We start from the raw sequence: 57,671 nt of genomic DNA, 5'->3' as shown, positions 1-57,671 counted from the left end.
TGGCGGCTGGGACGGGGAAGGGCGCCAGCTGACCGGGCATATCGCCGGCCACTACCTCTCGGCGATCAGTTACATGTACGCGGCGACCGGCGACGTCCGCTTCAAGCAGCGCGCCGACTACATCGTCGACGAATTGAAGGTTGTGCAGGACGCGCACCAGAACGGCTATCTGGGAGCCATCATGAACGGCGAGCAGGCGTTCAACGACCTGGCCGCCGGCACGATCAAGTCGGCCTCGTTCGATCTGAACGGCCTCTGGTCGCCGTGGTACACGCTGCACAAGACCTACGCCGGGCTGCGCGATGCCTATCACTACACCGGCAACCAGAAAGCGCTCGACATCGAGACCAGGTACGCGGAATGGGCGGCGCAGATCCTGTCGAAGCTGAACGACGAGCAGACGCAGAAGATGCTGGGGACCGAGTTCGGCGGCATGAACGAGGTGCTCGTCGACCTCTATGCCGACACCGGCGATCGGCGCTGGCTCGATCTGTCGTACCACTTCGAGTATCGGGCCGTGGTCGATCCCTGGAAGGAGCACGAGGACGATCTGAGCGGCCTGCACGGCAACGCGACGATTCCCAAGGCCATCGGATCGCTGGCGCGCTTCATCTATACAGGCGACCTGAGCGACGGCTTCGGCTCGGCTTTCTTCTGGGATCGCGTCGTCAAGCATCACACCTTCGCCACCGGCGGCCACGGCAAGGACGAGTACTTCCGCGAGGCCGACCATCTGAGCAACATCGTCGAAGGGCGGACGGCGGAGAGCTGCAACGTCTACAACATGCTCAAGCTGACGCGCGAGCTGTTCGCACTCAGGCCCGACGAGGAGTATGCGGCGTTCCAGGAGCGGGCGCTGTTCAACCACGTGCTCGGATCGATCGATCCAACCGACGGCAGCACCTGCTACATGGTGCCGGTCGGGCAGGGTGTGCGGCGCGAGTATCAGGACCTGCTGCCGACGGCGACCAATCAGGGCAGTTTCACTTGCTGCGTCGGCACCGGCATGGAGAACCACGCCCTGCATGGCTACGGCCTGTATTACACGGCGCCGCAGAAACTGTGGGTGAACGTCTACACGCCTTCAACGGCAGAGTGGAGCGCCGAAGGCGTCAGGGTCGCGATGGACACGACGTTCCCCGAGGGTGACGACGCGAAGATGACGCTGACGCTGGCGTCGCCGAAGACATTCACCGTTGCGATGCGGCGTCCGCAGTGGGCCGGCGAGGGCTTCGGTGTGACGGTCAACGGTCAGGCCGTTGCCGCCTCGTCGATCACGCCGCCCGGCTCGTACGTCGAGCTGACACGCGCCTGGAAGTCCGGTGATACGATCGCGCTGGACATGCCGAAGGCGCTGCGCCTGGAGCGGCTGGCGAACGATCCGCATCGCGCGGCGATCATGTGGGGGCCGCTGGTGCTCGCCGGCGACCTCGGGCCCGAGCCGGCGCGTACCGGGCGCGGCGGCGGCCAGACGCCCGTCAACATCGACATCCCGGTGATCGTGAGCGCCAGCGCGACACCTGCCGACTGGATCAAGCCGGCGGCCGACAAGGCGGGTTCGTTCCGGACGCAAGGCGTCGGGAAACCCCACGAGATCGATCTCGTGCCGTTCTATCGCCTGCACCGGCACGTCTACATGGGCTACTTCGATCTGTATACGCCGTCAGACTGGACGAAAAAGTCCGCTGACGCATCCGCTGCCGTCGATCGCCAGCACCAGATCGAGGCCGCGACGATCGCGTACGTCCGGCCCGGTGATGCCGCGCAGGAGCGCACCTACAACCAGCAGGGGGACAACGCGCCGATTGCGCGCGTCGAGGGGCGCGCCGGCCGCGGCGGCCGGGGATGGTTCTCGTATGACCTGCCGGTCGAGAGCGCCCACCAGAACGTCCTGGTTGTGACGTATCACGCCGACAGCCGGCATCCGCGGTCCTTCGACATCCTCGTCGACGGCCAGGCCGTCGCGCAGGAGCGCTTCGAGGTTGCGAGCGAGGATCGCTTCTTCGACCACGAGTACGAGATCCCGCTGGCGCTGATTCCGCAGGGAAAGGCCAAGGTGACCGTCCGCTTCCAGGCGAGCGGGGGCAGCGACATCGCCACGGTGTACGGCGTGCGCGTGGTGCGTCGCTAGCATCCGCCGTCAGACTGCACTCGTTGTTGTTCAGACCACCATGGCCACCTATACCATCGGCATCGACTACGGCACCAATTCCGTCCGCGCCGTCATCGTCAACACCACCGACGGCAGCGTGGCCGGCGCCCGCGTCTTCGATTACCCGAGCGGCGATCACGGCGTGCTGCTCGACCCGAAGCAGCCCCACCTGGCGCGGCAGAACCCGGCCGATTACATCGAAGGTCTGCGAGCGGCCGTCGCAGGGGCGCTTGCGGAGGCCGAGACCGCCACCGGCGCGTTCAGCCGCGACCAGGTGATCGGCATCGGGGTCGATACGACCGGCTCGACGCCGCTTCCGATCGACGCTCAGGCTCGGCCGCTGGCGATCGATCCCGCGTGGCAGACGAACCTCGCCGCACACGCCTGGCTCTGGAAGGACCACACGTCAGCGGCCGAGGCGGTCGCTCTCACCGAGATCGCCAGGTCCTACAATCCGGAACTGCTCGCGCCGATCGGCGGCACCTACTCGTCCGAGTGGTGGTGGTCGAAGATCTGGCATTGCCTGAAGGTGGCCCCGGACGTGTTCGACGCAGCGGCGAGCTGGGTCGAGCTGGCCGACTTCGTCCCCGCCGTCCTCGCCGGCGTCACCGATCCGCGCGCCATCGTCCGATGCATCTGCGCCGCCGGCCACAAGGCGATGTACTCTGACGGCTGGGGAGGGCTGCCGCCGAAGGCGTTCCTGACGCGGCTCGACCCGAAGCTCGCTGAGTTGCGCGACCGGCTCTACGACAGGGCGCTGCCGCCGGGCACCCCGGCCGGCGCGCTGAGCGCGAACTGGGCGCGCGAATTCAGGCTGCGCGAAGGCATCGCCATCGCGATGGGCGGCTTCGACGCGCACTACGGCGCGGTCGGGTCCGGCATTCGCACTGGCACGCTCGTCAAGATCATCGGCACCTCCACCTGCGACTGCGCGATCGCGCCGGCGTCCACGCCGATGGCCGACGTCCCCGGCATCTGCGGCATCGTCAACGGCTCGATCATGCCCGGCTACTACGGCATCGAAGCGGGGCAATCGGCCGTCGGCGACCTGCTCAACTGGTGGGTCGACGGTATTTGCGACGGAGACGACTCGCTCCACGTGTCGCTGTCCACCGAGGCCGCTGCCCTGAAGCCGGGGGAGTCGGGGCTCGTCGCGCTCGACTGGAACAACGGCAACCGTACGATCCTCGTCGACACTCGGCTGACCGGGCTGATCCTCGGCCAGACGCTGCACACCACCCGCGCCGAGGTCTACCGCGCGCTGATCGAAGGGACGGCGTTCGGCGCCCGCGCCATCGTCGAGCGCATGCGCGAATACGGGGTGCCGATTGAGCGCGTCGTGTGCTGCGGCGGCATTGCCGAGAAGAACGCCGTCTTCATGCAGATCTACGCCGACGTCATCGGCCAGCCGATGCTGATCGCGGGTTCGCCGCAGACGCCGGCGCTCGGCTCAGCCGTGTCCGCGGCGGTCACCGCGGGCGCGAAGGCCGGGGGCTACGACTCATGGACCGACGCGCAGGATCGCATGACGACGATCAAGGCGAAGCGCTTCGAGCCGAGGCCCGACGCCAGGGTCGTGTACGATGAGTTGTATGGGATCTATCGCGAGCTGCACGACGCGTTTGGCTTGCCCGCCGAAGCCTCGGCGAAGGTGGGCGGCGGCGCCGGCGCCCGAACGGATCTGGGCTCGCTGATGAAGCGTCTGCTCGCGCTCAAGGAGAAAACGGTCGTTGCAACTGCGTGACGTGGTCTTCCGCGCCAACCGGCGCCTCGCTGAAACCGGACTGGTGTTGGGTACGTTCGGCAACGTCTCGGCGGTCGATCGCCGCGCCGGCGTGATGATGATCAAGCCGAGCGGCGTGCCCTACGAGCGTCTGACCGCGAAGGACATGGTCGCCGTGTCGCTCGGGAGCGGCAAGGTCATCGCGGGCAAGCTGCGCCCCTCGTCCGATACCCCGACGCACCTGGCGCTGTATCTGGCGTTTCCCTCGATCGGCGGCATCGTTCACACCCACTCGGAGTATGCGACGGTCTTCGCGCAGGCGCGCCTGCCGATCCGCTGCATGGGCACCACGCACGCCGACTATTTCTATGGCGACATTCCGGTGACGCGCCCGATGCGCGAGGCGGAGATCGAGCGCGACTACGAGATCAACACCGGCGGCGTCATCGTCGAAACATTCACGGAGCAGAAGCTGTCGCCCGACGCGATGCCGGCCGTGCTGGTAGCCAATCACGGTCCGTTCACCTGGGGCAAAGATCCGTTCGAGGCGATCGAGCGCGCCGAGGCGCTCGAGTTCGTCGCGCGGCTGGAGTGGAAGGTGCGCGCCCTCAATCCCGACGCGCCCCGGCCCGACCCGTGTCTCGTCGACAAGCATCACGGCCGCAAGCACGGGCCCGACGCCTACTATGGTCAAGAAAAGGAAGGGAAGGACGCGAAGGACACGAAGGGGCGTCGCGCCAGATGAGCGTTCCTTCGCGTCCTTCTGCAGTCTTATGGGATCTGGACGGCACGCTGGTCGATTCCGAGGAGTTTCACTGGCAGGCCTGGCGCGACATCCTCGCGCCGGAGGGGCTGTCCATCAGCTACGAGCAGTTCCTCGCCAGCTTCGGCAGGAAGAACGATCCGATCATGCGTGAGTGGCTCGGCTCGGGCTATACGCCGGAGCGATCGGCGCAGCTCGCCGATACCAAAGAAGCCGAGTACCGCCGGCTCGTCGCCGCGCACGGCCTGACGCCGCTCCCCGGCGCGCGCGACTGGCTGACCCGGCTGCACGAGGCCGGCTGGAAGCAGGCCATCGTCACGTCGGCGCCGCGCGCCAACGCCGAGGTGATGCTGCGCGCGCTCGACGTCGACCACGTGTTCGAGACGGTGGTGACGGCCGAGGACGTGACGGCGGGGAAGCCGGATCCGGAAGTCTTTCTCACCGGCGCCAGGCGGCTCGGTGTGCCTCCGTCGCGGGCGATCGTCGTCGAGGACGCGGCCATGGGGATCGAAGGCGCGCGCCGCGCCGGCATCAAGTGCGTCGGCGTCAACGGCCGCGTGCCGCTGCCCGCCGACGTGGTGGTCAAGTCGCTGGTCGATCTGCCGCCAGACGCGTTCGATCGACTGCTCGGGTAGGCGCGGCGGCCTACGATCCGCTCTCCATCTTCTTCCACTTCGTGACGTAGTCGTCGACGTTCTCCTTGGTGACCACGTCGACGCCGGAGTCGATGATCGGAGAAGCGGGCATCTTGCCGTGCTTGATGTCGTAGAGCAGCTTCACCGACTCGCTGCCCCAGCCGAAATACTTCTGACCGACCAGGACGGTGACCTTGCCCTCGCGCAGCAGCGACAGCGCCGGCTCGATCGTATCGAACGAGATGAACTTCGTCTTCGCGGGGTCGACCGGGGCCGTGGCGTTGCGGGTGAACACGGGCCAGCCGCCGGTCGAGAGCCACGCCGCCAAGTCGGGATAGCGGGTCGTGCCGGCGGCGATGAACTCGGCGCAGCGCACCGTGTCCTCCTTGATGTCGTAGGTCTCGACGATCTGGATGCCGGGCGCCTTGGCGAGCGCTTCCTTGATGCCGTCGAGCCGCTGCTGCAGGTTGCTGGCGCCGACGCTGGTGATGATCGCTACCTTGCCCTTGCCGCCGAGCAGCCGGACGGCCTCCTCGCCCATGATGCGTCCGGACGCCAGATCGTCGACGCCGTAGAAGGCATAGCGCTTCGACTTCGGCGCGTCGGAATCCCACGTTGTCACAGGGATGCCGGCGTCGATCGCCTTGTTGATCGTCTCGGTCAGGAAGTCGCCGTTGAGCGACGAGATCGCGATCCCGTCCACGTGCTGCGTGATCGCCGACTCGAGGATCTCCTTCTGCTTCAGCTGATCGGGCGAGGCCGGCGCGTTCCACAGGATCTCGACGTTGCCGTATTCCTTCGCCTGGCGCTCGGCGCCGACCTTGGCGTAGTTGAACACCGGGATGTCGAGCGACTTCGGAATGATCATGAACCGCAGCTTGTCGGGCACCTTCCCGGCATCGTTCTTCGCCCCGCCGCAGGCGGCGGCAATTGCCGCCACAGCCATCACTCCGGTCAGCAACGCCTTACGCATGTACCCTCCACTGGGGACGGCCGGACGGCCCTCACCCGCGTTTCTTCAACAGCAGCTGGTCGACGACGACGATGACGATGACGACCAGTCCGACGATGAGCCGATCGTAGAACGTCGCGCCGGGAATCTGCGGCAGCGCGTTACGCAGCACGCCGAAGATCAGCGTTCCGAGCACGGCGCCGACGACCGAGCCGCGGCCGCCGGAGAGGCTCGCGCCGCCGACGACGGCCGAGGCAATGATATCCAGCTCGTAGCCGTTTGCCAGATCCGCCTTGCCCTGTCCCTGCACCAGGACCAGCACCACGCCGGACATGGCGGCAAGGATGCCCGAAACCACGTAGACCGACGTTTTGACCCGGCCGACCGCGACGCCGGAGAAGAGCGCCGCCGTCTCGTTGCCGCCGACGGCGAAGACACTGCGTCCCCACTGGAAGGCGGTCATCAGAAACTGGAAGACGAGGGCGAGCCCGATCAAGATGATCGGCGCGACCCAATCGGCCGGCAGTCCGAACGGTCGCCAGCCGCCGATCAGCCGGCTCGACACGTCGAAGTATTGTCCCTGGGTGATGATGAACGCGATGCCTCGGGTGATCCCCATCATCCCGAGGGTCGCGATGAACGGCGGCAGGCGAACGAGCACGATCAGGACCGACGTCAGCAGCCCCGACAGGAGGCCGACCAGGACGCCCGCCGTCATCGCCGGTCCCAGGCCCCAGCCCTGCACGACGAACAGATCCGCGGCCACGACGCCCGATAGCGCCATCACGGCCCCTGGGGCCAGGTCGATGCCGCCGGAAATAATGACGATCGCCGCGCCGATCGCGGCGATGCCGTAGATCGACGAGTACTTGAGGATCAGCAGGAAGTTGCCGGGATTCAGAAACGGGTGCGGCCGCGACCCGTCGGGCCAGAGCCACCAGGTGAAGAACAGCACCTCGAGAACCAGGATGCAGACGGTGCTGAACTCGCGCGCCCGCCAGAATCGCTTCATGCCGGGCCTCCGCCGCGACTCGGTGTTGGCGAGACCGTGTCGTGCGTCGCGAGCCGCATGACCGTTTCCTCGGTGGCGTCCGCCGCGAGCAGTTGGCCCTGGATGCACCCCTCCCGCATCACCAGGATGCGGTCGGACAGCGAGAGCACTTCCGGCAGGTCGCTCGACGCGACGAGGCAGGCCGCGCCGCGCGCCGCCTCGAGTCGGATGATCTCGTGGATCTCGAACTTGGCGCCGACGTCGACCCCCTTGGTCGGCTCGTCGAGCAGGATCACCTTGGGCGCGGTGGCCAGCCACTTGGCGACGACAATCTTCTGCTGGTTGCCGCCGCTGAGCGAGTCCGGCGGCACGTCGATGCCGGCCGTCTTGATGCGCCACCGCTCGACAAGCGAGTGCGCAGTCTGGCGCTCGCGCGCCGTCTGCACGAGCCGTCCGCCGCGCGCCGTCTGCTCGGGCAGCACGAGATTGTGCCGCACGGTCAGGTTGAACATCAGCCCCTGCCGCTGCCGCTCTTCGGGCACGAGCGCGATGCCGGCGCGTACCGCGTCGCGCGGCGACGCGACCCGGACTTCCTCTCCGTCGATTCGAATCCGGCCTGCTTCGGCGCGGTACAGGCCGAAGATCGTCTCGAGGAGTTCCGAACGGCCGGAGCCGACCAGCCCGAACAGCCCGACGATCTCGCCGCGGTTGACGGTGAGCGAGACGTTCGTGAAGGCCGGCCGCCTGCCAAGCCCGTCGACCGACAGCGCGAGACCGGAGCCGGACGGCGCGATGCGGGTCGCGCGCGGCGGCAGGTCGCGCCCAACCATCGCCCGGACGATGTGATCGGGCGTGACCTCGCGGCGGTCGCACGTCTCGACGTAGCCGCCGTCGCGCAGCACCGTGATGCGGTCGCATAGGCGAAACACTTCCGGCAGCCGGTGCGACACGTAGAGCAGCGTCGTGCCGCGCGCCTTCAGCTTCTCGAGCACGGCGAACAGGTGGTCGGTCTCGGCATCGGTCAGCGACGTCGTGGGCTCGTCGAGCACGAGAATCCGGCACTCGAACGCCAGCGCGCGCGCCACCTGGAGCAGCTGGCGGTAGGCGGTCGACAGCGACGCGGCCGGAGCATCGGGTGACACCGGCAGGTGCAGCTCGTCGAGCAGCAGGCGCGTCCGCTGCCGCATCGCCGCGTGCTGCAGCCGGCCGCCACGCGTCAATTCACGGCCCGCGAAAATATTCCCGGCGACGCTCAGGTTCTCGAAGCAGAGCATCTCCTGGTACACCATGCCGATGCCGCGCTCGAGCGCTTCGCGCGGGCTGCCCAGGTGCAGCCGCTCACCGCGCCAGTGAATCGCGCCGGAGTCGGGCTGGATGATGCCGGCGAGAATCTTGAGCAGCGTCGACTTACCGGCGCCGTTCTCGCCCATGAGCCCGTGCGCCTCGCCTTCGGCGACGTCGAAGCTGACCCCGCGCAACGCGCGGACGGCGCCGAACGAGCGGCTGACGTTCTGGAACTGGAGCCCGGCGGAAGGCGGCACGCGAGAGAGGATTCTATGTCATCATGCGCGCCATGTTCATACCGATTCGCTGGGCCGCGGCCGTGCTGGCCCCGGCCCTGCTCCTCGCCGCATCCGTCACGAAAACCACGACCAGCGCGGTCTACGCCGGAAAGCCGATCGAGATGGTGACACTCAAGAACAGCCACGGCATGGAAGTCCAGGCCATCACCTATGGCGCGATCATCACGTCGATCAAAGTGCCGGACAAGAACGGCACGATCGCTGACGTCGTGCTCGGCTTCGACTCGCCCGAACCGTATTGGCACGAGCCGACGCCGCCGTATTTCGGCGCGGTCGTCGGGCGCTACGGCAACCGCATCGCCAAGGGGAAGTTCACGCTCGACGGCAAGAGCTACACCCTGCCGATCAACAACGCGCCGAACTCGCTGCACGGCGGCGACAAGGGCTTCGACAAGCAGGTGTGGACGGTGACCACCAAGGACGCCGCGAACCTGCCGTCGGCGACCTTCTCCCGTACCAGCCCGGACGGTGAAGAGGGCTATCCCGGCACCCTTCAGGCGCGTGTCACCTACACGCTGACCGACAAGAACGAGCTGATCGTCGACTATCACGCAACCACCGACAAAGCGACGCCCATCAACCTGACCCAGCACAGCTACTTCAATCTCGCCGGCGAGGGGAGCGGGACGATCCTCGATCACGTCCTGACGATCGACGCCGACCGCTACACGCCCGTCGACACCACCCTGATTCCGACGGGCGAGCTGGCGCCCGTCCAGGGGACGCCGTTCGACTTCCGCAAGCCGACGGCGATCGGCGCGCGCATCAACGATCCGAATCCGCAATTGAAGAACGGCAGCGGCTACGATCACAACTGGGTGCTGAATCGCAAAGCCGCGGGGCTGCAGCACGCGGTGACGGTGACCGATCCGAAGAGCGGCCGCACCCTCGACATCTCGACCACCGAACCCGGCGTACAGTTCTACACCGGCAATTTCCTCGACGGCACGATCAAGGGGAAGGGCGGCAAGGTGTATGTCCTGCGGTCGGCGCTCTGTCTGGAGACGCAGCACTACCCGGACTCGCCGAACCAGAAGAACTTCCCGTCGACGATCCTGCAGCCAGGCAAGAGCTACGACACGCGCACGGTGTTCGCCTTCAGCGCGAAATAGCCTGACGCGCTCCCATGAACCGTCGAAGCGCCTTGAAGGGTCTGGGCCTGGCCGGCGCGGCCGCGTGGCTCCGCATCGACGCCGACGCACAGGGCCAGCCGCTGAGCGTCGCCGGAACGCCGGTTGAGGTGCGCCTCTCGTCGGTTTCGCCGACGACACTACGGCTGCTCGTCGCCGCGCGCGAACCTGGCGCGACGTTCAATCCCGACGGCGCTCTGGTGCCGCTCGACGAACGGCAGATCGGGAATTCGGCCGGCAGCTACACGTTTGGCGCGCTGCGGGTCACGATGGCAGCCTCGCCGCTGACGGTGCGGGTCGCGGATGCCACGGGACGCGCCATCCAGGAACTGACGCTGGACGAGCGCGGCGCGTTCCAGTTCCTCGCCGGTGCTGCTCCGTTGCTCGGCTTCGGCGAGGGTGGCGCCCAGTTCGATCGCCGCGGCGTCGTCGACCCGATGCGCAACGGGCAGGGCGGCTACCAGTTGCGCACGCACGGCGGCCGCGTTCCGATTCAGTGGCTGATCGGAACCGAAGGCTGGGCAGTCTTCATCCACCAGCCCTTCGCCACGTTCGATCTCAGGGAGGACCGCGTCAAGCTGACCGCGGCATCGCCACTGCCGCTCGACTGCTTCCTCGTCGTCTCAAAGGACCCGGCGGTGATCATGCGCGAGTACGCGCGGATCACCGGACTGCCTGAGATGCCGCCGCTCTGGTCCTTCGGCTACCAGCAGTCGCACCGTACACTCGCCGGCCCAGACGAAGTGATGGGGATCGCCAGAACGCTGCGCGAGAAGAAGCTGCCGTGCGACGCGTTGATCTACCTGGGCACGGACTTCTGTCCGTCGGGATGGAATACCCACAACGGCGAATTCGAGTGGAAGAAGGATGTCTTCCCGGACCCGAAGAAGGCGATCGACGAACTCCACGCGCTCCACTACAACGTGGTGCTCCACGTCGTCATCGAAGGGAAGCATCTGACCGGCACGGTCAGCGATCCGTGCACGACCCCGGAGCGCAGCGGCCGCACCCCCGACGCCAGCGGCGACCTTACGAAAGGCACCTGGCCCGACGAGCGCAGTGTGGGCTGCTACTGGCCCCATCACAAGGGAGTCTTCGACCTCGGAATCGACGGCTGGTGGCCCGACCAGGGCGACGGGCTGGACCCGCCGTCGCGGCTGAACCGCATCCGCATGTACTGGGAAGGATCGCAGCTGTGGCGCCCGAACGAGCGCCCCTACGCGCTGCACCGCAACGGCTACAGCGGCATGGCGCGATACGGCGCGTTCCTGTGGTCGGGCGATGTCTACTCGACGTGGGAGACCCTGAAGACGCACGTGCCGGTGGCCGTCAACGCCGGGCTAAGCGGCATTCCGTATTGGGGCACAGACATCGGCGGGTTCGTGCCGACGCCCGAGCTGCTGGGCGATCTCTACGTGCGGTGGTTCCAGTTCGCGGCGTTCTGTCCACTCTTCCGCGCCCACGGCCGGACGTGGCATCTGCGGCTGCCGTGGGGGTGGAACACCGGCGAACTGGGTCCCGAGGAGACCTCGACCTACTCCGGCGCCGGCCGTCCACCCGACTCCGAGCTGCACAACGCGCAGGTCGAGCCGATCTGCCGCAAGTTCCTCGATCTGCGTTACCGCCTGATGCCGTACCTCTATTCGGCGGTGCGCGAGACGACGCTGACCGGGATGCCGCTCCTGCGCGCGATGTGGCTCCACTATCCCGACGACCCGGCGGCGGTCGCGCGCGGCGACCAGTACCTCTGGGGCCGGCATATCCTCGTCGCACCGGTCGTCGAGAAGAACGCGACCGCGCGCCGGCTGTATCTTCCGCGCGGATCCTGGTTCGACTTCTGGACGGAAGCCGGCGTCGACGGGGGCAGGGAGGTCGAGCGTGCCGTCGATCTCGAGACGATGCCGATCTTCGTTCGGGCGGGCGCAATCATTCCGATGGGGCCGGTCAGGCAGTACACCGCCGAGCCGAGCGACGCTCCGTTGAGCCTCACCGTCTATCCCGGGAGCGACGGCGAGTTCTCGGTGTTCGAAGACGACGGGCGTTCGTTCGCCTACCGCAACGGCGGCTGGATGGGGCTGACGCTGCGCTGGACGGATCGGACGTCGCGGCTGTCGATCGAGTTGACGCCAGGTTCGGCGATGCGGCCGCCGCTGAGCCGCACGATCGTGGCGCGCGTGGCCGGAACGAAGCGGACGCAGACGGTGACGTTCTCGGGCCGCCCGCTGTCGTTCGGCCTGTAGCGAAATCGCTATACTCAATCGATGACTCGCGGCAGCACGGCCCGGCTCGGGATCCTGGTGATCGCCGTGTCGGCGCTCTGCCTGTGCCTGACCTCGACCTCGCGGCCGCGCGGCGAGGCACTTCCGGATCGGCTCGACGACCACACGTTCTGGACGCTGGTGAACGATTTCTCCGAGCCGGGAGGGACGTTCCGATCGGACAACCTCGTCTCGAACGAACTGGCGTTTCAGCAGGTGATTCCGCGGCTGCGGACCGACACCACCCCGGCGAGCGCCTACATCGGGGTCGGTCCCGATCAGAACTTCACCTACATCGCCGCCCTCAAGCCGCGGATCGCGTTCATCGTCGACATCCGCCGGCAGAACATGCTGCTGCACTTGATGTACAAGGCGATCATCGAGCGATCGCCGACTCGCCTGGAGTTTCTGGCGCGGCTGTTCTCGCGAAAGCCGCGCGCCGATGTCGCGGCGGTCGCCGGCCCAGACGAGCTGCTCGCCGCGTTCCAGGGCGTCGAGCCGAGCGCGCTGGCGTTCGAGCGCACCCGCCAGGACATCCGCGCGACCCTGCAGGCGCACGGCTTCGACCTGACGGCGGCCGACTTCGGCACCATCGACTACGTCTTCGGCGCGTTCTACAGCGCCGGCCCTGACATCCGCTACTCGTTCGGACGCGGCAACGGCTGGCAGCCTTTCCCGAACTACCGCGATCTCATGGTCGAGAAGGACCTCGACGGCGTGCAGCGCAGCTACGTGGCGTCGGAGGACCTGTACGGGACGCTCCGTGACTTCGAGCTGCGCAACCTGGTGGTGCCGATCGTCGGCGATTTCGCGGGTCCGAAGGCGCTCCGCTCGGTGGGGCGCTACCTCGAAGTGCATCGCGCCACCGTCAGCGTGTTCTATACCTCGAACGTGGAGCAGTACCTGTTCCGCGGGGATCTGTTCCAGCACTTCTACGGCAACGTGGCGGCGCTGCCGATCGACTCGCGCAGCACGTTCGTCCGCGCCTACTTCCTGAACCAGGGGCGGCCGTTCCGGATCGATCCGGGCCAGCCTCAGACACTGGGCCCCCGCTCGGAGCAGCTCCTCAACCCGATTCACGTGCTCCTGGCGGCGTTCAGCGAGGGGCGCATCGGCAGCTACTTCGACGTGATCGATCTGTCGCGCCAGTGATGTTGAAGGCAGCCGCAGTTATGGGGTTCGCCTCGGCGCTCATCCTGCAGAGCCAGGCGCCGACGTTCCGCACGAGCGTCGATCTCGTGCAGGTGGACGTCGTTGTCGTCGACAAGGATGGCGCGCCGGTGCGCGGGCTGCAACCCGCAGATTTCGTGCTGCGCGATCGCGGCAAGACCCAGGCGATCGCGAGCTTCGACGAAGTTTCGCACGACGCGGCACGCGCGCGGGCGGCTGCCGCGTTGCCGGCGGGCATCAGGCACGACACGGCCGACAACCAGGATGCGCAGGCGAGCCGCCTCGTCGTGCTGGTCGTCGACGACCTGCACATCTACCGGGAGCGGAGCGAGCGCGCCAAGGTGATCGCCCGGAGCGCCCTGGCCGAGCTCGGGCCGCAGTCGTCGATGGCGGTGCTGTTCACGAGCGGCGACCACAGCACCAACCTCAGCACCGATCGGTCGGTGCTCGCGGCCGCGATCGAGACGATCAAGGGACGGCAGTCGTGGCGGCGTCCGCACACGGCGAGCGACGCGCAGACCGTGCCGCGGGTCGATCCGGAAGCCGATCCGCTGGCGGTCCTCGATCGGATCGGCCGCGTCCAGCAGTCGAGCATGCAGGATTTCTTCGACAACCTGACGCAATACAAGCTGTTGCGGGACGCCGCCCGTCTGCTCGGCAGCGGCGACTCCAGGAGAAAGGCGTTCGTGCTGATCTCCGAGGGGATCGGCAAGGATCTGCACGGGCTGTTCGGGGCGATGACTCCGGCGGGCGACGTCCCCGAAGGCGGCGCCGCATACGCCGCCGGCGACGTCAGCGCGCTGGCGACCGTGGCGCCGGCGACGTATCACGACTTCGCGCTCATCGACATGATGGACGCGATGCGCCGCTCCAACGTCGCGGTCTACGCGATCGATCCGCGCGGCGCGGTGGCCTCCGGCGACCTGCTGCGCGAATGTGCGCCGGGTGTGCTGAACTTCGGCGATCGCGATCCCTGCTCGCAGGGACTGAGCGACTTCGAGAGCCCGCTGCGCCAGGCGCAGAGCGGGCTCCAGATCATGTCGGAGGCGTCGGGCGGTTTCGCGGTCACCAATTCCGACGACTTCACCGGCGGCCTCGAGCGGATTGTCGAAGATCTCGATCACTACTACCTGCTGGGTTTCTATCCGGCGGAGCAGAAGGGCGGCAGTTTCCGGACGCTCGGCGTCGCCATCCCCGGCCATCCCGATTGGCGGCTGCGCTTCCGCCGCGGCTACGTACCGAGCGGCCCCGCCAAGCCGTCGCGGAACGCCTCCGAGATGGTGGCGCTCTCGGCGGGAGTGCTGCCGAAAGGGGATCTCCCGATGCGGCTCACGGCCGTCGCCCTGCCCGACCCGGCGCCCGGGCTGACGCGCGTCGCGCTGGCGCTCGAGGTCACCGCGGCGGTGCACGACCTCCGGGATCCCGACGGCCGGCTGCGCGACACGCTGACCTACGAGATCCTCGCGGTGAACGACAAGAAAGCGCGTGTCCGTTCGCTCGGCGGTCTCGAAGGGCGCCTGACGCTGGTGCCGACGGGCCGTCCCCAGGACGCACCCTCCATGGTCTCGTACCAGGTCGGCGAGGCGATCGAGCTGCCGCCAGGGCGCTACGATCTTCGCGTGTCGGCGACCAGCGAGCGCCTGCAGAAGGGCGGGAGCGTCTATCTGGATCTCGACGTCGCCGATCTGCGCGCGACTCCGGTCGCGATCGGCGGCGTGGCGCTGGCCTATGCAGGTGGCGCGCGTGTGGCGGTGGCGCCTCCGCCCGCCAAGCGCGCCCCCTCGTCGCTGCCGTTCGCCCCGACGCTGGATCGTGTATTCGCGGCGTCCGACACGCTGCGCGTGTACTTCGAGGGGGTCTCGCGGGGCCCGCACACCAGTGCGTCGCTGGATGTTCTCGACGCCGCCGGCACGCGGGTGCTGACGGTGGTGCCGGCCGTCGAACCCGGCGACCCGATACGCGTCACCGACACCCTTCCGCTGCGCAATCTCCAGCCGGGGCCGTACACCCTCCGCGCCACGCTGACCGACGGATCGCGACAGGCGACCCGTGACGTCGGGTTCGCAGTGCGCTGAGCGAGTCCCCAACCTCCGGCACCCGACCTCCAACCGCTATCGCGGCGGCAGGGTCGCTCTGACGCGCGCGATATCGGGAGCAAAAAACGCAGGCGGCGCGGTATCGACGAAGCGGCGGCCATAGAGGATCGCCTCCTCGCGGCGTCCGGCAGCGGCCAGCTCCGACCAGAGATTGTAGAGTGCGTTGAACTGGCCGCGGTCGAGATCGACCGCTTTCTTCCAGGCGTCGATCGCTTCGGTCTTGCGCCCGGTCGAGGCCAGGACGACGCCGAGCGTCGTGTAGGCGTCGGGCAGCGCCGGGTCGGCATCGATCGCTTTCCGAGCGGCGGCCTCCGCCTCTTCGAGCTTCGTCCGGCGTTCGGCGTCCGCGTTCGAAGACAGCGCCTGCTGAAGAGCGATCGCCGAGAGATTCTGGTAGGCGAGGCCGTTGGTCGGGTCGAGAGCGAGGACCCGCTGGAACGTGCGGACCGCGTCGGCGGCCCGGCCCGCGTCGCCGTACGCGACACCGAGGCCGTTCAGCGCCTCGACGTCCTCCGATGACATCCCTTCGAGCAGCGCGATGGCGCGGCGCGAGTCGGCATGGCTCTCGGCCAGGTAGAGCCCCAGCCGGATGCGGATGTCCCGATCCGGCGCGCCTGCCTTCAGCGCCTGCTCCAGCGTGGCGATGGCCGGCTGCGGCTGGCCGTTGTCCCAGTAGGCATACGCCAGCGAAAGGTACGCGTCTGCCGTGTCGTGACGGCGCGCGATCACGCTCTTCAGCATCGCGATCGCCTCGTCGCGCCGGCCCTGCTGCGTGAAGTCCGTCGCCTGGTGCAGGTCGTTGTCGATCTGGACGAGCCGCTTCGGATCGTCAGCCTCGGTGTAGACCGTCCTGGCCGGCGCGCTGCCACCTACGTACCCGAGCGAGCGAAGCGCGGCCACGTTCTCCGCCGACTCCTGTCCTGGTCGGTTGGGCGGCGCGAGATCATAGCCGCGCAGCAGATTGAAGAGGACCGCGGTCCGGTCGTGCTGCGACGAGGCCAGGTTGGTCTCCTCCCCCGGGTCGGCAGCGAGATCGTAGAGCTCGGCCAGCGGCAGGTCGATGTACTTGTTCCGCTCCAGCAGGACGCCCCGGAGCGGCGCCCAGCCGCGAACGAGGTTGTAGGTCATCGCCTCGAAGTACGACGGCCGATCCGACCGCTCCCCCTGGTCGATCATGGGTAGCAGTGAAGCGCCCTGCAGGCGCGCGTCCCTGTCGGCGCCGAGAGCATCGAGCACCGTCGGGACGATGTCGACGTGGCGGACTGCCGCGTCGATCACCAACCCGGCCGCCGACGGCACGTGGCCACCGATCCGCGCGACGATGAGCGGGACGTGAAGCGTCGGCTCGTAGGCGAACATGCCGTGCGTCAGCTCGCCGTGCGCCCCGAGGCTCTCGCCGTGATCGGCCGTCACGATCACCAGCGTTGGCCGCTCCAGGGCGGCGACGCGCTCGAACAGCGGCCCGAGCGCGTGGTCCACGAACGCCACCTCGCCGTAGTACGGCTGCTGCGCGTAACGGGTGAGGAATTCCGCCGGCGGCCGATACGGCGAGTGCGGATCGTAGACGTGCACCCAGGCGAAGAACTTTCCCTTCTGCTGGTTGATCCAGTCGAGTGCGCGGGTCACCACGACGTCGGCCGGCCGCTCCGGCATCGAGATCTCGATCGCGCCGCGCATCTCGGGCATCTGATCGTCGTAATCGTCGAACCCGAGCGTCAACCCGAATCGCTTGGTCAGAGGAAAGCCGCCGACGAATGCGCCGGTCGCGAATCCGCGGGGCTTGAGGCGCGTCGCCAGCGTCGGCGTGCCCGGCTTGACCCGGAAGCCGCTGTTGTCGCGGACGCCGTGTTCGTACGGCAGCAGCCCCGACAGAATCGAGGTGTGGGAGGGAAGCGTCACGACCGTGTGGGCGTGCGCGAACGTGAACCGGGCGCCGTGCACCGCGAGTTGGTCCAGGTTGGGCGTTTGCGCGGGGCCGCCGTACACCGACAGGGCATCGGCGCGCAGCGTGTCAATCGTGACCAGGAGGACGTTCTGCTCAGGGTCGGGCGCCAGCGCGAACATCTGCCCCCGGGGCCACAGATACAGGGCGGCGCTGCCGAGCACGAGCGCCGCAGCGGCCACGGCGCCGAGAATCGTGAACCTCCGTGGGGCCAATGAACCCCATAGTATCCGACGGCGGCGGGCCTCAGACGGGGGGCGTCAGTCGCTGGCGCTCGTCATCCGTGCATGGACGATGAAACGCTGCGGCGCGCTGCCGACGTAGTCGAACGGATAGCAGGTGACCAGGGTGAGCGTCGCGTCCGGAGTGCGATCGAGCACCGACGTCTCGTCGGGATCGACGATGCGGGTGCCGGTGACCTGATATCGGAAGACCCCGAGCGGAGTCGTGACCGCGATTTCGTCTCCCCGGCGGATGCCCTGGAGCGGCCGGAAGAAGGTGTCCCGGTGGGCGGCGAACGCCGCGTTGCCGATCTCGCCAGGCAGCGCGGTTCCTGGGACGTGCCCGGCGCTCGCGCGCAGCGTACCGCTGTCGACGCCCTCGCGGGCGATGGTGGCGACGCGCAGACGCGGGATCTCGATCCGGGCGACCAGCGAGCGGGCCGCCGGCGGGGCCGGCGCCCGCGCGGCCGGCCCCGTGGGCGCGCCTGTCCCGGTGACGAGCGCGGCACGATCGCGGTCCAACTCGCTCGAGAGCGCGGCCTGTTCGCGGGCGGCGGCGATCGTCACGCCGGCATACCAGGCCAGCGCGAGTGCCGCGACGACGAACAGCAGCCGCTCCATCGTGCGCAAGCCGCGGCGATCCATCTCAGTGCTGTGGGCCGCCGGCGTCATGTCCCTCTCTCACATAGGCCGAACGCGCGCGGACGGCGAGCTTGCGGCCGTCGGGTGGGCGCAGTTCGACGCGAAGCGTGTGCCTGACTCCGCTCGCCGAGGCGGGCGGCGGTACGAACCCGATGGTGTAGCTGCTGCGGATGTCGCGCGCGATTCGCTCGAGCGCCGGACGAACCTCGTCGAGGCGAGTGGGGAAGAAGGCCTCCCCGCCGGTCGCCGACGCCAGTTCGCGCAGCAGGCCCGGCCGGGCGTCCTCGTCCCGGCTATCGTAGATGCCGATGGTGTAGATGACCACGTCGCGGCGGAGCGCAGCCTCGAGCACCTCCTGAAAGTGCGCGCGGCTGGCGTTGTCGCCGCCGTCGCTGACGACAATCAGGATCTTGCGGGTCATGGTTCCCGCATCGAGTTGGCTCAAGCCGGCGTGGATCGCGTCGAAGAGCGCCGTCTGGCCGCGCGCACCGGAACGATCGAGCGCGGCGTGCAGCTCGGCATGATCACTGGTGAACAGCTGACCATCCGGCAGGCCGCGCCAGACCTTTTCGTTGAAGCAGATGGTGAACATCTGGTCGTCGGCACGGCTCGATTCGGCGAACGCCATCCCGGCGGCAATCACCGCTGGGCGGCGCGACACCATGCTGCCGCTGCTGTCGATGAGCAGTCCGACCGTCACCGGCGTGTCGTCGGCTTCGAAAAACGCGATCGGTTGCGAGCGCCCGTCGTCGAAGACTTGGAACGCGGTGGCCGGCAGACCGGCGACGAAGCCCGCGCGGTGATCGACAACGGCGACGTGGAGCACGACCAGATCCGAGCTCGTCTTAAAGGCTGGCGCGCGCGCTCCGCTCTGCGCCAGCAATGTCAGCAGAAGAGTCAGCATCCTTCCGTCTCCGGCGGACGTTGAGGAGTCAGGAGGAACGGGAGCAAATTGTCTCCCGTTCTTCCCGAGCCCTTACCCGACAGCGCGTTGAGACGCGTCCCGCATCTACGCGGTGCGCGCGGCGCGGAGCGCCAGCGCGGCGCCAAGCGCGAACAGCCCGAGGAGGGCAACGGCCGGAAGCTCGCTGGCCGTCTTCGGAAGACGACCGCTCGTGCCGACCGTCGGCTTGGGCGTCGTATCAGCCGAGGCCGTCGTCGTGCTCGGCGTGGGCGCCGGCCGCGCAGGCGCCGGCGCAGTTGTGGTCGCCGTTTCCTTGCTGCTCGTGCTGGTCGCCGCCGGCTTGGCGGCTGACGTATCGGCCGCGGTCGTGCTCGCCGCTGGCGCCGGGCTCTGGCTGGTCGTCGTTTCCGGCTTCACTCGGGACATCGACCCGCTCTTCCAGTCGTCGATCGAGTTGCCGTTGCTGTCGACGGCCATGACCGACTCGCCCGAGGCGTTGGCGATCAGCTGCGCCTGGTTCTTCGGGTAGACGAGCTCGTTGCCCGCCAGGTCACCGGCGTAATACCAGTAGTGCACCGCGGGGGCCTGATTCGAAGCGGTTTCCTTGAAGGTGATCACCGGATCGCCGCTCGGCTCCCGGCGCGTCGCTGGTACGGCGAGCAGCGTCGTGAACAACTTCGTCCCCTCACGATTGAAGATCTGCACGACGTGCCGATCCGTATTCGAATCGAGGAGCTTGAACTCGTAGGTGCCGGCCGGCAGCGTCATGCCGGGAATCGCCACTGGCCCGCTGAACGTGACATAGGTCAAGCGATCAGGCGGAACGGTCTGGGCCGTGGCGGCCCCGGCGGTCATCGCGAATACGGCCGCCGCAGCGGCCACGGTCATCTGAATGCGTCTCATGGGTAATGGACCTCCTTCTCCTCACTCATCTGCGTGGATGGTTGCATGCGCCGTGCCCGCGGCTTGCGACCACAGCCGTTTCACGACGATGATGTCGAGGTGGCGAGACAGCGTCGGAACGCTTCAGCTCGACGGACGCGGTCGAGCCCGGCCGTTCTCGCTCGCATCACACCGGTCGTCCTCGTACTCCTGACGCTGTTCGTCTACTGGCGCGTGCAGTACTTCGAGTTCGTCAACTGGGACGATCCGGCCTACGTCACCGGGAACACTCAGGTCCAGGCGGGTCTCTCGACATCTACCCTCTGGTGGGCGCTGACGACCATGCAATCGCCGTACTGGCATCCGCTCACGTGGATGTCGCACCTGCTCGACGTGACGCTCTACGGCATGAACGCCGGACCGCACCACGTGACCAGTCTTGCGCTCCACCTCGCGAACACCCTGCTGCTCTTCGTGGGGCTGCGCCGGATGACGGGGGACGACGGTCCGAGCGCGTTCGCCGCCGCGTTGTTTGCCGTCCACCCTCTGCATGTCGAGTCGGTGGCGTGGGTGGCAGAGCGGAAGGACGTGCTGAGCAGCTTCTTCCTGATTCTCACGATCTGGGCCTACATCCGCTACTGCGAGCGGAGGTCGGCTCAACGCTTCCTGGCCGTGGCCGGCGCCTATGCTCTGGCGCTGATGTCGAAGCCGATGGTGGTGACGCTGCCGTTCGTGCTCCTGCTGCTGGATCGATGGCCATTGCGTCGATTCGGCGGTGGTCCCGACACGCCGGCCACTTCCGGCATGACGTCGCTCGCGCATTGTGTGCTGGAGAAGATCCCGTTGCTGGCGATGGCGGCCGCCACAGCCGTCGCGACGGTCATCGTCCAGACGAACGTCGGCGCCGTCGCGGGATTGACTGCCCTGCCGTTGCCGCGCCGGATGGCGACCGCGCTGGTCGGCTGCGTTGGGTATCTCGGCGCAGCCGTCTGGCCCGCCCACCTCGCCGCGTTCTACCCGCTGCGCGAGATTGCCGGCTGGCAGGCGGCGGCCGCCTCGGCGATCCTGATCGCCGTCACCGTCGCCGCCTGGGCACTTCGCCGCAGTCGTCCCTATCTCGTCGTCGGCTGGCTCTGGTATTTGATCACCATCGCGCCGGTCATCGGCCTGATGCAAGCCGGCGAGCAGGCGCGCGCCGATCGGTTCGTCTACATGCCCATCGTCGGTCTGTTCGTGATCGCGGCGTGGGGCGGACGGGATCTGCAGCGACGCCTCGCGCTGCCGCCGCGCGCGATGGGCGCGATGGCCGTCGCGATCATCGCGGCGGGGGCGTGGACGGCCCGGGCACAGGCCGCGACCTGGTCGGACAGCAGCACCCTCTGGCTGCATGCCACTGCGGTGACCCACGGCAACTATGTGGCCTATGAAAACCTGGCTCAGGCACAGCGCGAGCGTGGACAGCTTGGCGACGCCGAAACGAACTATCGCCGCGCCCTGACGCTGGCGCCGGCGCAGTCGCCACGGTACGAGTCAATCATCCACAACAGTCTCGGCCTGGTCCTGCAGCAGCAGGGGCGAGAGCAGGAGTCGCACCTGCAATTCGCCGAAGCGGTTCGCCTCAGTCCCGGGTTTGCCGAGGGTCAGAACAACCTCGCCAACACACTGGCCGCGGCCGGCGCGCTGGCCGACGCCATTCCACACTACGAGGCGGCGATCGCGCTCGAACCGGCGTCGACCGAGCCGCGGGTGGGACTCGGCGCGGTGCTCCTGCGGCAGCAGAGACCCGCCGAGGCGATTTCACAATACCGGGACGCGCTGCGGCTGGATTTCCGCCTCGCGGAAGCCCACAACGGTATCGGCGGTGCGCTCGCCATCGAGGGAAAGGCCGGCGAGGCGATGGCGGAATACGAGGAGGCGCTGCGGCTGAAACCGCTGCCGAGCGCTCACCTCAACATCGCGCTGCTGCTGATCCGCCAGGGGATGGCAGGCGAGGCGCGCCACCACCTCGAAACCGCGTTGTCGATCGACCCCTCGTACGAGCCCGCGCGCCAGGCGCTCGCGTACCTATCCGCGAAATAGCCGAGATCCCAGCTCGCTTTCCAGAACCGGTTGTCCGCGGGTCTACTGCGGCGCGAAGCCGCTCGCGTGCACTTTGAGTTTCCGCTCGGGCGCTGTCCCGACCCGCACCGCTTTCACGTTTTTGGCGTTCTCGGGACGCGTGTAGACGATCTCGTACTGCATGGCGAGCGCGTTGGCATAAGCCTTGAGGATGTTCTCCATCGCGGAGATGTCGACGATGAAATCGCGCTGGCCGCCCGAGAGTCTGGCGAAATCGTTGAGCACGACGTCGCGCCCGGCGTTCTTCAGGTCGCCGCGATGCACCGAGAGCGCCCACAGCTGCGCCCCCGATTTGCGGAAGGCGTCCTTGATTGGGTTGGCGTTCTCGAAGCTCTGTTCGTCGCTCGGCTCGAGATTGACCGACACGATGGCGCGGCGCGCGTTCGGGCGGGCGCTCAACTCCGTGTTCGCCGCCGCGAGCGCCTCCCCGAGCACGGAGCCGACGCCGGCCCGCGACACGATCTTGTTGACCCCTTTGTCGAATTCCGCCAGGTCAAACGTGTACTTGACAATCGTGACCGCCGCCTGGCCGAACTCCATCAGCGTGATCTGGGCGTCGGGACTCAGCGTCTCGAGCTGGTGGGCGAAGGCGCTGGTGGCGACGCGCAAGTCACGAACGTACTCCTCGGGCGTGCCGTAGTGGTCGGTCACGCGCGATCCCTGCGCCGTGTCGACCAGGAACGCAACCGAGATCGGCTGGCTCGCCGGCTTCACCTCGACGACGGGGCGGTCCTGACCGTCCTCCTGGACCAGTACGTCGTTGGCCGTGAACTCGCGCGCCGGACGGCCGTTTTCGTCGAGCACGGTAACGAACAGCGATTTCTTCAGCCCGCCCTGGAACGCGGTGAGCGCGGGCGCGATGAGGACGATCACCAAAGGAAGGAGCAGCCGGGAGCGCGAACTCATGGGAATCCTCCGGCCGCGGAGTATATCCAATCCCACGGCCCATTCCAGAAGTGTTTACTTCGCTCGATTCGCCATCGCCGCCGTCAATTCCCGTGCAAGACGATCGTTCGGGTCGATCGCCAGCGTCGCCCGCGCGTGCCGGCGTGCGTCGTCGAGCCGGCCGAGCCGGTACTCGGCGTAGGCGAGGCGGGACAGCGTGTCGGCGTCCGCCGGGTTGACGCGTGCGGCGGCGCCGAGCTCGCGCGCCGCGTCCTCGAACCGGTCGAGCACGAGGAGCGCGAGGCCATACTGCTGGCGCGCGGCCGCAGCCTCCGGCTGCATCGCCACGGCTTGCCGGAAGAACGGCTCGGCGACATCGGGGACTCTCGCTTCCATGGCGAGGCGTCCGAGGCGGAGCCAGACTTCAGCGTCAGCCGACGCGGCCGGGTGGATGCGGCGGAGCGCCGCGGCGGCTCCGGCAAGGTCACCCGTGTCGACGAGCGCCTGCGCGTAGTCGTCTCCGCCGCCGGGCAATTCGATGCCGGCTTCGAAGCCGCGCTGCAGGTGCACGAGGGCGTCGGGTGCGCGCCCGAGTTTCAGCAGCGCCTGACCCAGCGCGTATTGAGCGTGCGGTTCGGCGGGGTCGGCGCGTTCGGCCCGCTGCAGATACGGCAAGGCTCGCTGATACTGCTGGAGCGCCATCCACTGCTGTGCGACCCCGAGCTGTCCGGCGCCGGCGTGCGGTGGATTGTGCGTGTCGAGCCACGCGGCCCATCGCTCCGCCTCGTCATCGCGCTGCGCGATCACCAGCCGCTCGGCGGTACGCAGCCCGTCGGTCCACCGGCCGTCGTCAAGCCAGCGCGTCGGCCAGTTGACGACGATGAAGGCCGCCGCCAGTGCGGCCGTCGCATACGCCAACCGCCGCACGTCACGCTGGCGGGCGGCCTCGATCCCGAGATCGAGGCCGCCTCCGGCGCAGACGCAGAGTGGCACGAGCAACGGCAGCCGATACCGATCTGCCACGAAGAAGAACGCCACGGCCGCGCCATAGAGCGGGACGAATGACAGCCAGATCACGAACCCGGGCCGCGAGACTTCGAACCCGGCGTCGGGCGTCGGCGATCTCGCGAGCCGCCACACCGCTCCAGTGATCCCGAGCGGCACCAGCAGCCACGGTCCGACGAAGAGAAAACGCAGCCACCCCGGCGTGTCGTACGCAAAGAAGGCGTAGCTGAGGGGAAGGGCGAGGTGCGCGGCATGGAAGGCGAACGCGAACTTCTTCGCGAAGAGCAGCGCCGCATCCAGCGGGTGCGCGCGGATCCAGGTCCAGGCCAGCTGGAAGAAATAGCTCGATACCTCGGCGTCGGTGGCCGGGTGACCGAGCGCCTCTGTAGCGAGGCGGCGCGTGTCGATCTCCTGGCCCACGATGGCCGGCCGGACGCCAGGCACCGGACGGTAGAACCCGGTCGCGTCGGCGTTGTTGCCGATATAGAAGTTCAGGCCGCCGTGCGACGACACGAGCGTCCATTCGCGAGTCACGACCACGTTCCTGATGGCGACCGGCGCCATGCCGAGCAGCAGACCGGCGGCGAGCGCCAAGGGGAACTTGATACGGCGAAGCGCGATCCACATCACCACGGCCAGCGCCACCGCGGCCAGGAGCACATTCGGCCGGTTCAGGGTCTCGACGCCCCACAGCAGACCGGCGCCGAAGATCGGGAGCAGACGAACGCCCGCGCGATCGCGGGATGACACGCCCAGGGCGACGCACCAGAGCGCCGCGGCGGTGAAAAAGACGTCCACCGACGATTGCAGGATCAGCACCTCGTAGAACGTGAACAGGCCGGTGAACGCCGCCAGCACTCCTGCCGCCAGCGCGGCGCGTTCGCCGAACCACTGGCGCGCCAGCAGGCAGACGAGCCCGACGGCCGCCGTTCCCATCGCCACCTGGACGATCCGGACGGCCAGGAATGAGTGAGAGACGCCCAGGATCGCCGCCAGGAAGTAGATGTAGAAGGGGGAGACGTAGTACAGGCCGGGTCCCAAACCTGGATGGCCATCGAGCACCTGCCGCGCGAGTTGCACATACGCAGTCGTGTCCAGCCCGGCGTCGGGCGCGAGCAGCGGATGGCCGGCGAGCTGCGTCAGGACCGCGGCCTTCAGAACGACGGCGGCGACGAGCGGCACGAGGATCCACCACCGGGCGGTCCATCCCTGACGAGTCGGATCGGCCGGCTGAACCGATCGTCGCGCGCGAGATGCGTTCATAGCAGCAGCGACCTTGGTGGTGTCAGTGGGCGGTCAGACTACCGCAGTCCACGCGGCTTCGAGCGACCGGCTGTTCCATTTCCGCTCATGCCATGCATCACCAGAAATACTTTGACGTAGTGGGGCCGCGCGAATAGCATGGCGCGCATCCGGGTCGGGTCCAGTACGTCGGTCACATCGTTGCGGGTTCCTTCGGGGTCCAGATTTCCGGGTTCGCGGGGTCAGGAGGACGGAATGATGATTCGTGGCTTACGAGCATTCCTGTTGTGCGCAGGAATGCTCGCAGCGTGGGCGTCGCCTGCGCATGCACAGGCATTCGGCTCCATTTTCGGCAAGGTTACGGATCCCTCCGGCGGTGTGCTGCCGGGTGTCACCGTGACGATTGCCGGAACGGGGCTTCAACAGCCGCTGGTGGGCGTCACCAGCGAGAACGGCACTTACCAGTTCGCGAGCGTTCCGATCGGCACCTATAGCGTGACGTTCGAGCTGGCGAGCTTCAAGAAGTCGGTTCGCGACAAGGTCGTGATTTCGACGGGCTTCAACGCCCAGATCGATCAGAGGCTCGAGATCGGCCAGATGTCGGAAGAGGTGACGATCTCGGCGGTGTCGCCGGTGGTCGATACCAAGAAATCCTCGACGAGCCAGACGTTTACATCGGAGGTTCTCGAGAAGATCCCGACCGCGCGCGATCCGTGGCAGGTCATCAACATGACGCCGGGCGTGCAAGCCGGCCTCAACGTCGGCGGGTCGTCGTCGGGTCAGCAGGTCAGCCTTGCCTCGCGAGGCACGCAGTCGAACGTGCAGTGGAACCTCGAGGGAGGCTCGATCACTGACCTGTCGTCGAACTCCTCGCCGTCGTATTTCAACTTCGACTCCTTTTCCGAGATCCAGGTGACCAACGGCGGCGGCGACGTGACCGTCCAGTCGTCCGGACTGTCGATCAACCTCGTGACCAAGAGCGGGAGTAACGTGTTCAAGGGGTCGGGCGTCGCCACCTACGAGAACGACGCGACCCAGGGGAACAACGTCACCGAGGACCTGTTCAACACCGGCCAGAACGGGTTCCTGTCGGGCAATCCGATCCATAGCATCTCCAACTACTCGGCCGAGTTCGGCGGGCCGATCATGAAGAACCGGCTGTGGTTCTGGGGCGCAGCCGATAAGCAGGACATCAACGTCGGCATCGTCAACTTCTTCGACGGCTCGCAGGGACAGTTCTGCAACTCGCTGATTGCGGCGCAGAAGGCTGGATCGAACGCGCTGAAGGGACTCGTGACCTACGACAAGCTGGCCGACGTCCAGAAGTGCCTGAGCAACGACAAGACGGTGATCAAGGACCTGCAGTGGAAGTTCAACTACCAGTTGAACGCCTCGAACAAGTTCCAGTACCTGTTCTCGAGCGACAACAAGTACCGCAATGCGCGTGGCTCGAGCGCGACGGTCCAGAAGGAAGCGTCGACCCAGCAAACGTCTGATGCGCCGTGGAGCTTCCCGCTGCCGACGCACTCGATTACCCACACCTACGTCGCCTCCGACAAGCTGGTGTTCAACAACCAGGTGACGTACGTGCTCGGCGGCTTCTTCCTCGATTACCAGGACGTGGCCCCGCAGGGCAACTGCGGTCAGAGCCGCTACACCGGGTCCGACCAGCTGTATTCCCGCGACTCCAGCTGCCTGTGGAACATCCAGCAGCTGACCAACCGCACGTCCAGCGTCCAGAGCCGGTCGCTGCAGGCGACCTACCAGACATCGCGCCCGTCCTGGGAGGTCAAGAGCGACGGCACCTACTTCATGAGCCATACGCTCGGCGGCGATCACTCGCTGAAGTTCGGCCTCGGCTGGCGCCGCAACCCGATCCTGACCTTCTCCCACTACAGCGGCGGCGCGCGCGCGACGGTCGAATGCGCCGGCAACAGTTCCAGCAATTGCGGCGACGGCAGCTACGTCGCCCCCGGGTCGGCGACCGGCGTGGTCGGCTACCAGGCCGTGCTCTACCGCGACCGCCTGATCAACAACAACTGGTGGACCTACGACGGCTACCTCCAGGACAGCTACAGCCGCGGCCAGTGGCGCATCAACGGCGGCCTTCGCTACGACTGGCAGCAGTCGAAATACCTCGGCGGCTGCGTGCCGGGCAACGCCCTGCGGCCGGACCTGATTCCGTCGCAGTGCGAGACCGCGACCGGGGTCGACACGACGACCGGCAGCGCGATCCAGTCGTTTGGCAACTGGTCGCCGCGCGTCTCGGTCACCCGCGACCTGTTCGGCGACGGCAAGACGCAGATCCACGGCAACGTGGCGTATTACTACGACACCCGCATCACGCTGGCGAACGCGCTCAGCGGCCTCGGCGCGGCGTCGCTCACCTGGGGACCCAACACGTCCTCCGGCGCGTGTACCGGGACGAGCTGCTGGCAGGACCTCAATCTCGACGGCGTCGTGCAGGTAAACGAGCTGACCGGCACACCGTCGCCGAGCAGCTCGCGCTTCGTCAACGGCGTGCTGGTGCCGGCAGGGAACACCGTCGACCCGAGCGCCAAGATCGGCCGCACTCGTGAAGCCGTGGTCGGCCTCCAGCACGAGCTCATCTCGAATCTGGCCGTCGGCGTCGACTTCATCTACCGCAAGTACGATCGTGGCACCGCCAACTACACCGTCGGCTTCACCCCGGGTCCGGGCTACGACGCGCTGCGCGCGCTCTACCTGCCCGCCACCTACATCGATCCCGTGACGGGCCTGAGCGCGCAGTACTACTACGTCTGCGACGGCTGCTCGCGTCCCTCGGGACTCGGCACGACGACGCTGACCAACCCGAACTATCAGATCTACAAGGGCGTCGATTTCACGATGAGCAAGCGCTACAGCCACAACTGGCAGGGTGCGGTCGGCATCACCGTGCAGGACAACCCGCAGTACTTCCCGTACGGAACGGCGACCTACCTCAATCCGACGGCGCCGAGCAGTACCGGAGTGGGTACCTCCTTCGACCTGACCAACGGCCTCAGTACGATCGCGAAGTATCTGGTCAAGGCGCAGGGGAGCTATACCTTCCCGTGGGACATCAACCTGTCCGGCAACTTCAACTGGAACCAGGGGGCGACCCGCACGATCGCCATCAACGGGCCGGGCCAGGTGCCAGGCGGCACCACCGGCACGATCAACTACAGCTCACTGATCGTCCAATCGGTCGACGCGGTGCGCTTCGACGCCACTCCGCTGCTTGATCTCAGCGTGCAGAAGGTCGTGAAGCTCCGCGGCGGCAAGGAGCGGTTGAAGCTGATGCTGGATGGATTCAACATGTTCAACATCAACGGCATCCAGAGCTTCGTCAGCAACAACCAGAGCAGTTCGGGTTTCACGCAGCCGGCCTCGATCGTGCCGCCGCGGGTATTCCGCTTCGGCGCGTCGATCCAGTTCTAACCGCGTTCTATCCGAGACGGAAAAAGGGGCTCCGGGTTTCCACCCGTGGGCCCCTTTTTCCGCCGATCACCCGAACGTCCGATCCCGAAATCACCCGATCATTTCGTGAACCCCCAGATCGCTTGCTGTGGCGGCAGCTTGGTGGCCGCATAGCTCCTGCGGGCGCGGACGCGCGTACCCGGCACGCTGGTCTTGACCTCGATCTTGCGGACCTTGCCGTCCATCGTGGCGTTGGTGGGCTGGTAGCCGATGATGTAGTAGGTGCTCGTATCCTTGACGATCATCGCGAACGCGTGGGTGATGTCGTCGATCTTGCGGATCATCAGCCCGCCGGTCCCCTCGGTCAGGATCGTCGGCCCATCCTCGCCGGTGTCGAAGCTCGTGACCCGCGAGCGCTCCATCATCGTCACGTCGGGGTTGACGCTCATGCCGTTGATCAGGCCGCGTCCGTCGATGGAGTAGATCGTCACGCCGCTGCGCGCCGCCTGCGCGGCCAGCATCTGCAGCTGCGAGCGGCTCTCTTCGACGTAGAACCCTTCGGTCATCAGGATGACCGTCTTGCGGCCGGGAATGCGCGCCAGGCCGCTGGCGACGCGCTCCAGACCCTGCAGGGTCCGATCCGTCATCATCCTCGCCTGGCGAACGTAGAGGCGCCCCTTCTGCTGGATCATGTTCTCGACGTTGCCGATGCCGCCTTCGCTCTGGCAGGCCGACGGATCGTCCGAGCACGCCTTCTGGCCGAGGCGTTCGACGACCTCGCGCGACCCGTCGGCGATCTGCATGGCTTCGACCTCGCTGTTGATGCGCGGCCATTGCCGGAAAGGCGCCTGGATCGCCTGGCGGTTCTCGAACGCGGGCTGCACCGCGCGGATCCCGCCGAGCAGCTCGCCGCGGTCGACCGTGAGGCGGCCTCTGTACATCCCGCCGTTCAAAAAAACGCCGCCCGCGTCGCCGGGCGCGAACATGTCGCGCAGGAAAGCCGCGGCGCCGTCCTTGACGCGCATCAGCGCGTCGTTCGAGAGATGCGCTTCGTCGAACATCATGACGAAGATCCGGTGCGCGCCAGACTCGGCGAGGGCGCTGTACTCGCTCGGAACCGCGGCGTCGCCAGTCGCCGCGTCGCGCGTCACCATGAAGAACTGCTGGATCTGCTGCGGTTTGCCGTTTTCGTAGATCGTCACCTGCTCCGGGGTCAGATCGCGAACGAAATTGCCGTTGCGATCGAGGACGATGGCGTCGACCTCGACCAGCTCGGTGGTGGACTTGAACGTGGGGGTACGCCCCTGCTGCGCCTGAAGGCACGCCAGGCCGCACAGGGCCAGCACAGTCACGCGCATGACAGGTTCTCCTCCGTGGAGCGGATTGTACCCTCGTCCTACCTGCCCCGCATCGACCTGGCCCGCGCCAGATTCTGCTGCGCGTGGCCATTCGAGGGGTCGAGATCCAGCTGCCGCCGGAAGGCGTCGATTGCCTCGTCGATGCGGCCCGTCGACGCCAACGCGATCCCGAGCCCGCCGAACACCCAGGCGTCTTCCGGCCGGCGCACGGTCAGGTCGCGCAGGAGTGGGACGGCCTCGACGAAACGCCCCTGCCGCAGCAGGATCTGCGCGAGCTGCACCATCGCCTCGGCGTCTCCGGGATCGGCGGCCAGTGCCGCGCGATACGCCAACGCCGCGTCTTCCTCCCGGCCCGCCTTCACGAGCGCCGCCGCGAGCTGCCTGCGCGCGAGCCGGACCTGGTCCAGTTGGGGAGGCTGACTGGCGATGTACGCGCGCAGCGGCTCGACGGCTTCGGCGGGCCGGTTCTGCGCCACGAGGACCGTGCCGAGGTAGTAGCGCGCCGGTGGATATGCGGAGGCGGCCGCACGCAGCCGGGCTTCCGCCTCCGTCAGTCGTCCGGCGGCGGCGAGTTCCACGCCGAGCATCGAGTCTGCCGCCGGACTGGGCCAGCGCTGCGCCGCCGTCTCGGCGAGGCGAAGGCTGGAGCGGTACTCGGCGTTGCGCGAGATGGTCGCAGCAGCCAGGAGCGTTGCGGCGGCCACGAGCGCGGTCACCCGCCAGCGCGGCGACGGTACCAATCGGCGAAACGCCATCACCATGAGCGTGACGACCGCGATGAGCGGCAGGTACATCCGCCGCTCGGCGCCGACCTCGGTCGCGATCGGCACAATGCTGGACGTCGGCGCGAGCGTGAGAAAGAAAACCACGCCGAGGAACCCCGCTCGAGGCCATCGCCGCCAGGCCCACGCCGCGCCAGCCATCATGATCGCGATCGCGATGAGTTGTGGCAGCACGTCCGCGACCGACAGGGGCCGCGGCCAGCCGTAATACAGCACCAGGCTGCTCGGCCACACCGCCAGCCGGAGGTATCTGACGATCATCACCGCTTCATTAAGCAGGTAGGTCCAGGCGTCGCCGTCGGGCGCCGAGAAACCCGCCGACAGGCCGCGCGGGGCTTGCCAGAGGAGCGCGGCGAGCAGCAGCCAGGTGAGCGCAAGCCCCGCATAGAGCCAGACGCGCCGCCGCAACGCTTCCCTGAAGGAGGGGAACAGGAACACCCTGTCGTACGCAACAACGACGAGCGGCGCGGTCACCATCGATTCCTTGGTGGCCATGCCCAGACCGCAGGCGACGATCGCTGCGACGGTCCACCAGGCCACGTTCGCGTTGCGCCGCGCCGCGCGAGCGGCGCAGTAGATCGTGGTCAGGTAGAACAGGGCCATCAGCGATTCGGTGCGCTCGGTCAGGTAGTCGACGGCTTCGCTGTTGAGCGGATGAACGCCCCAGAGGAGCGCGACCGCCAGCGCCGTCTCCAGCGACGTCACCCCTCGGAAGATGGCCAGGATCAGCAGCGTGCACAGCACGTGGATCGCGACGTTGACGGCGTGGTAGCCGCCCACCTCGCGCCCGCCGATCGCGTAATTGATCGCGAACGACAGATTGGCGACCGGACGACCGGCCACCGATGTCTCGCGTGGCGGCTGGAGCACTCGACCACTGTTCAGGTGCTCGATCGTGGCGTTGTCGATGATCGTGGCGCGGTCGTCGAAGATGAGCGGACCGCGCAGGCTGTTGACGTAGACACCGGCGAGCGCAACCACGATGAGCAGATGCGGCCACCACTGGCGCGGCCCCACCTGTGTCACCGGGCGAGGCTCGCGCTGTCGCATGGACCTAGCGGCCGCGCACGCGCTTGAGGTTGTCGGCGGCGTTCCGGTCGTCGGGATCGAGCGTGAGGGCTTTGGTCCACGCGTCGATCGCCGCGGACGCCCGCCCGGTATTGGCGAGCACCACACCGAGTGCCGTGTAAGCGGCGGCGAGCGAGGGATCCAGTTCGATCGCGCGACGGAGCGACACCTCGGCGCCCGGCGCGTCTCCCGCCTGCAATTGCGCCGTACCGAGGTTCTCCCACGCAAGCGCGTTTGCCGGATCCGCCGCGAGCAGCCGGCGGAAGATCGCCGACGCCTCGCCGAGGCGGCCCGCCATTACGTAGGCGTTGCCGAGCGCCGTGAGCGCATCGAAGTCAGCGCCGGCGGTGTCCTTCAGGAGTGCGATCGCCTGGGTTGGCCGTCCGGCCTCGGCGAGATACTGGCCGAGGCGGATCCGCACCTCGCTCTGCGTGACGCCGTTGCGCAGCGCCAATTCCAGCGTGGCGATCGCCTCGTCGGCGCGGCCGGCGCGCCACTGCACCAGCGCCAGCTTGCGATACGCGTCCTCGGTGTCGGGACGTCTGTTGATGATCGCGCGATAGATGTCGGCGGCCTGCTGCGCGCGGCCGGCGCTGAGCGCGTCGTTCGCCTGCGTCAGCATCTGCTCGATCTCGACCAGCCGCTTCGGGTCGTCGGCGTCGGTGTAGCGCTCTTTCACCGCCGCCGATCCGCCGCCGATGTAGCCCAGGGACCGCAGGCGCTCGATCGTCTCGGCCGTCTCCGTCTGCGCACGGGCCGGCGGCGTGACGCTGAATTGCTTGAGCGTTTCCCCCATCACGCGCAGCCGGTCGCCGCGCGAAGCGGCGAGGTTCGAGTGTTCGGCCGGATCGGCGGCGAGGTCGTAGAGCTCGACGATGGGCAAGTCGATGTACTTCTCGCGGCCGACCAGCACGCCTCGGAGCGGCGCCCACCCGCGCGTCACGGCCGCGCTCATCGCCTCGAAATACGACGGCCGCTCCTCGCCGCGGCCGGCCGTGATGGTGTCGAGCAGCGACGTGCCGGATCCTGCCGCGGGCGCGCCGGCAGAGGCGAGCAGCGTCGGCAGCAGATCGATGTGTCTCACCGGCGTGTCGATGACCACACCCCGGCGATCGGCCGCCACGCTGCCGCCGACCTCGGCGACGAGCAAGGGAACGTGCAGCGTCGGCTCGTAGGCAAACAGGCTGTGCGTGCGCTCGCCGTGTTCGCCCAGGCTCTCACCATGGTCGCCGGTGACGACGACCAGGGTGGGGCGGGACAGGCCGCGAAGACGATCGAAGAGCGGCGCGAGCGCGGCGTCGGTCCACGACACCTCGCCGAGGTACGGGTTGGCCGCAAAGCGCGTCGCGAATTCGCCTGGCGGTTGGTACGGCTCGTGTGGATCGTAGACGTGCACCCACGCGAACCATTTGCCAGGCCGTCCCCCGATCCAATCGAGCGCTGATTTCACGACCGCGTCGGCGGGCCGCTCGCGCTCGGCCGGTTCCCCGGGCGCGCCGGGGCGGGTCATCGTGTCGTCGTAGACATCGAAGCCCGGTGTCAGGCCGAACCGTCGATCGAGCGGAAAGCCGCCGACGAACGCACCGGTGGCGAACCCGCGCGCCTTCAGCAGCGTCGCCGCGGTGGCGTCCTCCGGCCGCAGCCGGTAGCCGGTGTTGTCGCGGATGCCATGCTGATACGGATAACGGCCGGTCAGGATGCTCGCGTGCGACACGAGCGTCACGACCGCGTGCGCATGCGCAAACGTGAAACGGGCGCCATGCGCGGCAAGTGCGTCCAGGCTTGGAGTGGCGGCCGCGCCGCCGTACGACCCAAGCGCGTCCGCGCGCAAGGTGTCGATCGTCACCAGTAGGATATTGCGGTCCGCGTTCGGGACCACGGAGAAGCCGCGGCTGTCGAACACGCTGCAGGCCGCGGCCGCGCAGACGAGCAGGATCGGCAGGCGGCGTGTTACAGCGGCCATCGGCGACCGGACATCGATCGCCGTCACTTCTGCAGCGGCTGCGTCGAGATCGGCTCGTCCTTCTTGAGGTACTTGTTCAGGAACGCCTCCATCCGATCCCAGATCGGAATCCACCGTCTGTAGAGTAGCGTCTCGTGCGTGTCATCGGGCATCACGAACAGCTCGTAGGGAACGTCGTGCGCGCGCAGCAGCTGCACCAGGCCGACACTCTGCGCGAAATTGACGTTGCGATCGTCGTCTCCCTGAATCACCAGGACGGGCGACGTCCAGTGATCGATCTCGGAGATCGACGACGACTTGTAGGCGAGATTCTCAGGATCGACGCTGCTGCCGTAGAGATGGACGCCGGCCAGGTCGACTCCAGCGATGAACATGTCCGAATTGCGAGCCAGCGCCTGAGACGTCAGGAGCCCGCCATACGACAGACCCCAGATGCCGACCCGCTTCGGGTCTACGTCGGGCCGCCCCTGGAGATACTTGCCGCCCGCGACGACGTCCTGATACTCCGAGTTGCCGCGCAGGTTCGTATTCGGGGCGGTGCGGAACGATTTTCCGTAGCCGACCCCGCCGCGGTAGTTCACCGACAGCACGACGTAGCCCTGGCTCGCCAGCCACTGATTGACGGCGTAGAAGAGGTGATAGACCTCCATGTAGTGGTAGGCCGGCAGCATCTGCCGCACCGGCCCGCCGTGCACGAAGACGATCGCCGGCCGCCGCTCGCCTGGACGCAGGTCCTTCGGCAGGAACAGCTGGTTGTGGATCTCCATCCCGTCGGCCGCCTTGGTGATGACAGTCTCCGGCTTCACGTGCGCCTCGGTGGGGAAGGCCTTGGGCAACACGGGATAGAGCACCCGCTGTGCCGACGCCTCCATCGGCTGCGGCTCCGCGGCAGGAAAGATCGCCACCGATTGCGGCCGGTTCCAGTCGGCGCTGAGCACTGCGATTTTGCCGGATGGCAGCACGACCGGATCGTGTTCGATCGCGTCCCCGCGGGTCAGCTGCTCGGGCGTACCTCCCGCCACGGGCACGCGCCAGATATGTCGATGCTCGATGTCGGTGGCGTTGGTGCCGTAGTAGAGAAAGCCGCCATCCGGAGAAAACGAAAACGATTCGATCTGTCCGCTCTGCGGCGTCAGACTCGTCGGCTCCGCCGCCTTCAGCGGCGGCGTTGCAGGCATGAACACGTCCGTTCGGCTGTTCGGACCGGTGTTGTGAACGGGGCCGTCGCCCGTCACCGCCACGGAGTAGAAGCGCGTCCATTCCTCCGGCTCGAGCTGGAAGACGACGCGGTCGCCTCTCCACGCGATCGTGTTGATCGTGGTGAAGACCTTGTCGTTTGCCGCGTTGTGCCAGAACTCCTGCGCATCGCCGCTGGCGGCGTCGGCCACCCAGAAGGCGAGCGTATAGCCACCACTGAACGTGGCGCTCGTCAGGCCCGGCCGAGGAGGCGGCGCATTCGACGGCTGTCCACCGGCCGCCTCGCCACCGCGGGCGCCGCGTCCTGCCACTGCGTCGGGGTTTCCGTTCGCACCACCGCGACCCGCGCCGCCACGCCCCTGTGCCCCGGCCTGCGGATTAAACGCGGGGCCCGCGGGATTGCCGAGGCCGCCGCCGCCGGGCTGCGACTGCAGCGCGAACGGCGTGCCTGGCCGGCGGATGAAGGCGATCCGTTTGCCGTCGGCCGACCAGGTGGGACTCGTGTCGAAATCGACGCTCGGCGAGAGGTACGTGACCTGGCGCGCCGCCAGATCGTAGACCGCGATGAAGCTGTGATCCGTGCGGCGGCTGACGAACGCCAGCCGACGCCCGTCGGGCGACCACACCGGGTTGCCGTTGGCGCCCCAGATTTTTACGTACGGCTTCGAACCCTTGTCGTAATCGTTCGTCCGCGGCCCCTGCGCCGTCGAGACGCGATAGATCTGCCCGTCCCTGACGTAGGCGATGTATCGGCCATCCGGCGACAGCGTGCCCTCGCTGCCTTCGGCGAGTCGCCACGACGCGCCGGGGACGGTCGTCTTCGCCGCCCAGATCGCCCGCTCGACGCCATTGGGATCGGCCTCCGGGCTCGCCACCCAGCCGTCGCGGTTGCGGTCGGCGCCGCGGGTAAACGTGACCGTCGTCCCGTCATCCGAGATCGACAACTGGGTCGTGTCGACGCCGTCGTCGCTCAGATACTGGGTGACGCGAACGGGCTTGAAGTCCGGTGCCGACGCGGTGAACACGTTGCGCAGCCCTTTGTCGTTGGCGATCCACGCCACGCGTTCCGCCTTCTTCGCGGCGACCAGTTCCTGCGGAAACGCGAAGGTCATGAATTGCGCCATCGTCGGCACGTGCCGCGCCTGGGCTGGCGGTTCGACGGCATGCGCCGCCACGCCGGCGAAGATGCCGAGCGCGACGACGGTGAGGCGGAAGCGCTTCATGGCTGACGTGCTCCTTTTGAATCCGCTTGAATCCGCGCGATGCGCGCAATCGCGACCGGTGGCATCAGCGACTGCCGTCCGGCAGCCGTGTCGGCCTGCGTGTTGACGGGCTGCTGCTGGATGCGGCGCACGACGTCCATGCCGGCGGTCACGCGGCCAAACGCGGCGAAGCCCTGTCCGTCTTCGTAGCGCTTGCTGCCGAAGTCGAGTGCCGGCTCGTCGTCGAGACAGATGAAGAAGTCCGAGGTCGCCGAGTCGGCGGCGGAGGTGCGCGCCATCGAGATGACGCCGCTGACGTGCTTCAGCCCCGTCGCCGTGGTCCGTTCGAGTGGGACGGGCGGGAAACCCTCGGATCGACGGACGGGGTTGATGCCTGCCTGGACGATCTGCATCGGCGGACGCTCGGGCTGCGGAACGTAGTCGTCGGGTCGCGTCGCCCGATGGAAGCGGCCACCGTCGTACAGCTTTGCATCCACGTATCTCAGGAAGTTCGCGGCCGTGAGGGGCGCGTGGACGGGGTCGACCGCGACATCAATGTTGCCGAGGGGCGTCTCGATACGGACGAGGACGTCGCCCGATCCTGCCTGCGTCGGCCCGGCGAGCGCCGCGACGCCGAGGGCCAGAGCCGAGAGCAGAAGCTTCATGGATACCGGCGAAGTGTATCGCACGTTGAAAAAGGAGTGATCTCCGTGGAGGGGGCGCCCTCTGCGGGAAATCGTCGGTGACAGCTGCCGCCGCTACCACGACCGATGGACGTGCGCGCGGATGCGCCGGTCGTAGATCTGCTGGATCTCTGCCATCGCGCCCGCGTCGATCGGAGGAAGCGCCGAGGCGGCCGCATTCGCGCGCGCCTGCTCGGGCGTGCGGGCGCCTGGAATCGCGCAGGTGACGGCGTCGAACATGAGCGTCCAACGCAGCGCGAACTCCGCCATCGAATGGCCTGCCGGAACCAGCGGCCGCAGCTCCTCGACCGCCGCCAGGCCCACGTCGTAGGGCACGCCCGAGAACGTTTCCCCCTTGTCGAATGCCTCTCCCTGGCGGTTGAACCGGCGGTGGTCGTCGGCCTCGAACGTCGAGGCCGCGCTCAGTTTTCCGGTCAGCAGGCCGCTCGCGAGCGGCACCCGCGCGAGGATGCCGACGTTCTGGCGGCGCGCTTCGGGAAAGAACGCTTCTGCCGGCTTCAGGCGGAACATGTTGAAAATGATCTGTACGGTCTCCACGCCGGGACGGCGGATCGCCTCGAGCGCCTCGTCGACGCGCTCGACGCTGACGCCGTAGTGACGGATCTTTCCAGCGGCGACCAGGCCGTCCAGCAGCTCATAGACGGCGCCGCTGGCGATGACCGCTGTCGGCGGGCAGTGCAGTTGCAGCAAATCGATCGTGTCGGTGTCGAGGTTTTTCAAGCTGCGATCGACCCAGGCCGCGAGATTGTCGCCGGTGTAGCCCTCGACCGTCTGCGAGGGCAGGCGCCGCCCCGCCTTGGTCGCGACGTGGATCGTCTCTCCGCGACGTTCGCGGCGAAGCTGCGCGATCAGGCGTTCGCTGCGGCCGTCGCCGTAGACGTCGGCGGTGTCGATGAAGTTGACGCCGGCGTCGATCGCCGCATGCAGCGCGCGCATCGACTGTTCGTCGTCGACGGCCCCCCAGGCGCCGCCGATCGCCCACGCCCCGAAACTGACCGCGGACACGCGAAGCCCGGTCCTGCCCAGCATCCGATACTGCATCCGTTCGCTCCCACGAAGTACGGCTGATGTGCGAAGATGTCCGGCGATGAATCGCACACTCGCTATCGCACTGGCCGTCGCCGTCGTCTGCGCCACGCTCGGCGCCCAGGACGCGATGGTGACGCCTGACAGTATCAAAGGATTCGCGCTGCGCAGCCTCGGCCCGGACATCACGACCGGCCGCATCTCCGACATCGACATCGATCCGAAGAATCCCAACGTCTGGTACGTCGCCAGCGCCTCCGGCGGCCTTTTCAAGACCGACGACCGCGGCAATCATTTCAGTGCGATCTTCGACGAGGGAGGCTCGTACTCGCTCGGCGCCGTCAAGGTGGATCCGAAGGACTCGAAGGTCGTCTGGCTTGCCACGGGCGAGAACAACAACCAGCGAAGCGTCGGCTACGGCGACGGCATTTACAAGTCGACCGACGCGGGCAAGAGTTGGAAGCGGATGGGCCTCGAGAATTCCGAGCACATTCAGAACATCTTGATCGACCCGCGCAATTCCAACGTCGTGTTCGTCACGGCGATTGGCCCGCTGTGGCGCGCGGGCGGCGACCGCGGCCTCTACAAGACGACCGACGGCGGCGTGACCTGGAAGGCCGCCCTGACCGTGAACGAAGACACGGGGGCGCAGGATGCGGTGATGGATCCCCAGCATCCCGACACCCTCTACGTCGCCATGAACCAGCGGCGCCGGCAGGTGGGGCAGTTGATCGGCGGCGGACCAGGCAGCGGCCTCTACAAGACAACCGACGGCGGCGCACATTTCACGAAGCTGACCAAAGGGCTGCCCACCGTGGAGATGGGCCGGATGGGCCTGGGTATCAATCCGAAGAACCCGAAGACCCTCTACGCCATCATCGCCGCGCAGCGTAACGAAGGCGGCTTCTTCCGATCCGACGACGCCGGCGCGTCGTGGACGCGCATCGGCAAGCAGGCCCAGACCGGAGGACGCGGGGGGGACGACTTCTTCCGCGGCGGCGACCCCGGGTACTACGACGAGCTTTTCGTGGATCCGGAGAACCCCGAGACCGTCCTGATCGTCAACACCAATCTCGCCAGGAGCGACGACGGCGGGAAGACCTGGCGGAATGTGCAGCTCGAAGGCGTGCACGTCGACTATCACGAGGTCGTGTGGGATCCGAGCGACCATCGCCACGTCCTGGTCGGCAACGACGGCGGCGTCTACGAGTCGTATGACAACTGGCAGACCTGGCGGCACTTCACGAATCTGCCGCTCTCGCAGTTCTACCGGATCTCTGTCGACAACGCGAAGCCGTTCTACCACGTCTGCGGCGGCGCGCAGGACAACGGTTCGGTCGAGGGGCCCTCGCGCTCGCTGAACCGCGTCGGCATCCGCACCAGCGACTGGTTCAACATCGGCGGCGGCGACGGCTTCCAGTGCCGCATCGACCCCGAGGATCCGAACATCGTCTACGCCCAGTCGCAGGAGGGGAACGCGACCCGGCTCGATCTGCGCACCGGTGTCAGCGTCGGCATCATCCCGAGGACGAACAACATCTACGGCATGTCACAGGGCGACATCGACGCGGAGGTCCGCACGGCCACGCTCGGCCGCGGCGGTGCAGCTGGGGCTGGGGCCGCAGGCGGAGCCGGGGGCGGAGCCGGTGGCGCAGGGGCGGCCGGCGGCGCAGACGCGGCCGGCGGCAGAGGCGCGGCAGGGGGCGCGGGCGCGGGCGGAGCCGGAGCGGCGGGCGGGGGACGCGGCGGCGCGCAACGCCTTGGCCGCTGGCACTGGGACACGCCGCTCATCGTCAGCCCCCATTCGGCGCGCCGGCTGTACTTCGGCGGCGACCGGATCTACCGCAGCGACGATCGCGGCGATTCCTGGAAAGCCGTCAGCGGAGACCTGACGCGCAATCTGGATCGCACTCAGATCCCCATCATGGGCAAGATCTGGCCTCCAGACTCGGTCGCCTACATGGAAGCCACGACGCGGCTCAGCACTATCACGGCGCTCGACGAATCGCCGCTGCTCGAGGGGCTGCTCTACGCTGGCACCGACGACGGCCTGATTCAGGTGACTGAAGACGGCGGCAGGACGTGGCGCAAGGCCGATCCGATCCAGGGGGCGCCGGAGTTCACCTACGTGACCGACGTGCAGGCCTCCTCGCGCGACGTCGACACGGTGTTCGCGACTCTCAACGACTGGAACCGCGGCAACTTCAAGCCCTACGTGTTCAAGAGCACGGACCGTGGCAAGACGTGGACGGCCATCGCCGGCGATCTGCCGCAGCGCTCCGGCGCCTGGTCGATCGTCCAGGATGCGGTCGACGGCAGTCTGATGTTCGTCGGCACGGAGTTCGGCCTGTTTACCACCGTCGACGGCGGTGCCCACTGGGTCAGGATGGCGGGCATTCCGAACGTCATGGTTCGCGACGTGACGATCCAGAAGCGCGACGGCGATTTGGTCGCCGGCACCTTCGGACGCGGCGTCTACATCCTCGACGACTACACCGCGCTGCGCGATCTGTCGGCCGAGACGTTGAAGGATCGCGCCCGGCTCTATCCGATCCGCGACGCATCTCAATTCAACGAGCTGAACCAGATGGAAGCGACGTGGGGCAACAGCGCGAATCCGAACCCGCCCTATGGCGCGCTGCTCACGTATTCGCTCGGCGCCGGCGCCGGTGAGAAGCTGGCGCTGACCATCGCTGACAACGAGGGCAAGCAGGTGCGCCGACTCGATCTGTGCGGCGACGAAACGACCGCCGGGCTGCACCGCATCGCGTGGGATCTTCGCCCCGACGCACCGAACGCGCCGTCCCGCTGCGCGCCGCAGGGCCGGGGCGCGTTTGGCGGTGGCTTTGGCGGTCGTGGCGGTCCCGCCGCGGTGGCGCAAGGGCGCTACACCGCGACCATCGGCACCATGAACGGCGACGCCTTCACGGCCGTCGGACGTCCGGTGTCGTTCCTCGTGGTGCCGCTGCCGCGGTGACACGGAAGGGGAAGAGATACTAAGGAGCGAAGGGACACGACCGGCGAAGGATCAACCGCCGGAGCTGATCCGGACGTCCACCTGGCGCTGCTCGTCCTGGCCGACGACGACCAGCGTTGCCTCTTTCGACAAAGTGTCGAAGCTCGCCGGGTCGGCGAGCGCGAGACCGACCATGCGGTCCTGCGGCACGGCGATGAGGTAGTAGCGGCCTGGCAGCAGCCCCGGCAGCCGGTAGTGGCCGGCCGAGTCGATGCCGCCGCGGCGGGTTCGAATCGAGTTCGAACGCCAAAGACTCTTGTCGTCCGAGAACAGGAAGATCATCGCCTCGGTTGCCGGCTTGCCTGCCGCGTCCGTCACGGTGCCCTCGATCATCGACGCCTGGCTGGTGAGCGTGATCGTCACGCGTTCGCCGTTCTTGAACTCATGCGGCGTGTCGGTGATGTCTTCGCCGCCGGCCAACTGCACCGACTTCAACGCGTTCTGCGGCGCGCTGCCGCGCAGCAGCAGTTCGCCCGACAGCCCTTTCATCGTGAACGTCAGGTCCGGGGCGACGACCGCCGCCGACGGCACTAGTGAGCCGTTGCCTTCAGGATCGCCTGGCGCGGCGCTGACTCGTATCGGCGGCGTTCCTTGTCCAGACGGCATCTGGGGCGGCCCGTTTTCGAACACCAGGGTGCCGGTGATCGTTGCGCCCCGGCTCGTCGTCACGAGAAGGTCGTCCAGGTCCGCGTCGACGGTCAGCGGCAGGGTCGCAAACTCTCCCGGATCCGGAACCGATCCGTCAGGGTTGGGCGGCTGCGGCGGCTGCTGCTGCTGCTGGCGCACGATGAGCCGGTACGCGCCAGGGGCGATGTTGCGCATCTGGAAGCGGCCCTGGCCGTCGGTGTTGAAGCCGTAGGTCATGCCCCCGCCCGAGAGTGATCGCTTCTGCAGGATGCCGTTGCTCCGCGACGACGGGCGTCCCTGCGAATCCGTGATGATGCCGGTGATGTGAAACAGGCGGCCCGAGATCATCCGGATTTCCACGCCGGGCGTTTCGACGCCGGCCTTCGCCCGGACCCGCTGTCCCGACGCTTCGTCGGCGCCGGTGGGGAAGTAGGTCGTGATGAAACCGATCTTGTCGTCGTCGGTCTCTGGCGGGGCATTCGGCGGCACGAACGTATTGCCGCGAGCCTCCGCGGCGACGAAGTAGTCGCCGGGCGCAAGGCCGAACAGGCGGAACTGCCCGAGATCGTCGGTCTGAGCGTTGCCGCCGGTTCGCATGGTGCGCGTCGATCCCGGAAGCGGCAGGACCGTGTAGACCTGGACCCGCGCCAGCGCCTCGCCGTTCTCGTCAGTCACGCGGCCGGTAATGACGCCGCCACGGGGGAGCGCGATCGTCGCCTTGTCGAAGGTCTGCCCCTCGGCCAGCTCGATCGGCTGACCCGGGTCAGAAGAGACCGGACCGATCGGACGCGTCGCGCCAAACGCAATCCCCAGGTACCCGGCAGAGTACTGCGCGGGAGACGCCCTCAGCCGATACGATCCGGCGGGCAGATCGCGGAACTCGAACGCGCCCTGCGAATCGGTCGTAGCGCCTTTCGGGCGCCCGGCGGTCATCGACACCGTGGTCGTTACTTGCCCGCCGTTCGCCGAAATCATCGTCGTCGTGGTGGGTGGCGTCTGTCCGGTTCCCATCGGCGGCGCAGGAGGCGCCACGGGCGACAGGCTCACCTGTGCGCGACGGACCGGCGCGCCGGTATCAGCGGCGACGACGCGCCCGCGAATGACGCCGGTGCCGGCCGCCTCCGGCGGCGGACGCCGAGTCAGATCGCGCGGCGGACCGGCCTGGCTCGCCGGAGCGGACTGCGGGGCGGCTCCAGCCAGACCGAGCGTCACCAGAACGGCTGCCAGCACCATGCGCCACCTTTCCCGGCTATTTTAGACGCAAGACCGGCCGAATGGTTTGACGCAGGCTAACCGTCTGCAGCCCCGTCCGTCTCATACGCAGACTGTCTATGGGAAGAGACACACTGAAAGCCGACTCCAGGCTGAGATGCACCTGGATGACCGACGCATGGCGGGATTTGACGCACGCGTTTCGCGGAATGCGACGCGACGCCGCCTTCACCACGTTCGTGATTCTCATCGCCGGCCTCGGCATTGGCGCGAGCTCGACGACATTCAGCGTCGTCAACGCCCTGCTGCTGCGACCGCTGCCATTTCACGATGCGGATCGCCTCGTCTGGATCGAGAACGAGGCGTGGAACATGCAGGTGAGCCAGTTCCAGGATTTCCGGGCGCAGAACAGGTCATTCTCCGATCTCGCCGGGATCGGATCCAACGGCAACGGCGCTGGAGACATCGCGCTCACGGGATCGGGCGAGCCGGAGCGCCTGACGAGCACCGCCGTCACCCAAAACTTCTTCGCGTTGCTTGGTGTGGCGCCGGCGATCGGACGGTCGTTCACCATCGAAGAGTGCGGGGGGAAAGCCAGCGCACCCCCGGCTGCGGTGTTGAGCCACGGCTTCTGGCAGCGGCAGTTCGGCTCCGACCCGTCGGTCGTGGGACGCAGGCTGACACTGAACAACAAGCCCGTCGTCGTGGTTGGCGTACTGCCCGCGTCTTTTGACTTCGGGAGCGTGTTTGCGCCAGGCACGCCGGTCGATCTGTTCGTGCCGTGGCCGCTGACCGACGAGACGAACCGGTATGGAAACACGATGAAGGCGATCGGCAGGCTGCGGCCCGGCGCCACGGCGCAGCGCGCGCAGACCGAGTTCACGCTGCTGGCCCAGCAATTCAAGACTCAGCACCCCGAGCGCAATCCGGTCAAGCCGAGACTCGCGCCGCTGCAGCAGCACGTGAGCGGACGTGTGAGTCCCGCCCTGATCGTGCTGGCCTGCGCTGTCGCGGTGGTGATGTTGATCGTCTGCGCGAATCTGTCAAACCTGCAATTGGGTCGGCTCGCAACGCGGCACAAGGAGATTGCGATTCGAGCCGCATTGGGTGCCGGCCGTCTCCGGTTGCTGCGGCAGATGCTGACCGAGAGCGTCACCCTGTCCTGCTGCGGAGCAGCGTTCGGCCTGATGCTTGCCGTGGCGGGCACCCGCACAATCGCGCGTCTGGATGCCTACAACATTCCTCTGCTCGCCGGCGTCCGGCTCGATGGCGCCGCTCTTGGTTTCACGCTGCTCGCCGCGATGCTGACGGGCATCCTCTTTGGCGCATTACCCGCGATGCAGGTTCGATCATTTGCGATCGCGGACGGGCTGGGCGAAAGCAGCCGCGGCTCGAGCAGCGGTCAGCGCCAGGCGTGGATCCGCAACGGGCTGGTCGTCTCCGAGATTGCCTTCGCCTGTGCGCTGCTGGTCGGAGCGGGACTGCTGCTGCGGAGCCTCGCGCGCGTGATGGACGTGGATCCGGGATTTCACGCGGAAGGGGTCGTGTCAATCAGGGTAGACCCGAGCATGCGGTTTACGGGTGGTCTGCCGCAGCAGAACGCCTTCGTCGACGATGTGCTTCAGCGGACGCGCGCGCTGCCTGGCATGCGGGCCGCCGGTCTCGCCGAGATGCTGCCGCTCGCGGGAGACCGGTCGTGGCAGGTTACCGGCAAGGGCCAGGTGTACCCGAAGGACCAGCATCCCGAGGCATACATGCGGGTCGTGACCGACGGCTACTTCGAGGCACTCGGAATCCACCTGTTGAGTGGACGAGTATTCACGGAGGCGGATCGCGCGTCGGGCGAACCCGTGGCGATCGTCAACGAGACGCTGGCCCACACGCTGTGGCCCGGACAGGACGCGATCGGGCAGTTCGTGACGCAGGACGGGGGACGTCGGATCGTGGGTGTCGTGGCCGACGTCCGCCACGAGGCGCTGGAGAAGGCGGGCGGGGCGGAAATGTACCGGCCGATGCGGCAGACTCGTGACTACTCGGGCATGACTCTGGTCATGCGCACCGTGCTGCCTCCCGATCGACTCGCGGCGGCCCTGCGGGCCGCGCTCCAGCCAATCGATCCGAACCTGCCGCTGCACGACTTCACAGCGCTGCAAGCCCTGGTGGACAAGGCGGTGTCACCCCGACGCTTTCTCGTGCTGATGCTGACGGGATTCGCCGGCTTCGCGCTCCTGCTGGCATCGGTCGGAACCTACGCCGTGATCTCACACTCCGTGAATCAGCGGATACGGGAGATCGGGATCCGCATGGCGCTCGGAGCGTCTGCAGCGGCGCTGCAGCGCCACATTCTTCTGCAGACCCTCGGCTTGACGGCTCTGGGCTTGGCGCTCGGAATGGCCGCGTCGCTGGCACTCGCGGGCACGCTCGAAAGCCTGCTGTTTGGTGTGACGCCCGGCGATCCTGTGACTTTCGTCGGCATCGGCGCACTGCTGACCATCGTGGCCGCCGCCGCCGGCTATCTGCCCTCGCGCCGGGCCGCGCGCATCGATCCGATGATGGTCCTGCGTGCGGGTTGACGATCAGTACTTTCCACCACGGCGTCGTCGTGCCGGCTGGCCTCTTGCGCAGTCCGTATTCCGGCATGTTGCCGACGTAGACGTGCAGCTTGTCGACCAGCGTGGGCCGACGGCCGGCCAATTGCGCTGAAGGTAGTAAAGCAGGTCGTAGTGAAAGCGTTCTCGTCCTTGTAGGCGTGGACCCGAAGCCGCCTCACCTCACGGTGTCGAACGCCGCCGCTGTAGACTCCTCCCGGATGATTCCAGCCGTCGCTCCGGATCTGACCGGACGGGTCGCGCTCGTCACCGGGGCCGCAAGGGGACTCGGCCGGGCTGCGGCCGCTCGGTTGTACGAACACGGCGCATCGGTGGCGGTGAACGTGCGCGACCCGGAGCGTGCCGCAGCCGCCGCCGCGTCGCTGGGCGAGCGGGCGCTGGCCGTGGCGGGTGACGTCGCGGCCGCGACCGCGCCCGACGCGATGGTGCAGCGCGTCCTCGACCGCTTCGGGCGCCTGGACATCCTCGTCAACAACGCGGCCCTCGCGCGCTCGACCCGCTTCCCCGAGCTGACGGCTGACGAGTGGCGCGCGACGCTCGACGTCAACCTCACCGCTCCGTTTTTGCTCATCCGCGCCGCGCTGCCGGCGATGAAGGCGCAGCGGTTCGGACGCGTCATCAACGTATCCTCCTCGGCCGGCCGCATGGTGAGTACGCTTGGCGGCGCGCACTATACCGCGTCAAAAGCAGGCCTGCTGGGGCTGACGAGAGCCGCCGCCAAGGAACTCGGCGTCTTCGGCATCACGGTGAATGCGATCTGTCCAGGCATGATCGACACGGAACTGACCCACGAACACGCGGCGCCGGAGCTGCTCGAGCGCCTGGCGCAGGGCTACCCGATTCCGAGACTGGGCACGGCGGCCGAGGTGGCAGATCTCATCTGCTTCGTTGCGTCGGAGCGCGCCGGCTACATCACCGGCGCGTCGTTCGACATCAACGGCGGCGACTTGATGATGTAGGGGAGAACCGGGCGGCATGAAGGAAGGGACACGTGTGCTCATCGCGCTCCTGGCGGCCATCGCCTTGGGCGGGGCGATCGCGGCGAGCGGGAGCGGGCTGGCGCTCCGGGTGGCCGACGCGGCAGCGCCGATCGGTTCGCTGTGGGTGAACGCGATCCGCATGACGGTGATTCCGCTCATCGTCTCGCTGATCGTCACCGGCATCGCCTCGGCGGCTGACGTGCCGGCAGTGGGGCGGATGGGCGTGCGGACGCTGCTGGTCTTCGTGCTCCTGCTCGCCGGCATGGCCATCGTCATTGTCCCGCTCGCGGCGTCGGTGTTCGCACTGCTGCCAGACGGCGCTCGGCCGCCGCTGCCGCCGGGCGCCGCTGACGCGGCCAGAGAGATGGCCAGCGGCGGCCAGGTGCAGTCGTTCGGATCGTGGCTCCTCTCGCTGCTGCCGGTGAACCCGATCGCCGCCGCGGCCAGCGGCGCCATGCTGCCGTTTGTCGTGTTCGTGCTGCTGTTCGCGGTCGCCACGGCGCGCAGCTCCGAGGCCACCCGCACGACACTGGTCGCCTTTTTCCGTGCGGTCGGCGAGGCGATGATGACGCTGGTGCGTGGCGTGATCTGGTTCACGCCACTCGGCGTGTTCGTGCTGCTGCTGCCGCTGGCCGCCCACCTCGGTGGCGCGCTCGCGGGCGCGATCGGGTTCTACATCGCCGCGTATTCGGCGGCGGCGCTGGTCTGCGTCGCGATTCTGTATCCGACCGTCCGGCTCGGCGCCGGCCTGCCGATGAGGCGTTTCGCGAGGGCGGCGCTGCCGGGGCAGCTCATCGCCTTCAGTTCGAGCTCATCGCTCGCCTCGCTGCCGGCCCTGGTCGAGGCCGCCGAGACCGAACTCGCGCTGCCAGCCGAGGTGACCGGATTCGTGCTTCCCGTCGCGGCGGCGATGTTCAAGATTGCCGGACCGGTGTCGTGGACGGTCGGCGCGCTGTTCGTCGGGTGGTTCTACCACGTGCCCCTGCACGCCCCGCAGCTGGCGACGATCGCCTGTGCGTCGGTGTTCCTCGCGTTCGCGGCACCGGGCATTCCTCGAGGGGCGTTCATCATGCTCACGCCGCTGCTCGTCGCCGTCGGGCTCCCGGCCGAGGGCGTCGGCCTGCTCATCGCCATCGACGCGATCCCCGACACGTTCGCATCGGTGCTGAACTCCACGGGCCTCCTGACGGCGACAGTGCTGGTCGCGCGCGGCCCGGCTAGCGCTCCAGATGGAACGGCACGCTCGTCACCACCACCCGCGGCCGAAAGAGGAGTGCCCCTTTAATTAAGAGCGCGCGCTGGTTGTGCAGCAGATGCTGCCACCAGCGGCGGGGAACGAACTCCGGCAGGATGACGGTGATGTAGTCGTCGGGATGGGCCGCCTGCAGCTGGTCGATGTATTCGAGCAGCGGCTCCATCAGCGAGCGGTACGGCGACGGCAGCACCTCCAGGCGCGCGGTGCCGCCCCACCGATCCCAGTCCTGGCGCACCCGTTCGGTGGCGGTCGGATCGGTATCCACAAACAGGGCCCGCACGTCGTCGGTCAGGCTGCTCGCGTAGGCGACAGCCTGCAGTACGGCGCGGTGGACGCCGCCGATCGGCACGAGGACGGTGCTGTGCTGCGGCGCCTCCCCGTTCCAGCCCTTCAGCGACAGCTGGGCGGCGACGTGGGTGTAGTGGCGGTTGGTCGCCTTGAAGATCGCGACGAGCACCGGGATCAGCACGATGATGATCCAGGCCCCCTCGAGCGCCTTGGTCGTCGCGACGATGACCAGGACAATCGCGGTGGCGATGGCGCCGAGACCGTTGACGAAAGCGCTGGCGCGCCAGCCTGGCTCGCGCAGCCGCCGCCAGTGCACCACCATGCCGCTTTGCGACAGCGTGAACGAGATGAAGACGCCGATCATGTAGAGCGGAATCAGCGCGTGCGTGTCCCCCCTGAAGACGATCAGCAGCAGGGCCGCGAACACACTCAGCGCGGCGATGCCGTTCGAGAAGGCGAGCCGATCGCCCTGATTCGAGAACTGCCGCGGCAGGTAGGCGTCGCGCGCGACGATCGATGCCAGACGCGGGAAGTCGGCATAGGCGGTGTTGGCGGCGAGCACCAGGATCAGCATCGTCGCCAGCTGCACACAGAAGTAGAGCAGGCCGCGGCCGCCGAACGTGCCGCGCGCGATTTGCGAGACGATCGTCTCGGTCTCGGATGGGATGACGTGGTATTCCTGAGCGAGCAGCGTGATGCCGACGAACATGACGATCGCGAGCAGCGCCATGGCGACGAGCGTTTGCGCCGCGTTCTTCGCTTCCGGGCGGCGGAAGGCTGGCACGCCGTTCGAGACCGCCTCGACGCCGGTCATCGCCGTGCAGCCGTTCGAGAACGCCGTCAGCAGCATGAACCAGCCAAGCGCGCCGGAGCCGATCGGCACGCGATCGACCGTGTCGATCGGGTGAATCGTGCCGGTCATGAACCGGAACGCGCCGACCCCGACGAGGAGCAGGATCATGCCGATGAAGAAGTAGGTCGGGATGGAAAAGATCCGCCCGGATTCGCGGATGCCGCGGAGGTTCCCGATCGCCAGCACCGCGAGAAACGCCAGCGACAGCTCGACGCGGTTGACGTGCAGCGACGGGAACGCCGAGGTGACCGCCGCCACGCCGGCCGCGATGCTGACCGCGACGGTGAGCGTGTAGTCGATGAGGAGCGCCGCCGCGGAGACGAGCGCCGGGTTGATCCCCAGGTTGTCCTTCGAGACGATGTAAGCGCCGCCGCCGCTCGGATACGCATGGATCGTCTGGCGGTAGGAGAACGCCACCAGACCAAGGAGGCCGGCGATGAGCAGGCCGATCGGTCTGGCGAAGGCAGTCGCCGCCAGGCCGCCGACCACCAGAACCCGCAGGATTTCCTCGGTCGCATAGGCGACCGACGAGAGCGCGTCGGACGACAGCACGGCGAGCCCCGTCAGCTTGGACAGGCGCTCGTGATGGGCGAGATGTGTGGGAATCGGGCGGCCGACAACCAGCCGCTTCAACGACGAATACACGCCACCGTCGGGCACACGAACTTCCAATCGGCCGGCGAGGTTAGCTGACGGGCTCGGGGTTGGAAGTCCCCGTCCGCCTAAGCTCGCAGCGCGAGCGTCGGCGAGATTTGCCCCTGCCGCCTGAATTGACGGCGCTGGTTCCCCCGCGCACCGGCGTCGCCGGCGCTTAGGCCGCCCCCATCGTAGCGGGCACCGCATTAAAAAGCCGTAAAGAGCCGTTTCCCTCGCCCGCGCTAGGATCAGGCCGTGGACTGGCGGACGGTACGGCAACTGGGCATCGGACTGCTCGGCGTGCTCGCGGCGACAATCGGGCTGCGGACCGCGCGCGTGGAGAACGCCACCACGGTGGCGCTCGGCTATCTGCTGGTCACGCTCTTCGTCGCGTCTCTGGGCGACGTGGCGGCCGCCGTCGTGACCTCGCTGATGGCCACGCTCTGCTTCAACTTTTTTTTCCTGCCGCCGGTCGGCACCTTCACGATCGCCGATCCGCACAACCTGGTCGCGCTCTTTTCGTTTCTCGTCGTCAGCATCGTCGCGAGCCGTCTGTCGACCACCGCCCGGGCCCGTGCGCAGGAGGCGCTCGATCGTCGCAACGAGGTGACGCGGCTCTTCGACCTGACGCGCGACATCCTGTTGACGACGGAGCGCGACGGAGCCCTGGCGGCCATCGCGCGTCACGTGGCGAGGCGTTTCGAGCTCGACGTGGTCGCGATTTGCGTGCCGCAGGCCGACGGAGGCTGGCGGATCGTTCATGGCGGAGCGGCGGCGCCGGACGTCGCGAGGGCGGAGCTCGATCGGGCGTTGGCAACCAGTGCCGGACGCATCGAGTTCGACGCCCGGACGCGTTCCTACGGCGGCCAGCAGGTCATCGCCGGCGGCGACGCCGGCCCGATCGCCGTCGCGCCGGTGCGCCTCGGCGCGCGGACGATCGCGCTGCTCGTCACCGGCGGCCGCGAGCTGGAGCCAGGCACGCGTGACGCCGTCGCCGGCATCGTCGCCATCGCGCTGGAGCGCTTGCAGTTCCTCGAGGAGCGACGCGGCGCCGAGTCGGCGCGGCATCGCGCCGAGCTGGCGTCGGCGCTGCTGGCGGCGCTGAGCCACGATCTGCGCACACCGCTGACCGCGATCCGCACCGCCGTCACCAATCTCGATTCCCTCGATCTGCCGGAAGCCCAGCGCCGCGAGCAGGCGCGCATCGCGGCGGGCGAGCTCGAGCGTCTGTCACGGCTGTTCGATGAGATCCTCGACATGGCGCGGATCGACGCCGGCACGGTGCGGCCGCGCCGATCGTGGACGACGCCGGCGGAAATCGTCGAGGCGGCGCTGAGCCTGGCGGCACCGGCGCTCGCCGGGCGCGACCTGCGCGTCGAGGCGCGCGACGACGAGGGGGTCGAAGTCGATCCGCGGCTGGCTGCGTCCGGCCTCGTCCACCTGCTCGAGAACGCCGCCCGCTACGCGCCGGCGGGCCCCATCGAGGTGCACGGCTGGACCGATGCCGAGGGGCTGCGGCTCGACGTCCGCGACGATGGCCCCGGCGTGCAATCGCAGGAACTGGAACGGTTGTTCGAGCCGTTCTACCGCGGCGAGTTGTTCCGGAACCGGGTGCCGGGGACCGGCATGGGACTGGCGATCACGCGCGGCCTGGTCGGCGCCGACGGCGGCCGAGTATGGGCGGAAAACCTCTCGCCGCGCGGCGCCGCCTTCTCGATCGCCGTCCCCGGCCGCACACACGCGGTCGCGGCCGTGGAGTAGCGGCATGGCGGCCCGCATCCTCATCGTCGACGACGAGCCGGCCATTCTGGCGACCATGGCGCCGCTGCTGCGGGCACGCGGTTACGACGTCTCGACGGCGACGACGGGGCATGCCGCGCTCGACGCGGTAGACCGGCAGCCGCCGCAGCTCGTGATTCTCGACCTCGGCCTGCCTGATCTCGACGGCGTCGAAGTGTGCCGGCGGCTGCGCGAAGGGCGGGCGGTGCCGATCGTCGTGCTCTCGGCGCGCGGCGCCGAGCAGGACAAGGTGGCGGCGCTCGACGCCGGCGCCGACGACTACGTGACCAAGCCGTTCGGCGCCGAAGAACTGCTGGCGCGGATCCGCGTCGCGCTGCGGCGCACCGAAGGGGCGGCGCCGTCGGGCGTGATCAAGCGCGGCGACCTGACGCTCGATGTCGACCGCCGACGCGTCACGCGCGGCGGCGACGATCTACGGTTGACACCCAAGGAGCTCGAGCTGCTGCTGTTCCTGGCGCAGCGCCCCGGCCGCGTGCTGACGCATCGCGCGATCCTCAAGGCGATCTGGGGCCCGAACGCCGTCGATCAGCCGGAACATCTGCGGGTGCTGGTCAACGCGCTTCGGCGAAAGCTCGAGCGGGACCCAACCCAGCCCCATTACATCAAGACCGAGCCGTGGGTCGGCTATCGCTTTGCCGAAGAGTAGGGCAGACCTCGCGGCGCACGATTTTCGTTGAGCCCACTCGCACGGTGCGGATAATTGATTCGCATCGTGATGTCCTCGCGCGCGCTCGTGCCCTGGCTGCTCGCCGCGGTTGCTCTCGGGCTGCTGATCGGCGGTCTCGTGATCATGCGCGAAGGCTCGGCGCAGACCGACGCGCTCGGCCGGCTGGCCCTGGCGCTGACGGTGATTCTGATCGCGGCGCTGGTCGGCGGCCACTTGGTGGCGCGGGTCGGGCAGCCGCCGGTGCTCGGAGAGCTGGTCGTGGGGGCCGTGCTCGGAAACATGCCCGGGCTGGGCGCGCTCCATTTCGTCGGCACGGATCCCTACGTCGACATCCTGGCGCGGGTCGGCATGCTCCTGCTGCTCTTCGAAGTCGGTCTCGAGCTGTCGGTTGGCGACCTCTTCCTGGTCGGATCGTCGGCGCTCGGCGTGGCGATGGTCGGCACCGCCGCGAGCCTGGTGTTGGGCACGCTCGCCGCAGTCTCGCGCTCGCCCGGCGCGCCATTTGCTGCGAACGTGTTCCTCGGCGCGGCCATAACCGCGACCAGCGTCGGCATTACCGCGCGCGTACTGCGCGACATCCAGGCCTCACGCAGTGCTGAGGCGCGCGTGATTCTCGGCGCCGCGGTCATCGACGACGTGCTGGCGCTCGTCGTGCTCGGGGCGGTGTCCGTCTGGGCGACGACGGCGCCGGGCAGCGCGTCACAGGCGGGGACCATCGCGGCGTTGGCCATGAAAACGGTCGGCTTTCTCGTCCTGGCGGTGGTCCTGGGTGCGCGCTGGACGCCGGCATGGTTTCGCGGCGCTACCCGACTGCGCGGCAGCGGCGCACTGCTCGCCATCGGCCTCGCCCTCTGCTTCTTTCTGTCATGGGCGGCGAGCGCCATCGGCCTGGCGTCGCTGGTGGGGGCATTCGCGGCCGGCCTGGTCCTTGAAGACAGCCATTCGGAGCTGTTCGTCCGCCGCGGCGAACGCCCGCTCGGCGAGCTGCTGCAGCCCCTCACGTCCTTCCTGGTGCCGCTGTTCTTTGTTCTCGTCGGCTTCCGCATGAACGTCGGCGTACTACTGCGGCCGGAAATGCTCGCGCTGTCCGCGGTGCTGCTGCTGGCCGCGATCGGCGGTAAGCTCGCCTGCGCCGGCGGCGTGCTCAGCCGCGGCGTCGCCCGGCTGCCGGTGGCGATCGGCATGATGCCACGTGGGGAGGTGACGCTCGTCTTCGCGGCGCTTGGCGGGACCCTGCAGGTCGGCGGCCGGCCGCTCCTCGACGAACGCGGCTATGCCGCGCTCGTCGCGGTCGTCATCGGCACGACGCTGCTGACACCGCCGTTGCTGAAGTGGAGCCTGACGCGGACGCCGCGCACCCGTCTCACGCAGCCGGCAGCGTGAGCCTGAGGGTGTTGCCGTCGCCGATTCGATCCGTGCGGCTCGCCATATCGTCTTTCGGGGATGAGCACGATCATTTCCTGGCGCGCCCCGCCGCCGGCCAGCGCGCGTCCATGTCCAGATTCAGCATCAGGACGTTGACGCGCGGCTCGCCGAGGAAGCCGAGCTGACGCGGTTCGATGTGCGCCTCCACGAACGCCTGCAGGTCGGTCTCGCGGATGCCGCGTGCGTTGGCGATGCGCGGCACCTGGAACATGGCGTTATCGGGCGTGATGTCCGGATCGACCCCCGATGCCGACGTCGTCACCATGTCGATCGGCACCGGCGTGTCGGGATGCTCCTTGCGCGCGGCGTCGACAGCCGCCCTAACGCTGTCGATCAGCTTCTTGTTGGTCGGGCCGAGATTGGTGCCGCCGGAGCTGGTGGCGTCGTAGCCGCTGCCGGCTGCGGACGCGCGGCTGTGAAAATAGCCCGGGGACGCAAATCCCTGTCCGATGATCGCCGAGCCGACCGGATGCCCGCCGCGCTCGACCAGTTGCCCGTTCGCCTTGTCGCGGAAGAGGATCTGCGCGAGGCCGGTGACCACGAGCGGGTAGACGAGGCCGAGCAGCACCGTCGTGACGACGGTCATCAGGACGGCAACGATCAGATTCTTCTTCAGATTCATGCCAGCCTCAGCGCGGTGATGACGATGTCGATGATCTTGATGCCGATGAACGGCGCCACAATGCCGCCGACGCCGTAGATGAACAGGTTGCGCCGCAGCAACGCCTCGGCGCTCATGGCGCGGTAGGTCACGCCTCGGAGAGCCAGCGGCACCAGCGCGACGATGATCAGCGCGTTGAAGATGACCGCCGACAGGATCGCCGACTGCGGCGTCCTCAGGCCCATGACGTTCAGCGCCATCAACACCGGGAACGCCGCCGCGAACATCGCGGGAATGATCGCAAAGTACTTCGCCACGTCGTTGGCGATCGAGAACGTCGTCAGCGCCCCGCGCGTCATCAGCAGCTGCTTGCCGATCTCGACGATGTCGATCAGCTTGGTGGGGCTGGAGTCGAGATCGACCATGTTGCCGGCTTCCTTGGCGGCCTGCGTGCCGGTGTTCATCGCGACGCCGACGTCGGCCTGCGCCAGCGCCGGCGCGTCGTTGGTGCCGTCGCCGGTCATCGCCACGAGCTTGCCGTCGGCCTGCTCGCGCTTGATCAACGCCATCTTGTCTTCCGGCGTCGCCTCGGCGAGGAAGTCGTCGACGCCGGCTTCCGAAGCGATCGACGCCGCGGTCAAGGGGTTGTCGCCGGTGATCATCACCGTGCGGATCCCCATGGCGCGCAGCGCCGCGAAACGCTCGCGGATGCCGCCCTTGACGATGTCCTTGAGGTGGACAACGCCCAGCGCACGCGGTCCCTCCGCGACGACGAGCGGCGTGCCCCCTTCACGCGCGATCCGATCCACCTGCTGGCGCAGCTCCACCGGGAACGCCGACCCCTGCTGCATCACGAACCGTTCGATGGCATCCGCCGCGCCCTTGCGGATCCGCCGCCCGTCGACATCGACGCCCGACATGCGGGTCTGCGCGGTGAACGGGATGAACGTCGCTTCGTGCGCCGCCAGGTCGCGGCCGCGAATGTTGTACTGCTGCTTGGCGAGCACGACGATCGATCGGCCTTCCGGCGTTTCGTCGGCCAGCGACGCGAGCTGCGCCGCGTCGGCGAGCGCGGCGTCGCCGATGCCCGGCGCCGGCCGGAACTCGGTGGCCTGCCGGTTGCCGAAGGTGATCGTGCCGGTCTTGTCGAGGAGGAGCGTGTGCACGTCGCCGGCCGCCTCGACGGCGCGGCCCGACATCGCGAGCACGTTGCGCTGGACCAGACGGTCCATCCCGGCGATGCCGATTGCCGAGAGCAGGCCGCCGATGGTCGTCGGGATAAGGCAGACAAGCAGCGACACCAGCACGAACACCGTCTGCGGCGCGCCCGAGTAGACGGCGAACGGCTGCAGCGTCACCACCGCGAGCAGGAAGATGATCGTCAAGCCGGCGAGCAGGATGTTGAGGGCGATCTCGTTCGGCGTCTTCTGCCGCTCGGCCCCTTCGACGAGCGCGATCATGCGGTCGAGAAACGAGTGCCCGGGATTGGCCGTGACCCGCACCATGATCCAGTCCGACAGTACCTGCGTGCCGCCGGTCACGGCCGAGCGATCGCCGCCGGCCTCGCGAATCACCGGCGCCGACTCGCCGGTGATCGCCGACTCGTCCACCGACGCGATGCCTTCGACGATCTCACCATCGCCCGGGATGAACTCGCCGGCCTTGACCATGACGACGTCGCCCCTGCGCAGGGACGAGGCGGGGACGACGTCGATCAGGCCCGCCGGCGTCAGCCGGTTGGCGACAGTCTCGGTCCGCGCGCGGCGCAGCGTGTCGGCCTGGGCCTTGCCGCGGCCCTCGGCCATTGCCTCGGCGAAGTTGGCGAAGAGCACGGTCAGCCACAGCCAGAAGGTGATCTGGATCTCGAAGCCAAGGCTGCCGCGTCCGCCGATCGCGTCGCGCACGAGCGCCAGGGTGGTCAGCACGCTGCCGACTTCGACGACGAACATGACCGGGTTCTTCGCCATCGTCCGAGGATGCAGCTTGACGAGCGAATCCAGTGCGGCACGGCGGATGATCTGCGCGTCCCAGATGGATCTCGAAGCCTTGGAGGCGGGCGCCATGATCAGAACACCTTTCCCTGGAGCATCATCAGATGCTCGACGATGGGGCCGAGGCTGAGCGCCGGGAAGAACGTCAGCGCGCCGACGATCACGACCACGCTCACCAGCAGGCCGGTGAAGAGCGGCGTCGTCACCGGGAACGTTCCCGGCGACGGCGGCACGCGCTTCTTGCCGCCGAGATTGCCGGCGATGGCCAGCATCGGCAGGATCATGAAGAAGCGGCCGACCAGCATCGCGACGCCGATGCTGACGTTGTACCAGTTGGTGTTGGCATTGAGTCCGCCGAACGCGGATCCGTTGTTACCCGTTCCCGAGGTGTAGGCGTAGAGAATCTCGGAGAGCCCGTGCGGGCCCGGGTTCAGGATGCTCGACGTGCCGAACGACGGTGCAACCATCGAGATCCCGCTGAAGACCAGGATGGTCAGCGGGAACACCAGCACGACGAGCATGGCCATCTGCACGTCGTACGATTCGATCTTCTTGCCCAGGTACTCCGGCGTGCGGCCGACCATCAGGCCGGCAATGAACACCGAGAGCACGACGAAGATGAGGATGCCGTACATGCCGGCGCCGACACCGCCGAAGATCACCTCGCCGAGCATGATGTTGACGAGCGGGACCAGGCCGCCGATCGGGGTGAACGAGTCGTGCCAGCTGTTGATCGCGCCGCAACTGGCGTCGGTCGTCACCGTGGCGAAGAGCGCGGAGTTGGCGATGCCGAACCGGACTTCCTTGCCCTCCATGTTGCCGCCGGGCGATCCGGCGGTGACCGCCTGGCTGGCGCCGGCCTGCGTAAACATCGGGTTGCCCTTCGCCTCGGCCCAGTACGCGGTCGTCACACCGGCGAGGAAGAGGAACGCCATCGCGGCCCACACCGCCCAGCCGTGCCGGCGTGAGCCGGTCATGTCGCCGAGCGTGAACGTCAACCCGGCCGAGATGGCGAAGATGCAGAACATCTCGACAAAGTTGGTGAGCGGCGTCGGATTCTCGAACGGATGCGCACTGTTGGCGTTGAAAAAGCCGCCGCCGTTGGTGCCGAACTCCTTGATGATTTCCTGCGAGGCGACCGGCCCCTGCGCGATCGTCTGCGTCGCCCCCTCGACGGTTTTCACCACATCGTAGGAGCGGAGATTCTGGACGACGCCCTGCGAGACGAGGAAGAGCGCCCCGGCGACGCAGAAGGGCAGCAGTACCCACAGACTGCAGCGGACGAGGTCGACCCAGAAGTTGCCGAGGGTCGCTTTCTCGCGCTGCGCGATGCCGCGAATGAACGCGATAGCGAGCGCGATGCCGGTCGCCGCCGACGCGAAGTTGTGGAACGCGAGTCCGGCCATCTGCGTGAGATAGCTCATCGTCGACTCGCCGCTATAGGCTTGCCAGTTGGTGTTCGTGGTGAACGACGCGGCGGTATTGAAGGCCAGCGGCGGCGGGACCGCCGGGAAATGCTGAGGGTTCCACGGCAGCCACTGCTGCACGCGCAACATCAGGTAGAGCACGAGCATCGAGACCACACTGAACAGCAGCATCGCCGCCGCGTATTCCGTCCAGCGCATCTCGTGCGTCTCGTCGACGCCCGTCGCGGCGTAGATCAGCCGCTCGATCGGGCGCAGAGCCGGATCGAGCCA

37 protein-coding genes and 1 riboswitch (1 of these 38 running past the window's edge) are annotated in these 57,671 nt (G+C 67.8%); of the genes, 17 read left to right on the top strand and 20 right to left on the bottom strand.

Translation table 11 applies throughout. The features are described from left to right. The 4 genes in view from VGI12_00510 to VGI12_00495 are tightly spaced (at most 40 nt apart) and all read left to right on the top strand, a layout consistent with a single transcriptional unit that may run on beyond the window. Positions 1 to 2,131 carry the 3' portion of a beta-L-arabinofuranosidase domain-containing protein gene (locus VGI12_00510; protein HEY2431121.1) on the top strand. 293 nt of this gene lie to the left of the window's left edge, so 2,131 of the gene's 2,424 nt are visible here — the last part of the coding sequence; its start codon lies beyond the left edge, outside the window; its stop codon occupies positions 2,129 to 2,131. Between the two features lie 40 nt (positions 2,132 to 2,171). Then, complete coding sequence (locus VGI12_00505; GenBank protein ID HEY2431120.1) at positions 2,172 to 3,896, top strand: ribulokinase; 1,725 nt, start codon at positions 2,172 to 2,174, stop codon at positions 3,894 to 3,896. Next, positions 3,883 to 4,620 carry an L-ribulose-5-phosphate 4-epimerase AraD gene (gene araD, locus VGI12_00500; GenBank protein HEY2431119.1) on the top strand — a complete coding sequence of 246 codons (738 nt, stop codon included), beginning with the start codon at positions 3,883 to 3,885 and terminating at the stop codon, positions 4,618 to 4,620. The genes VGI12_00505 and araD overlap by 14 nt, the downstream gene beginning before the upstream one ends. Beyond that, entirely contained in the window at positions 4,617 to 5,273 is a 657-nt protein-coding gene (locus VGI12_00495; GenBank protein ID HEY2431118.1) for an HAD family phosphatase, read from the top strand. Before araD ends, VGI12_00495 begins: the two co-directional genes overlap by 4 nt. Positions 5,274 to 5,283: 10 nt before the next feature. Here VGI12_00495 and VGI12_00490 read toward each other — a convergent pair whose 3' ends face one another. Genes VGI12_00490 through VGI12_00480 form a run of 3 tightly spaced genes read right to left on the bottom strand, consistent with a single transcriptional unit; the run spans position 5,284 to position 8,757 of the window. Further along, positions 5,284 to 6,246, bottom strand: coding sequence for a sugar-binding protein (locus VGI12_00490; GenBank protein HEY2431117.1), 963 nt, complete (start codon positions 6,244 to 6,246; stop codon positions 5,284 to 5,286). Between the two features lie 31 nt (positions 6,247 to 6,277). Beyond that, a complete protein-coding gene (locus tag VGI12_00485) occupies positions 6,278 to 7,237 on the bottom strand; it encodes an ABC transporter permease (GenBank protein ID HEY2431116.1) in 960 nt (319 codons plus the stop codon). Next, on the bottom strand, positions 7,234 to 8,757 hold the full coding sequence (locus VGI12_00480; GenBank protein HEY2431115.1) for a sugar ABC transporter ATP-binding protein: 1,524 nt from the start codon (positions 8,755 to 8,757) through the stop codon (positions 7,234 to 7,236). The genes VGI12_00485 and VGI12_00480 overlap by 4 nt, the downstream gene beginning before the upstream one ends. Positions 8,758 to 8,789: 32 nt before the next feature. Between VGI12_00480 and VGI12_00475 the strand changes: the two genes are divergently transcribed. Genes VGI12_00475 through VGI12_00460 form a run of 4 tightly spaced genes read left to right on the top strand, consistent with a single transcriptional unit; the run spans position 8,790 to position 15,432 of the window. Continuing rightward, positions 8,790 to 9,911 carry an aldose epimerase family protein gene (locus VGI12_00475; protein HEY2431114.1) on the top strand — a complete coding sequence of 374 codons (1,122 nt, stop codon included), beginning with the start codon at positions 8,790 to 8,792 and terminating at the stop codon, positions 9,909 to 9,911. Positions 9,912 to 9,925: 14 nt separating this feature from the next. Continuing rightward, positions 9,926 to 12,169 carry a TIM-barrel domain-containing protein gene (locus tag VGI12_00470; protein HEY2431113.1) on the top strand — a complete coding sequence of 748 codons (2,244 nt, stop codon included), beginning with the start codon at positions 9,926 to 9,928 and terminating at the stop codon, positions 12,167 to 12,169. Positions 12,170 to 12,190: 21 nt separating this feature from the next. Beyond that, positions 12,191 to 13,339 (top strand): hypothetical protein, encoded by a 1,149-nt coding sequence (locus VGI12_00465; protein ID HEY2431112.1) that lies wholly within the window; start codon positions 12,191 to 12,193, stop codon positions 13,337 to 13,339. Continuing rightward, positions 13,339 to 15,432 (top strand): VWA domain-containing protein, encoded by a 2,094-nt coding sequence (locus VGI12_00460; GenBank protein ID HEY2431111.1) that lies wholly within the window; start codon positions 13,339 to 13,341, stop codon positions 15,430 to 15,432. Before VGI12_00465 ends, VGI12_00460 begins: the two co-directional genes overlap by 1 nt. 36 nt (positions 15,433 to 15,468) lie before the next feature. Here the strand turns inward: VGI12_00460 and VGI12_00455 are convergent, their stop codons facing one another. From VGI12_00455 to VGI12_00440, 4 genes are all read right to left on the bottom strand, one after another. Beyond that, a complete protein-coding gene (locus VGI12_00455) occupies positions 15,469 to 17,610 on the bottom strand; it encodes a sulfatase-like hydrolase/transferase (GenBank protein ID HEY2431110.1) in 2,142 nt (713 codons plus the stop codon). A gap of 45 nt (positions 17,611 to 17,655) precedes the next feature. Further along, a complete protein-coding gene (locus VGI12_00450; protein ID HEY2431109.1) occupies positions 17,656 to 18,261 on the bottom strand; it encodes a class D sortase in 606 nt (201 codons plus the stop codon). Position 18,262: 1 nt separating this feature from the next. Further along, positions 18,263 to 19,162 carry a VWA domain-containing protein gene (locus tag VGI12_00445; GenBank protein HEY2431108.1) on the bottom strand — a complete coding sequence of 300 codons (900 nt, stop codon included), beginning with the start codon at positions 19,160 to 19,162 and terminating at the stop codon, positions 18,263 to 18,265. A gap of 105 nt (positions 19,163 to 19,267) precedes the next feature. Then, the gene (locus VGI12_00440) at positions 19,268 to 20,065 is read right to left on the bottom strand and encodes a hypothetical protein (GenBank protein ID HEY2431107.1); all 798 of its coding nucleotides are present in this window, start codon (positions 20,063 to 20,065) and stop codon (positions 19,268 to 19,270) included. A 99-nt stretch (positions 20,066 to 20,164) separates the two neighbouring features. Here VGI12_00440 and VGI12_00435 point away from each other — a divergent pair, with 99 nt between their 5' ends. Then, the gene (locus tag VGI12_00435; GenBank protein HEY2431106.1) at positions 20,165 to 22,123 is read left to right on the top strand and encodes a tetratricopeptide repeat protein; all 1,959 of its coding nucleotides are present in this window, start codon (positions 20,165 to 20,167) and stop codon (positions 22,121 to 22,123) included. A gap of 42 nt (positions 22,124 to 22,165) precedes the next feature. Here the strand turns inward: VGI12_00435 and VGI12_00430 are convergent, their stop codons facing one another. Both VGI12_00430 and VGI12_00425 read right to left on the bottom strand, forming a co-directional pair. Next, positions 22,166 to 23,068, bottom strand: a complete 903-nt coding sequence (locus VGI12_00430; protein ID HEY2431105.1) for a hypothetical protein — start codon at positions 23,066 to 23,068, stop codon at positions 22,166 to 22,168. Positions 23,069 to 23,122: 54 nt separating this feature from the next. After that, positions 23,123 to 25,315 carry a tetratricopeptide repeat protein gene (locus VGI12_00425; GenBank protein HEY2431104.1) on the bottom strand — a complete coding sequence of 731 codons (2,193 nt, stop codon included), beginning with the start codon at positions 25,313 to 25,315 and terminating at the stop codon, positions 23,123 to 23,125. 276 nt (positions 25,316 to 25,591) lie between these two features. Here VGI12_00425 and VGI12_00420 point away from each other — a divergent pair, with 276 nt between their 5' ends. Further along, positions 25,592 to 28,735, top strand: a complete 3,144-nt coding sequence (locus tag VGI12_00420) for a carboxypeptidase regulatory-like domain-containing protein (GenBank protein ID HEY2431103.1) — start codon at positions 25,592 to 25,594, stop codon at positions 28,733 to 28,735. A 98-nt stretch (positions 28,736 to 28,833) separates the two neighbouring features. On the opposite strand, the gene VGI12_00415 is transcribed toward VGI12_00420, so the two are convergent. The 6 genes from VGI12_00415 to VGI12_00390 all read right to left on the bottom strand — a co-directional run bounded on the left by VGI12_00415 (position 28,834) and on the right by VGI12_00390 (position 38,029). Further along, a complete protein-coding gene (locus VGI12_00415; GenBank protein HEY2431102.1) occupies positions 28,834 to 30,072 on the bottom strand; it encodes a VWA domain-containing protein in 1,239 nt (412 codons plus the stop codon). A gap of 38 nt (positions 30,073 to 30,110) precedes the next feature. After that, a complete protein-coding gene (locus tag VGI12_00410; protein HEY2431101.1) occupies positions 30,111 to 31,880 on the bottom strand; it encodes a tetratricopeptide repeat protein in 1,770 nt (589 codons plus the stop codon). Positions 31,881 to 31,908: 28 nt separating this feature from the next. Next, positions 31,909 to 33,885 carry a sulfatase-like hydrolase/transferase gene (locus tag VGI12_00405; GenBank protein HEY2431100.1) on the bottom strand — a complete coding sequence of 659 codons (1,977 nt, stop codon included), beginning with the start codon at positions 33,883 to 33,885 and terminating at the stop codon, positions 31,909 to 31,911. Positions 33,886 to 33,908: 23 nt separating this feature from the next. Next, complete coding sequence (locus VGI12_00400; GenBank protein ID HEY2431099.1) at positions 33,909 to 36,305, bottom strand: prolyl oligopeptidase family serine peptidase; 2,397 nt, start codon at positions 36,303 to 36,305, stop codon at positions 33,909 to 33,911. After that, positions 36,302 to 36,949, bottom strand: a complete 648-nt coding sequence (locus tag VGI12_00395; GenBank protein ID HEY2431098.1) for a peptidylprolyl isomerase — start codon at positions 36,947 to 36,949, stop codon at positions 36,302 to 36,304. Before VGI12_00395 ends, VGI12_00400 begins: the two co-directional genes overlap by 4 nt. Before the next feature lie 93 nt (positions 36,950 to 37,042). After that, positions 37,043 to 38,029 (bottom strand): aldo/keto reductase, encoded by a 987-nt coding sequence (locus VGI12_00390; GenBank protein HEY2431097.1) that lies wholly within the window; start codon positions 38,027 to 38,029, stop codon positions 37,043 to 37,045. Between the two features lie 46 nt (positions 38,030 to 38,075). On the opposite strand from VGI12_00390, the gene VGI12_00385 reads away from it, so the two are divergent. Next, the gene (locus tag VGI12_00385; GenBank protein ID HEY2431096.1) at positions 38,076 to 40,991 is read left to right on the top strand and encodes a hypothetical protein; all 2,916 of its coding nucleotides are present in this window, start codon (positions 38,076 to 38,078) and stop codon (positions 40,989 to 40,991) included. Positions 40,992 to 41,042: 51 nt separating this feature from the next. Here VGI12_00385 and VGI12_00380 read toward each other — a convergent pair whose 3' ends face one another. Then, positions 41,043 to 42,890, bottom strand: a complete 1,848-nt coding sequence (locus VGI12_00380) for a carboxypeptidase regulatory-like domain-containing protein (GenBank protein HEY2431095.1) — start codon at positions 42,888 to 42,890, stop codon at positions 41,043 to 41,045. A gap of 98 nt (positions 42,891 to 42,988) precedes the next feature. Here VGI12_00380 and VGI12_00375 point away from each other — a divergent pair, with 98 nt between their 5' ends. The 3 genes from VGI12_00375 to VGI12_00365 all read left to right on the top strand — a co-directional run bounded on the left by VGI12_00375 (position 42,989) and on the right by VGI12_00365 (position 47,743). Further along, positions 42,989 to 45,442: an ABC transporter permease gene (locus tag VGI12_00375; GenBank protein ID HEY2431094.1), complete on the top strand. Its 2,454-nt coding sequence runs from the start codon at positions 42,989 to 42,991 to the stop codon at positions 45,440 to 45,442. 236 nt (positions 45,443 to 45,678) lie between these two features. Further along, a complete protein-coding gene (locus VGI12_00370; GenBank protein HEY2431093.1) occupies positions 45,679 to 46,437 on the top strand; it encodes an SDR family NAD(P)-dependent oxidoreductase in 759 nt (252 codons plus the stop codon). A gap of 34 nt (positions 46,438 to 46,471) precedes the next feature. After that, entirely contained in the window at positions 46,472 to 47,743 is a 1,272-nt protein-coding gene (locus VGI12_00365; GenBank protein ID HEY2431092.1) for a cation:dicarboxylase symporter family transporter, read from the top strand. Here VGI12_00365 and VGI12_00360 read toward each other — a convergent pair. Continuing rightward, a complete protein-coding gene (locus tag VGI12_00360) occupies positions 47,676 to 49,514 on the bottom strand; it encodes an APC family permease (protein ID HEY2431091.1) in 1,839 nt (612 codons plus the stop codon). The genes VGI12_00365 and VGI12_00360 overlap by 68 nt on opposite strands. Then, positions 49,515 to 49,682, bottom strand: a riboswitch (cyclic di-AMP (ydaO/yuaA leader). It lies immediately after the preceding gene. A gap of 63 nt (positions 49,683 to 49,745) precedes the next feature. On the opposite strand from VGI12_00360, the gene VGI12_00355 reads away from it, so the two are divergent. The 3 genes from VGI12_00355 (at position 49,746) to VGI12_00345 (ending at position 53,340) form a co-directional block, all read left to right on the top strand. After that, positions 49,746 to 51,251 carry a DUF4118 domain-containing protein gene (locus VGI12_00355; GenBank protein ID HEY2431090.1) on the top strand — a complete coding sequence of 502 codons (1,506 nt, stop codon included), beginning with the start codon at positions 49,746 to 49,748 and terminating at the stop codon, positions 51,249 to 51,251. 4 nt (positions 51,252 to 51,255) lie between these two features. Next, positions 51,256 to 51,936: a response regulator transcription factor gene (locus VGI12_00350; protein ID HEY2431089.1), complete on the top strand. Its 681-nt coding sequence runs from the start codon at positions 51,256 to 51,258 to the stop codon at positions 51,934 to 51,936. Positions 51,937 to 52,005: 69 nt separating this feature from the next. Continuing rightward, positions 52,006 to 53,340, top strand: coding sequence for a cation:proton antiporter (locus VGI12_00345; GenBank protein HEY2431088.1), 1,335 nt, complete (start codon positions 52,006 to 52,008; stop codon positions 53,338 to 53,340). Positions 53,341 to 53,410: 70 nt separating this feature from the next. Here VGI12_00345 and kdpC read toward each other — a convergent pair whose 3' ends face one another. From kdpC to kdpA, 3 genes are all read right to left on the bottom strand, one after another. After that, positions 53,411 to 54,004 (bottom strand): potassium-transporting ATPase subunit KdpC, encoded by a 594-nt coding sequence (kdpC, locus tag VGI12_00340; protein ID HEY2431087.1) that lies wholly within the window; start codon positions 54,002 to 54,004, stop codon positions 53,411 to 53,413. Beyond that, entirely contained in the window at positions 54,001 to 56,046 is a 2,046-nt protein-coding gene (gene kdpB, locus VGI12_00335; GenBank protein ID HEY2431086.1) for a potassium-transporting ATPase subunit KdpB, read from the bottom strand. Before kdpB ends, kdpC begins: the two co-directional genes overlap by 4 nt. 2 nt (positions 56,047 to 56,048) lie before the next feature. Further along, on the bottom strand, positions 56,049 to 57,671 hold a 1,623-nt coding region (gene kdpA, locus VGI12_00330; protein HEY2431085.1), incomplete at its 5' end, for a potassium-transporting ATPase subunit KdpA.

The organism is Vicinamibacterales bacterium (assembly GCA_036496585.1).
Classification (GTDB): Bacteria; Acidobacteriota; Vicinamibacteria; order Vicinamibacterales; family 2-12-FULL-66-21; genus JAICSD01.
Note: the sequence above shows the minus strand (reverse complement) of the source record. Positions and strands in the feature narration are given on the sequence as shown.

Excerpts from the sequence above, each read along its gene's own strand:
- VGI12_00505 (HEY2431120.1), top strand. The coding sequence starts at position 2,172 with ATGGCCACCTATACCATCGGCATCGACTACGGCACCAATTCCGTCCGC.
- VGI12_00495 (HEY2431118.1), top strand. The coding sequence starts at position 4,617 with ATGAGCGTTCCTTCGCGTCCTTCTGCAGTCTTATGGGATCTGGACGGC.
- VGI12_00490 (HEY2431117.1), bottom strand. The coding sequence starts at position 6,246 with ATGCGTAAGGCGTTGCTGACCGGAGTGATGGCTGTGGCGGCAATTGCC.
- VGI12_00485 (HEY2431116.1), bottom strand. The coding sequence starts at position 7,237 with ATGAAGCGATTCTGGCGGGCGCGCGAGTTCAGCACCGTCTGCATCCTG.
- VGI12_00475 (HEY2431114.1), top strand. The coding sequence starts at position 8,790 with ATGTTCATACCGATTCGCTGGGCCGCGGCCGTGCTGGCCCCGGCCCTG.
- VGI12_00470 (HEY2431113.1), top strand. The coding sequence starts at position 9,926 with ATGAACCGTCGAAGCGCCTTGAAGGGTCTGGGCCTGGCCGGCGCGGCC.
- VGI12_00465 (HEY2431112.1), top strand. The coding sequence starts at position 12,191 with ATGACTCGCGGCAGCACGGCCCGGCTCGGGATCCTGGTGATCGCCGTG.
- VGI12_00460 (HEY2431111.1), top strand. The coding sequence starts at position 13,339 with ATGTTGAAGGCAGCCGCAGTTATGGGGTTCGCCTCGGCGCTCATCCTG.
- VGI12_00450 (HEY2431109.1), bottom strand. The coding sequence starts at position 18,261 with ATGGATCGCCGCGGCTTGCGCACGATGGAGCGGCTGCTGTTCGTCGTC.
- VGI12_00445 (HEY2431108.1), bottom strand. The coding sequence starts at position 19,162 with ATGCTGACTCTTCTGCTGACATTGCTGGCGCAGAGCGGAGCGCGCGCG.
- VGI12_00440 (HEY2431107.1), bottom strand. The coding sequence starts at position 20,065 with ATGAGACGCATTCAGATGACCGTGGCCGCTGCGGCGGCCGTATTCGCG.
- VGI12_00430 (HEY2431105.1), bottom strand. The coding sequence starts at position 23,068 with ATGAGTTCGCGCTCCCGGCTGCTCCTTCCTTTGGTGATCGTCCTCATC.
- VGI12_00425 (HEY2431104.1), bottom strand. The coding sequence starts at position 25,315 with ATGAACGCATCTCGCGCGCGACGATCGGTTCAGCCGGCCGATCCGACT.
- VGI12_00420 (HEY2431103.1), top strand. The coding sequence starts at position 25,592 with ATGCTCGCAGCGTGGGCGTCGCCTGCGCATGCACAGGCATTCGGCTCC.
- VGI12_00415 (HEY2431102.1), bottom strand. The coding sequence starts at position 30,072 with ATGCGCGTGACTGTGCTGGCCCTGTGCGGCCTGGCGTGCCTTCAGGCG.
- VGI12_00405 (HEY2431100.1), bottom strand. The coding sequence starts at position 33,885 with ATGGCCGCTGTAACACGCCGCCTGCCGATCCTGCTCGTCTGCGCGGCC.
- VGI12_00400 (HEY2431099.1), bottom strand. The coding sequence starts at position 36,305 with ATGAAGCGCTTCCGCCTCACCGTCGTCGCGCTCGGCATCTTCGCCGGC.
- VGI12_00395 (HEY2431098.1), bottom strand. The coding sequence starts at position 36,949 with ATGAAGCTTCTGCTCTCGGCTCTGGCCCTCGGCGTCGCGGCGCTCGCC.
- VGI12_00390 (HEY2431097.1), bottom strand. The coding sequence starts at position 38,029 with ATGCAGTATCGGATGCTGGGCAGGACCGGGCTTCGCGTGTCCGCGGTC.
- VGI12_00385 (HEY2431096.1), top strand. The coding sequence starts at position 38,076 with ATGAATCGCACACTCGCTATCGCACTGGCCGTCGCCGTCGTCTGCGCC.
- VGI12_00380 (HEY2431095.1), bottom strand. The coding sequence starts at position 42,890 with ATGGTGCTGGCAGCCGTTCTGGTGACGCTCGGTCTGGCTGGAGCCGCC.
- VGI12_00375 (HEY2431094.1), top strand. The coding sequence starts at position 42,989 with ATGGGAAGAGACACACTGAAAGCCGACTCCAGGCTGAGATGCACCTGG.
- VGI12_00370 (HEY2431093.1), top strand. The coding sequence starts at position 45,679 with ATGATTCCAGCCGTCGCTCCGGATCTGACCGGACGGGTCGCGCTCGTC.
- VGI12_00350 (HEY2431089.1), top strand. The coding sequence starts at position 51,256 with ATGGCGGCCCGCATCCTCATCGTCGACGACGAGCCGGCCATTCTGGCG.
- VGI12_00345 (HEY2431088.1), top strand. The coding sequence starts at position 52,006 with ATGTCCTCGCGCGCGCTCGTGCCCTGGCTGCTCGCCGCGGTTGCTCTC.
- kdpC (HEY2431087.1), bottom strand. The coding sequence starts at position 54,004 with ATGAATCTGAAGAAGAATCTGATCGTTGCCGTCCTGATGACCGTCGTC.
- kdpB (HEY2431086.1), bottom strand. The coding sequence starts at position 56,046 with ATGGCGCCCGCCTCCAAGGCTTCGAGATCCATCTGGGACGCGCAGATC.